The organism is Streptomyces sp. cg40, from assembly GCF_050320165.1.
Lineage (GTDB): Bacteria > Actinomycetota > Actinomycetes > Streptomycetales > Streptomycetaceae > Streptomyces > Streptomyces hokutonensis.
Window position 1 is genome coordinate 4860180 of record NZ_CP190128.1, and the last position, 54910, is coordinate 4915089.

Consider the following 54910-nt stretch of genomic DNA (forward strand, 5'->3'; position numbering starts at 1 on the left):
GCGCCTGACCCAACTGCACTACGAGCGCGTTGGCCACGCCCCCACCGCCCGGCCGTCCGTACACCGTCCACGCACCGGCGGGGCCAGCGGCACCGGACGGATCCCCGCACGCCTCTCCATCCGCTGGGTCGTGCTGACGGTCGTCTTCTGGGGTGTGAAAGAGCCAAGGGCGCTCCGGTCAGTTGGCTCTTCAGCGGGGTTGCCATGGCGCTGGTGCTGCTGTTCATAGTCGCGATCAGCTACCTGGCGGAGCGGAGAGCGCGGCGGTCGCGCCCGCCGACCGGCTAGGGATCGTCGACCGTCATCGCCCGTCCCGGCGTCCGAACGTCTCCAGTGCCTCCGTGTCCGACGCCCGGGCGTTGAGGAAGTAGTCCGCCCAGGCGGCGATCTCCGGGTAGGCGGACTCGCGGACGAGGCGGGTGATCGCGGTCGGGATGTCGTACGGGGTGACGCGCAGGTCCGTGCCGGGGCCGAGAAGGCACCAGTGGGCGCCGGTGCGGCCGTAGGGCATGCCTACGCTGCCGGGGTTGACGATCAGGCGGCCGTGGGCGAGGCGGACGTACGGCATGTGGGTGTGGCCGCAGACCACCGTGCGGACGGAGTCGTCGAGGTCGGCCAGGACCTCCGTCCAGCGGGACGGGCGCGAGTCGACCAGGACGACTTCCTCGTCGTCACGGGGAGTTGCGTGGCAGAAGAGGACCTTGCCGAGGCCGCGGACAGGGAGGGTCAGGGTTTTGGGGAGGGTCGAGAGGAAGTCGATCTGGTCGGGGCGGAGGGCCGTTGCCGCGTAGGGGGCGATCGGGTCGGGGATTTCGGTGCGTTCGCCTCTGCGGTACTCGACCAACTCGCGGTCCGCGTTGCCCGACAGCCACAGCACGCGGTCGCCCTGCTCGCGCAACAGGGCGACCACTTCCGCCGGTTGGGGGCCCGCCGTGATGTCGCCGGTGAGGACGATGCGGTCGGCGGCGGTCACCTCCGGCTCGGCCAGGACCGCTTCGAGGGCGGGGAGCACGCCGTGGATGTCGGAGAGGACCGCGACCCGGTCGAGTTCGTCCATCAATTCGCCTCTGCCTCCAGTGCTTCCGCCAGGACCTCCGCCAAGTGTCTGGCCCTTACCCCGGCCAGTTGCTCCAGCTGCGTACGGCACGAGAAGCCGTCCGCCAGGATCACCGCGTCCTGCGGTGCCTGCCGCACGGAGGGGAGGAGTTGTTCCTCCGCGCACGTCGCCGACACCTCGTAGTGCCCCTTCTCGAAGCCGAAGTTGCCCGCCAACCCGCAGCAACCGCCGGACAGTTCACCGTCGAGGCCGACGGCGGAGCGCAGCCTGCGGTCCGCCGTGTCGCCGAGTACCGCGTGCTGGTGGCAGTGGGTCTGGCCGACCGTCGGGCGGTCGACGCGGGGCGGGGTCCAGTCGGGGGCGGCGTGGCGGTCCAGTGCCTCGGCGAAGGTGAGGACCCTGGCGGCGAGGCGGGCCGCGCGCGGGTCGTCGGGGAGGAGTTCGGGGAGGTCCGTGCGGAGGGCCGCCGCACAGCTCGGCTCCAGGACGACGAAGTGGATCGGGACCTCGTCGTCCAGGTCGGGAACGTCCGCGCGCAGGAACACGTCCAGCACGTCCAGCGTCTCGCGCAACACCGCCCGTGCGCGGTCGAGTTGACCGGTCGAGACGTACGTCAGGCCGCAGCAGACGCGGGCCCTGCGGGCCTTCCACGGGCTGAAGGTGTACGACGTCCCCTGGCCGTCCTCGTCCGGCAGCTCCGTCACGCCCCAGGTCTTCGTCGGCATGGGCACCACGAAGAGCCCGGCCGCCTCCAGGATCCGCACGGCCGCCTCCCCCACCGAAGGCGAGAGGTGCTCGGTGAACGTGTCCGGCCAGATCATGACGGTGCCGCCGCGCGGGCGCTCGAGTTCCCGGCCCGCCCGCCAATCTGCCCGCATCCCCCGCACCTTCGCCCTGAACCGCCGCCTCGACCACCGCGTGAACGTCACCCCGGCCACCCGCGGAATCCCCCGCTCGGGCGCGATCCCGCCCAGCCGCTTCGCCGCCCACGCCAACGGCCCCACCGCGGCAAGGGAGTTGACCAGCCAGGCCGTATGCGTCCGCTCCACCAGCCGCAGCCAGCGCGGCAGCCACCCCATCGTGTAGTGGGAAACGGGCCGGCGTCGCCCCTCGTAGTGGTGGTGGAGGAACTCCGCCTTGTACGTGGCCATGTCGACCCCGACCGGGCAGTCCGTGCGGCAGCCCTTGCAGGACAGGCAGAGGTCCAGCGCGTCCCGGACCTCCGTCGACTGCCAACCGTCGGTGACCAGTTCGCCCGCGAGCATCTCGTGCAGCAGCCGGGCCCGCCCGCGTGTGGAGTGCGCCTCCTCGCCTGTGGCCCGGAACGACGGGCACATCACGGAGGCCCCGGACGCCTCTGTCGTACGGCACTTGGCGACGCCCACGCAGCGCCGTACCGCCGCCGTGAAGTCGCCGCCGTCGGACGGATAGCCGAAGACGACGTCCACCGGTTCGCGGGGCAGGACGGAGAAACGGAGGTTCGTGTCGAGGGGGGCGGGCCGCACCAGGATCCCGGGGTTGAGGAGGTCGTCCGGGTCCCAGACCGCCTTCGCGCGCTCGAAGAGGGTCACCATCTCGTCGCCGTACATCTTCGGCAGCAGCTCCGCACGGGCCTGGCCGTCGCCGTGTTCGCCGGAGAGGGAGCCGCCGTGGGCCACCACCAGGTCGGCCAGGTCCTCGGAGAAGCGGCGGAAGCGGGCCACGCCCTGCGACGTCAGCAGGTCGAAGTCGATGCGGACGTGGATGCAGCCGTCCCCGAAGTGGCCGTAGGGCGTGCCGCGCAGGGCGTACGTTCCGAGCAGTGCCCTGAAGTCCCGCAGATAGGAGCCAAGTTGGGCCGGTGGTACCGCGCAGTCCTCCCAGCCGGGCCACGCCTCCGAGCCGTCGGGCATCCTCGTCGCCGTACCGCTGGCGTCCTCGCGGACGCGCCACAGCGCGCGTTGGGCCGCCGGGTCCGTCACCACCAGGGAGTCGACGACGTCTGCCGCGCGGACGATCGTCCCGGCACGCGCGTGGGCCTCGGCCGCCGTGTCTCCGCCCGTTTCAACGAACAGCCAGGCGCCGCCCCGGGGGAGGCCGGCGGTGGAGCGGACCAGGTCGGCGGCCATGCCCTCCAGCGTGAGCGGCCCGTGGACCAGCAGGCCCGCCGCCGCCTCCGCCGCCGCGCTCTCGTCGGCGTACGCCAGCACGGCGAGGGCACGCGCGCGGGGCGCCTCGACGAGTCGTACGACGGCTTCCGTGAGGATGCCCAGCGTGCCCTCGCTGCCGCAGAAGGAGCGGGCGACGTCGGCGCCCTTCTCGGGGAGGAGGGCATCCAGGGCGTAGCCCGAGATACGGCGCGGGAGGTCGGGGAAGCCGGTACGCAGACGGGCCAACTCGCCCTCCACGAGGGGGCGTAGACCCGGCGGGGCGCCCGCCCAGTCCCGGCCGAGGCGCAGGGAGTCGCCGCGCGCGGTGAGTACCGACAGTTCGCTCACGTTGTCTGCCGTGGTGCCCCAGGCGACCGAGTGGGAGCCGCAGGAGTTGTTGCCGATCATGCCGCCGAGGGTGCAGCGGCTGTGGGTCGAGGGGTCGGGGCCGAAGCGCAACCCGTGCGGGGCGGCGGCCTGTTGGAGGCGGTCGAGGACCAGGCCGGGCTGGACGACGGCCGTGCGGGAGGCGGGATCCAGGGACAGCAGGCCGTTTATGTGGCGGGTGAAGTCGAGGACGACGCCGGTGCCGGTGGCCTGGCCGGCGATGGAGGTGCCGCCGCCGCGGGCCACGACCGGCACTCCGTGGGCCCGGCAGGCGGCGAGGGTGGCCGCCACGTCGTCGGCGTCACGGGGCGCGACGACGCCGAGCGGGACGCGTCGGTAGTTGGACGCGTCCATGGTCGTCAGTGCCCGGGACGTGACGTCGAAGCCGACCTCGCCCCGGACGGTCCTCGTCAGCTCCGCCTGAAGATCCGCCATGCCCCCAGCATGAAGGGATTCTGTAAACGCATCCAGAACCTCCCCAGTTCGATCACTAACTCTCATATAGTGACCGACAGTTGAGCACCCGGTGTCGCTTCTCGCCCAGGAACCCGACGAGCACCCCCCGAGGACACGACCGAGGACGACAGAGGACCCCGACCAAAGACGCCCGAGGACCGACCGAGGACCCCCTTCATGACCGCCCCCATGCTTCCCGGCGAACGACCCACCTTCCGCACCCTCGCCCCCGCCCCGCTGCTCACCGCCGTCCTGGCCGGACTCGCGGTCGCCGGCGCGGTCTCCGTGGCACCCGCCTCGCAGCGCCTCGCGGTCGCCTGCGCGGCCGGCGCCGGCGCGCTGCTGCTGTGCGCGGCCGTCGCGGCGGCGGCGCACGCCTACCAGACCGCCCGTGTCACCCGCCGCCGGCTGGAGGCCGTCACCCTGGACGCGGGCCGGCTGTTGCAGGAACGGGCGCGGCTGAGCACGGAGTTGGACCGCGAGCGCGTTCAGCTGACCGAGGAGCTGACCCACGAGCGGGCCCGGCTGACCGCCGAACTCACGCAGGAACGCGCCCGGTTGACCTCCGAGTTCGCCCAGGAGCGGCTGCGGCTCACCACGTCCTTCGCCGAGGAGCGCAGCCGCCTCACGGAGGAGTCCACCCTGGAGCGGGCCCGACTGACCGCCGAGAACAAGCAGTTGGCCGAGCGGGCCCGCCGGGACTCCCACGAGCGGGCCGCCGCGCTCTCCGCGACCGCCAACGCGGCGGGCCGGATGCAGGCGCTGGCCACCGGCATGCTCGCCGACCTGCGCACGATGGAGGAGCGGCACTCCGACGAGGACGTCCTCGCCGACCTGCTGCACCTGGACCACCGCACCGCGCAGGCGGGCCGGCTCGCCGACTCCGTCGCCGTCCTCACCGGGGCACGCTCCGGCCGCCGTTGGGCCCGCCCGATCGCCATGGAGTCGATCCTGCGCGGCGCGATGGGCCGGATCAGCGGCTACCAGCGGGTGCGGGTGCACTCCGCGAGCGACGCCGCCGTCGCCGGGCACGCGGCCGAGGGTGTGATGCACGCGCTCGCCGAACTCCTCGACAACGCGGCGAACTTCTCGCCGCCGACCGCCGAGGTGCATGTGTACGTCGAGGAGGTGCCGGCCGGGGTCATCGTGTCCGTGGAGGACAGCGGTCTGGTCATGGGCGACATCCAGCTCCGGCGCGCCGAGCGGTCGGTGAGCGGTGACTCCGCCGAGCTGGGCGGTCTCACCGGCACCCGCCTGGGCCTCGCGGTTGTCGGGCGGCTGGCCCGCAAGTACGGCCTGAAGGTGTCGTACCGGCCCTCCGCGCGCGGCGGCACGGGCGTCCTGATGCTCGTACCGCAGGACATCCTGGTGCCGCAGGACGCCCCGGCCGCTCCGCAGGAGGTCGTCGCGCTTCCCGAGCCGTCGTCCGCGCTGCCGGCTCCGGAGCGGGAGCCCGAACCGGAACCGCTCGTCCCGGGACAGCTGCGGGTGTCGTACGCCTCCGCGCGCGCCGGCTCCGACCTGGACCCGGACCCGGTCCCCACGCACGAGTCGCCGTACCGCGACGAGCTGTCCGACGCCCTGTCCGAGGTCCTGGCCGAGTCGCGGCCGGACGTGCCGGACGAGCTCCCCGAGAGCCTGCCCAAGCGGCGCCGGGGGCAGGCGCTGGCGGCGGCCGAGCGCTCCCGCGCGCGTGCGGAGGCCGCGGCCGCCGTGTCGCACCCCGCGCCCACGGCCGACGACACGCTGGCCCGGGCCGCCCGCTTCAACAGCTTCCGCCAGGCCGTACGCGGCGCGATGACCGAACAGCTGCCGCCCGTACCTGAGTCCGGCGCGCACACCGAACAGTCGGCTTCCGTAAAAGAGTTCGGTACGGCGACGGCCGAACAGCCTGAGTCCGTGGCGAGGTTCGGTACGGCGAAAGTCGAACAGCCCGCATCCGTGGCAGAGTTCGGTGCGCCTACGGCCGAGCGGTCCGCGCCCGTTGCGGAGTTCGCTGCGACTACGGCCGAGCAGTCCGCGCCCGCAACGGAGTTCGGCGTGCTGACCGAACACCCCTCGCCCGTACCGGAGTCGGAGCCCGAGCGCTCCGAACACGCCACGTCCCTCACCCACCCGCACCCGGAAGGCAACCCCACCTCATGACCGGCACGACCACCGCCGACGAGAAGCTCACCTGGCTCATCGAGGGCCTCCTGGAGCGCACCCCGGGCGCGCGTCACGCGCTGGTGCTGTCCCGGGACGGCCTGAAGCTGTGCCGGACGCCCGAGCTCTCCGTCGACCAGGCCGACCAGCTCGCCGCGATCGCCGCCGGGATCCAGTCGCTGTCGCACGGCGCGTCGGTGGAGTTCGGGGACGGCAGCGGGGGTGTGCGCTCCGCGATGACGGAGTTCTACGGCGGGGTGCTGTTCATCGTCGAGGCGGGCGAGGGCGCCCACCTGGCGCTGGTCACCACGGAGGACGCGGACGCGGGTCTGATCGGGCACAACATGAGCGAGCTGGTCGAGCAGCTCGGCGAGCACCTGCGCGCGGAACCCCGTACGTCATGAGCCGCCCCGGCAGGGACGACTCGCCCGACCGCCTCTACACGCTCACCGGAGGCCGCGCCCGTTCCGCACCGGACAGCCCGTTCGACCTGGTGACCCTCGTGGTCGCCGAGTGCGATCCGGCGACCGGTATGCAGTCGGAGCACGCGGCGATCCTGCGGCTCACCGAACACCCCACCGCGGTGGTGGAGTTGGCGGCCGAGCTGAAGCTCCCGGTGAGCATCACCAAGATCCTCCTCTCCGACCTTCTCGCGGCCGGCCGGGTCAGTGCCCGGCATCCGCGCAAGGCCGTGTCCGATCCCGACGTCCTGGAACAGGTGCTCGTTGGACTCCGCAACCTCTGACGCGCGCACCCCCTTGGGTGCCTCCGCCGACAACGGCCTCAAGATCGTGGTCGTCGGCGGCTTCGGCGTCGGCAAGACCACACTGGTCCGTTCGGTCAGCGAGATACGTCCCCTCAACACCGAGGAGACGATGACGAAGGCCGGCGAATCCGTCGACGACATCAGCGAGGTGCGCGGCAAGTCCGCGACCACGGTCGCCTTCGACTTCGGCCGCATCACGCTCGACGCCCGCAATGTGCTGTACCTGTTCGGCGCCCCCGGCCAGGAACGCTTCTGGTTCCTGTGGGACCGGCTGTTCTCCGGGACGCTCGGCGCGGTCGTCCTGGTCGACACGCGCCGCATCGGCGACTCCTGGTACGCGATCGACCGCCTCGAACACCACGGCACCCCCTTCGTCGTGGCCTGCAACGACTTCGGCGGCCCCACCTACGCCCCGCAGCAGATCCGCGAGGCCCTCGACCTCGACCCGCACGTCCCCCTCCTGGACTGCGACGCCCGCTCCCGCGCGTCCGCGAAGCAGGTCCTGATCTCCCTGGTCGAGCACGTCAAGAACTCCTACGGCACCCAGGGCCCCGCCCGCCTCCAAGTCCCCGTCCCCCAGCAGGAGTTGGCCCTGTGACCGCGCCCGTACCACTGAGTGGACCCAGGTTCCAGACCGAACCGGCGCGGCTGTACCGGGAGATGCGGCGCGAGCACGGCGCCGTGACGCCCGTGGTGCTGGACGGCGACATCCCGGCCTGGCTGGTGCTCGGCTACCGCGAACTGCACCAGGTCACCGGCGATCCGGTCCTGTTCAGCCGTGACTCGGACCTGTGGAGCCAGTGGGACCACATCCCCGACGACTGGCCGCTGCTGCCGATGATCGGCCGCAGGCAGCCGTCGATCCTCTACACGGTCGGCGAACGGCACCGCGAGCGCGTCGGCATGATCAGCGACGCGCTGGAGGCCGTGGACCCCTCCGAACTGCGGTCGTACGCCGAGAAGTTCGCGGACGAGCTGATCGACGGGATCTGCGCCAAGGGCGAGACGGACCTCGTCGGCGACTACGCGATGCTGCTGCCGGTGCGGGTCCTGGCCCGGCTCTACGGCTTCCGGGACGAGCAGGGTCCGGGTCTGGTGACCGCGCTCAACGACATGATCGACGGACGGGACCGGGCGATCGCCGGGCAGACCCATCTCGCCACCTCCATGGGGCGGTTGCTGGCCGACCGGAAGGACGAGCCGGCCGACGACGTCGTGTCGCGGATGCTGACGCACCGGTCCGGCTTCGACGACGTGGAGATCGCGCAGGACCTGATGGTGATGATGGCGGCCGGCCACCAGCCGACCGCCGACTGGATCGGCAACTCGCTGCGGCTGATGCTGACCGACGACCGGTTCGCGGCCTCCCTCTTCGGTGGCCGCAACAGCGTCGCCGAGGCGATGAACGAGGTGCTGTGGGAGGACACCCCGACGCAGAACGTGGCCGGCCGCTGGGCCTCCCGCGACACCCAGCTCGGCGGCCGGCGCATCCGCAGCGGCGACCTCCTGCTGCTCGGCCTCCAGGGCGCCAACTCCGACCCGCAGGTCCGCACCGACGGCTCCGCGCTCACCGGCGGCAACAACGCGCACTTCTCCTTCGGGCACGGCGAGCACCGGTGTCCGTTCCCCGCGCAGGAGGTCGCCGAGGTCATCGCGCGGACGGGTATCGAGGTCGTACTGGACCGGCTGCCCGACATCGACCTGGCGGTGCCCGCCGAGTCCCTGACGCGACGGCCCTCGCCGTGGCTGCGGGGACTGACCGCGCTGCCGGTGCGGTTCACGCCCGTACCCGCGCTCTGATCACGCGTACGTCCCGCGCCCCCCACTCCCTTGGAGGCATCCCTCTATGACCAGCACCCGCATCGTTCTCGACCCCTTCGTCGGCGACCTGGACGGCGAGAGCGCCAGGCTTCGTGCGGCCGGTCCGCTGGCCGCCGTAGAGCTCCCGGGTGGGGTGCCCGTATGGGCCGTGACCCATCACGCCGAGGCGAAACAGCTGCTCACGGATCCGCGGCTGGTGAAGGACATCAACGTGTGGGGGGCCTGGCAGCGCGGGGAGATCCCCGCGGACTGGCCGCTGATCGGGCTGGCGAACCCGGGCCGTTCGATGCTGACCGTGGACGGCGCCGACCACCGCAGGATGCGGACGCTGGTCGCGCAGGCGCTCACCCCGCGCCGGGTGGAGCAGATGAGGGGCCGGATCGCGAAGCTGACGGAGGGCCTGCTGGACGGCCTCGAAGGCGATGTGGTCGACCTCAAGGCGGAGTTCGCGTACCCGCTCCCCATGTTCGTGATCGCCGACCTCATGGGCATAGCGGAGGACCGACTCCCGCGTCTCAAGCAGCTGTTCGAGAAGTTCTTCTCGACGCAGACCCCGCCGGCCGAGGTCATCGCGACGCTGACGGAACTCGCGGGCATCATGGCGGCGACGGTCGCGGCCAAGCGCGCGGAGCCCGGCGACGACCTGACGTCGGCCCTCATCGCGGCCTCCGAGGACGGCGACCACCTCACCGACGAGGAGATCGTCTCCACGCTCCAGCTGATGGTCGCGGCGGGCCACGAGACGACGATCTCGCTGATCGTCAACGCGGTCGTCAATCTGTCGGCGCACCCCGTCCAGCGCGCCCTGGTGCTGGCCGGCGAGGCCGACTGGTCCTCGGTGGTCGAGGAGACCCTGCGCCACTCCACGCCCACCTCGCACGTCCTGATCCGCTTCGCCACGGAGGACGTCCAGGTCGGCGACAAGGTCCTGCCGGCCGGGGACGCGCTGATCGTGTCGTACGCGGCGATCGGCCGCGACGAGCAGGCGCACGGCCCGACGGCCGGTGCGTTCGACATCACGCGCACCAGCGAGAACCGGCACATCTCCTTCGGTCACGGCCCGCACGTCTGCCCCGGCGCGGCCCTGTCCCGGCTGGAGGCGGACGTGGCGCTCCCGGCCCTGTACGAGCGCTTCCCGCAGCTGGACCTGGCGGTCCCGGCGTCCGAGCTCCGCAACAAGCCGGTGGTGACGCAGAACGACATCTTCGAGCTGCCGGTGCGGCTGACGCCGTAGCTCACCGTCCGTCCACGGGCCGTAGCGGTCGTCTCATCGAACGGACGCGTTTCCGTCCGGTTTCACCGAGGGGATACGCTCCGGCTCGTGGCTGATATCGAGATTCCCGCTGACATCAAGCCCGCCGACGGACGGTTCGGCGCTGGCCCCTCCAAGGTGCGGACGGAGGCGCTGGACGCGCTGGCCGCCACCGGTACGTCTCTGCTGGGCACCTCCCACCGCCAGGCCCCGGTGAAGAACCTGGTCGGCAAGGTGCGCGAGGGCGTCTCCGCGCTGTTCTCCCTCCCCGAGGGCTACGAGGTGATCCTCGGCAACGGCGGCTCGACGGCCTTCTGGGACGTCGCGACCCACGGCCTCATCGAGAACAAGTCGCAGCACCTGAACTTCGGCGAGTTCAGCTCCAAGTTCGCCAAGGCGGCCAAGCTGGCCCCGTGGCTGGCCGAGCCGACCGTCATCGCGTCCGACCCCGGCACGCACCCCGAGCCGGCCGCCGAGGCGGGCGTCGACGTGTACGCGTTCACGCACAACGAGACGTCGACAGGTGTGGCGGCCCCGATCAAGCGCGTGCAGGGCGCCGACGAGGGCGCGCTGGTCCTCGTGGACGCCACCTCGGGCGCGGGCGGCCTCCCGGTCGACATCACCGAGACGGACGTCTACTACTTCGCCCCGCAGAAGTCCTTCGCCTCCGACGGCGGCCTGTGGATCGGCGTGTTCTCCCCCGCCGCGATCGAGCGCGCGGAGCGCATCCACGCGTCCGGCCGCCACGTCCCGGAGTTCTTCTCGCTCCCCACGGCGATCGACAACTCGCGCAAGAACCAGACGTACAACACCCCGGCCCTGGCCACCCTGTTCCTCCTCAACGAGCAGCTGGAGTGGATCAACGGCCAGGGCGGCCTGGCCTGGTCGACGGCCCGCACGAAGGACTCGTCCAGCCGCCTCTACAGCTGGGCGGAGGAGTCGAAGCACGCGACCCCGTTCGTCACCGACGCCACCAAGCGCTCGCAGGTCATCGGCACCATCGACTTCGCCGACGAGATCGACGCGGCGGCCGTCGCCAAGGTCCTGCGCGCCAACGGCATCGTCGACACCGAGCCCTACCGCAAGCTCGGCCGCAACCAGCTCCGCGTGGCGATGTTCCCGGCGATCGACCCGGCGGACGTCGAGGCGCTGACGAAGTGCATCGACTATGTGATCGAGAAGCTCTGATCGCTTCGTAGCCGACTTCTCGGCTACGACCGTTCGGTTACGACACCGAAGGCGCCCCGCGGAGCTGGTCGCGGGGCGCCTTTTGTCGTCGTAGCAGACGACGGGCGGCCTGCGCCCGACATCGAGGTGAACCCAGAACCGGGGCAAATCGCCCCAACCGCCACAGCCGCGTAACAGCGACAGCACAGCGAACAACTCCCGCTCCACACCACCGGTCGAACCCGTTGCGTCGCACCTTTGCGGCGCAACTCCTCCACTCCCGACCGAAGTTGGAGTTGCCCCATGTCCAGGAAGTCCCTGCCGACGCGGCTCGCCGCCACCGCCGCACTGCTGCTCGCCACCGGTGCCCTGTCCGCGCCCACCGCCTCCGCGGACGCCTCCCCCGGCGACGCCTACGTCCTGAAGGTGACCACCGACCCGGCCGCCACGAGCTACGGCAACCGCCGCGTCGACGTCACCGGCACGGTCACCAGGGCCGACGGCACGCCCGCGCCGAACATCCCCGTCACGGTCCAGGAAGTCGTCAGGTTCACCACCTGGAACCCGTGGGGCGACCCGATCGACCCCACCTACTACGAGCCGCGCGACCTGGGCACACCGGTCACCGACGCGAACGGGAAGTTCACGATTCCCGGCGTCGACATCGACCACACGGGCAACAGCAGCCTGCTCAACGTCGAGCAGGGGGTGGAGATCACCGCCCTCTACGACGTGGACGGCGACCTCGACACCCCGCAGGACGGCTACTACGCGGACACCACCGTGAACGCGAACGCCCGTCCCAGTTCGGTCAGTTACCGGGTCAGCAAGAAGAAGGTGAAGTCCGGCGACATCCTCACCGTCTCGGGCAGAGTCACCCTCCCGGGCGGCGTCCGGCCCGAGGGCACCGAGGTCTTCCTGCAGACGTACTGGGAGCAGGAGTACGACGTGCGGACGACCGCCAGATACGGCGGCTACTTCGTCCTGTCGGTCCGCGTCACCGGCTACGACGACACGTTCACGCTCCGCACGGCGCCGAGGGACATGTACGTGTCGGGCGCGAAGCAGAAGCTTCCGATCACGAACACGTCGTTGCTGCGCGCTTAGCCTCCCGGGGTGACTCAAGAAAAGTGTGACGCTTCGTGGGGGGAGTGTCACACTTTTTGGGAGGGGGTGTGGTGGGGCGGTCAGAACTGCTGGAGGAAGTCGCGCCAACTCTCGCCGGAGACGGTGAGGAGGGGGCCATGTTCCGAGTGCTTGCTGTCGCGGACGACTCGGCCGTGGGTGGCTGTTTCGGCGACCTCGACGCAGGCGTTCTCCTGTCCCGAGTACGACGACTTCCAGAAGGGGCTTACGACCTCGGTCACGATCTGTCTTCCTTCAAGTTCCGCAGTACGCCCCGGATGAGCTTCGCGCTAGCGTCCGGCGTCAACGCTGACGATCGTAGTAGGTCGTATGCGTTGGCGTAAGCGGCAAGGTCCTCAGCTCCTTCCAGGACCGATGCGCCCCGCAGATTGTCCATCGCGACCGCTTCGACCGTAGGCTCCTCGTCGAAGCTGAAGGAGTAGAAAGCGCAGGAGTAACCAGCCAGAACGCCCGCGCTGAACGGCAGTACCTGCACGGTGACGTTCTTCCGCTTGCCGATTTCAAGGATCGCGGACAGCTGCTCCAGGTGAATATCGACGCTCACCAGCGGGTGGGTGACGACCCCTTCCCCGAGGATGGCCGTGTACGACGCCGCGCCCTCCTCGATCTTCGCCTGCCGCCCCACTCTGACCTTCACCAGTTGCGCGACCCGCTCGGGTTCGAGGTAGTGGGGGCCGTCGGCAATGACCGCCTCCGCGTAGGCCGGGGTCTGCAAAAGCCCCGGCACCATGATCGGCTGCCACTCACGGATATAGGTCGCGTCGTCCTCCAGCGCGATGTGGTCGACGTAGTCCGGCCGCAGATGCTCGGCATGCTCAAGCCACCAGCCCCGCCGCTTGGACTGCCGGGCCATCTCCTCCAGCTTCTGGCGGACTTCGAGATCGTGCACCCCGTACGCCTCCAGCATCGCCCGGATTTCGAGCGGTCGGGCGGACACGTGCCCGGTCTCGATGCGACTGACCCTGGTCTGGTGGGCCGCGATCACATCGGCGGCCTGGAGCTGGTCCATCTTCGCCGCGAGCCGGTACGTCTTGAGCGCGGTACCAAGTCGCCTGCTGCGTACGGTCGGTCGACCACCTACGGGCATCTCGGCCCCCCTTCTATCGCAACCAAACTGTAGGGCATGACCCAACCGAACATATATCCAACAGCATGTATGCACCTAAGTTGATTGCGCCGAAATCACTTTCAGCCCTAGCCTCATGAGCACACGCTGCTTGCAGCACCGCGTCTTGACGACACGTCAGGAGGTACGGCACCCCCATGCCCGAAACCGAGACCTTCCGCATCCCCAAGCGCAGACAACACGTGTCAACCGCCCGCCAGCGCATCCGCAAGACCCTCGCCGACTGGGGCATCACCGACGAACTCGCCGACGCCGTCACCCTGTTGGCGAACGAACTCGTCACCAACGCCGTGACCCACTGCCGGGTCCCCTACTCCCAGGTCAAGGTCGAACTCACCCTCAACGGCACGGAGTTGCTCCTTGAGGTCTCCGACCCGGACCGGGACAGACTCCCCCAGCCCCACGACTCGGCCCCGGAGGAGGAGGGCGGTCGAGGCCTCGCACTCGTAGCAGCGCTGGCCGAGCGCTGGGGGTGCCGACAGGAGCCGTACGCGAAATGCGTGTGGGCCCGGTTCGAGTTGCGGGAGGGAGCCCATGTTCCGGCGACTTTATGAGGCACTGGCCCGGCTGATCGCGCCCCGAACTGCCTTGAACGACCTGGACTTCACCCAGGAACCCCGCGCATCGGACCCGTACGTCTGGCGACTGCCGACCCCTTACGACGCCCGCTGGCGCCGCTGGTCGAAACGCTCCCGCGCGGCCGGCGGCCACCTGCCGTTCCCCACCGAGGAAGCGTGCTGGCAGCCCCCACCGCGGCCCCAACTCCCGCTCTGGCAGGGCGAAAACGATCCCGTCCGCTTCTACGTACTGCGCTCAGACGTCGAGGTCCCGACGGACGCGGGTGATGATCCGCCTGGCCTCGGCGCCGTACACGGCGGACGCGGCATGCGTATCCCAGACCCGCCGGTGGAGAGCGACCGCGTCGGCGTCGGCGAGCCAGTGCTCGGTGTACCAGTCCTCGATCACTACGAGACGCTCGTCCACGATCGTGAAGTCGTTGCCGATCGGTACCTGGAGCGCGGCGTCGAAAGGCACCACCCCAAGGTGGACGGTATCCAGGTCCAACACCGCGAGCATCTGGTCCAGTTGGGCCGCCATGACCTCAGGTGGACCGATGCGGGCACGCAGCGTCCCCTCCGAGATCAACTCATGCATCTCCTTGCCGGGGAGATGCAACCACGCCTGCCGTTGCATTCGCGCGCGTACCGCGTCGCTCGTGTCCCTGGGGGTGTTCATCAGTTCCGCGAGACCCTCGAAGATGCATCGCGCGTAGTCGGGGGTCTGGAACAGGCCGGGGATGACGTCGGGCTCCCAGGCCCGCAGGGTCTGTGAGTTGAAGACGAGGGAGTTCCACTCCTCCTGGATGGGCCGGTGCCCGGTCTCCAGTCGTTCCTGCCAGGGACGTACTTGTCGGGTTCCGTCGTTCATCGGGGCTCCTCTGCCACTACGTAGGCTTCGGTCGGTGGAACGGCATCCGGATCAGCTCAGGGCGTCTATGGCCTTCACGATGAGGGCCCGGGCGTCCGCCCCGTACACGGCCATGCTCCGGAGTTGCTCGAACGCCTTTATGTAGAGGGCGATTTCGGAGGGCTGGGTGACGCGGACCCTGGCCGACAGCAGTTCCACCGAGACGAGCGTGCCGTCGTATATGTGGAACAACTCCTTTGGCCCCACCACTCGTTCACGGGTCGAACTGGGGATGATGCCAAGCGACACCGAGGGCAGCGCCCCAGCCGTGAGCAGATAGCCGAGCTGCGCCGCCATCGCGTCATCGTCGCCCAACTGGTAACGCAGTACGCCCTCTTCGATCAGCAGGACGAAACGGCGCCCCGGCTCGTGGATGATCCGCGACCGCTCGACGCGCGCCACCGCTGCCTCTGCGGAGTCGTCCGGGATGCCGAGCAGCCGGGCGTTGACAGAGAGCACGGCACGCGCGTACCCCTCTGCCTGGAGGAAGCCCGGGACCAGGGTGGGTGAGTAGATCCGGAACAATTCCGTAGAACGGTGGAGCTCCGCTACACCGCCCTGAAGGCGCTTCAGACCGCCGCGAGTCTTGCGGCGCCATTCGCTGTACTGCGACTCGGCATCCCTGGACTCGGCGATGATGTCCGCGGCCTGGTCGTCGGCACCGCACGCGGCGCACCAGCGGCGTATGTCGTCGGGCGTGGGCGGTGTACGGGCGTTCTCCAGGCGCGAGGTTTTCGGATGGGTCCAGCCGCAGCGATCGGCCAGCTCGCTCCCGGTGATGCCCGCATCCGCACGCAGATCCCGGAGACGGCGCGCGACACGTTCACGCGCGGACTGCGCTGAGGAGGAAGGGGAATGGGGCACGAGCTGACCGTACGCCTTGCGCGCTAGCTGATTTGGTAGTCCTCGTGTGGGGTTGCTCGCGCCCACACCGCCTCGAACGCCTCGGCGCAGAGTTTCGCTGCGGCCGGGTCCTCGCTGATCTCTCCGCCACCGGACGCACCGTCACCGGTGAAGTGATTCCAACGGATCAACCGGTCGTCAAGAAGCCAGAAGTCATTGCCCGGCAGTGCGATGTCGGAGGCTTGCCGACGCGGAAGCCACCGCACCAGCTCGCCGGCCCCGATGTTGACCGGCGTGCCCTCGTACTCGTAGCGGATGTAGTCGCTGACCGGCTCCGACACGATACGGGCCCGGCGCACGACGACTCCACGGGCAACCGTACGGCGGATGAGGCTCGTCCATGAAGCCCAGTACGGAGACTCCGGGTCGTTGTCCCGTTCTCCCGTCCGCTGCCAGTGGCCGAAATTATCGGCCTCACCAGCAACTCCGTATGCGTCTCTCATCTCCAGATGGACAGCCGAGTGCTGTGCGCCGTCCAGGAGTTCAGTGAAGCTCGGCACGTTCTGCGACATCGCACGCCTCCCTCAGGATCGGCACCATGCGGGCCGGGACACGGACCACTGCCTCATGGTCAGGGATTCCCACCGCGTGGCCGGGCGCTTCGAACACGGCGCATTGCGCTTCGAGTTCACGGTTCGGCTTCCATCCCTGGATGACCAGTTCGTTCTTGGCCTCGTCGACCCAGACAGTGGGACTCTCCTCTGTTTCGGTGTTCGGGTCGATGCCGATGAACCGTAACGCCATAGCCGCCTCCAGCAAGCCGGTCGTTCGAAGATGTGCACCACTTTGAAGGCACCAAGATGTCTATGCAAGATGATAAATCGGCCACATACATGGCAAATATATCGGTGTGAACATTCATGAACATCGATGGAGCTGGAGACCAGGCGGCTCGTAGCGTCGAGACCAACAGCAAACCCCGCCATAGCCGAGGAGCACCCCCATGAGCCAGGGTGCAGCCCGACCACCGGCACAGTTGCCCAGCAACTTCGACGCCTGGCTACTGGACTGCACCCCGGCCCCCAACTGCGCCGTCTGCGCCGCGAATTGGCGCCAGCTCACCGCCAGCAAGCAATCCGGCGACATCACCCAAGCCGCGCGCCACGCCACCGAGATCCGCGACCACGCCTCCGGAGTGCACGCAAGCCCCACCAACTGACCCGACAGGAAGGCACCCCCATGCTCAACGGCACCGACCTCTACGCCCTCGACATCACCTCGGCCACCTTCACCCAGGCCTGCGGCGGCCCCTGCACCGAGGGGTGTGTGACCCTCGCTCGGATCGGCGACGGCTCCTGGGCCCTCGGCGACAGCAAACGCCCCGACAAGGAGCCGCTGCGGTTCACCACGGAGGAGTTGAGCGTCGCCGGGATCGACCCGGCGCGGTTCGGGCTGAGTATCTGAGCGGCACGGCCACCCGTCCCGGCCGGCCTAGGCGTCATATCAACTCGCCCCGACCTGCCGGGATTTCACGACCACCGCGGACTCACCGAACCCGAACAGGACGACCACCGGTGCACCACCACGCCTACCTGTGGACCGGCCCCAAAGCCCGTTTCGACCAAGAGGCGTTACGCAGACCGCCCCACCCCGACCCACCCCCACCCGGCAGCCGCCCGGAGTTGATCCAGCGGTACCGGGAAGTGGCGGCGGAGTTCCCCACCTCCGACCTGCCCCCGCTAGAAACCTCGTACTGGCTGATCAAACCGCGTTCACTGGTACGCGGAACCTGGGCCGCCCCGGCCGACGCGGCAGCGTGGCTCGATGGTCAACTCGCCGCGTATCGAACCCGGTTCGCGAACGCTGCGCACCAGGACGCCCGCCACCTCTCCGTCCTCGTCAGCTCCGCCACCGCACGGCTGGCCTCCGGCCACGACTCGTCGTACGGCTTCTATCTCGAACGGCCGGCCTACCTGTCCCTCGCCCTCGTCACCTGCTCGCCGAATCGCGCCAGGCCCAACCTGCACTGCCCTTTGGACAGTTGAGTTCGGAAGGCGGCCCGGGTCACCCAGGCCCGTGTCCCGGGGTGGAGTCGCCGGCCGCCTGTACCGCTTGCAGCAGTGTGGCCAGGTCCGGGGTCTGCTCCCACTCCGCGGCCGTGTAGGACATCGTGACGTGCGTCCCCACGGCTGCGATCTCCACGGTTCGCCTGCCCTTCCGGTCGGGGCCGGTGACGCTCAGGCGCATGTGCCGGATGTGGAAGCGTTTGGGGTAGTTGCCGAAGATCTCCAGTATCCGGCCGTCGAACGAGTACAGCTGGTGGCCGACCTTGGCCGTGATCTCGTCGTTCATGGGGGAACCCTATGCACGGTGATCGGCCGGTGCCAGACCCCTTGTCGACCACGCACGGGCTGCCGTTCGGGCCGACGTGTCTACCGGCTGAGCCTGCGGAACCTCCGTACCGCCAGCGGCAGGAACAGCAGTGTCAGTGCGGCCGGCCATGCCCCCGCCAGCAGCAGTGCGTGCTGTTCCGGCCAGGACGCTCCCCGAGCGGTCGGCGCGCCGAAGAGGGCGCGGGTGGCGCCGGCCGTGGAGGAGAGGGGGTTCCAGAGGGCGGCCTGGCCGAGCCAGTGGGGCATCTGCTGCGGGGAGACGTAGATGCTGGAGATCATCGTCAGCGGGAAGACGATCGCGAAGAGGCCGCCCACCTGCTCGGGGCCCGGCAGCAGCAACCCCAGCCAGACGCCCACCCAGATGAGCGCGAAGCGGAGGGAGAGGAGCAGGACGACGGCCTTCGCGAAGCCGAGCGCCGAGCCCGGGAAGGGGCCGGAGCCGAACTCCGGGCGCCAGCCCATGCCGTACGCCGTGGCCATCATGATGCCCAACTCGGCGCAGGAGACGATGAGATCGGTCGCGCCGCGGCCCGCGACCACCGCGGACGGCGCCATCGGCATCGAGCGGAAGCGGTCGATGACGCCCTTCTTGGAGTCGTTCACGAAGATCGTCGCCGTGGAGACGAACCCCATGGCGACGGTCATCACGAACATCCCCGGCATCAGGAACGCCTTGTAGTCGCCGCCGCCCGGCACCTGGATGGCCTTGCCGAAGACGTACCCGTACAGCAGCACGGACAGGATCGGGAAGCCCAACTGCCAGAGGATGCTGACCGGTTGGCGCCGGTAGTGGGTCAGGCCGCGCCGCACGACGTTCCAGCAGTCGGCGACCGTCCAGAAGAGGCGGCCGTGCTGGGGACGTCTGCGGTACGTGCGTCCGGTGCCGTCGGACGCCGTCGACACACCGCCGCTCATACGGCCGCTCCCTCGGTCTCCGGTTCCGGCACCGGTTCTTCTTCGGTACGGCGGCCCGTCAGCCGGAGGAACACGTCGTCCAGACTCGGGCGGCGCAGGCCGATGTCCTCGACCGGGATGCCGAAGTGCTCGAGGAACCGGGCGACTTCGGTGAGGGAGCCCACCCGGTCGGCGACGGGCGCGTGGACGCGCAACTCCGCGATGTCGGCCTCCGGTTCGCCGCCGTGGGCGACCCGGGCGACGGCCTGCAAGGCGTAGGGGATGTGGGCGGGTTCACGGACCACGACCTCGACGCGGTCGCCCCCGACGCGGTTCTTCAGGCCGTCGAGGGTGTCGTCGGCGATGGCCCGGCCCTGGTCGATGACGGTGATGCGGGAGGCCAGCCGGTCGGCCTCCTCCAGGTACTGGGTGGTGAGCAGGACCGTGGTGCCGTCCGCCACCAACTCCCGTACGGCCTCCCAGACTTCGCCCCGGCTGCGCGGGTCGAGGCCGGTGGTGGGTTCGTCGAGGAAGAGGACGGCCGGGGCGAGGATCATCGACGCGGCCAGGTCAAGGCGACGGCGCATGCCACCGCTGTAGCCGCCCGCGCCCTTGTCCGCCGCGGCCTCCAGGTCGAACTGGCGCAGGAGTTGGGTCGCCCGCAACTTGGCCCGCCTGCGCCCGAGATGGAAGAGACGGCCGAACATCTCCAGGTTCTGCCGGCCGGTGAGGATCTCGTCGATCGCCGCGTACTGGCCGGTGAGCCCGATGCGCGAACGCACCTGGCGCGGCTGCCGGGCCACGTCGAGTCCGGCGACGGTCGCACTGCCGCCGTCGAGCCGGACGAGCGTGGAGAGGATCCGTACGGCGGTGGTCTTGCCGGCGCCGTTCGGGCCGAGCAGACCGTGCACGGTGCCCTCGCGGACGGCGAGGTCGAAGCCGTCGAGAGCGCGCTTGTCGCCGTAGCGCTTCTCCAGCCCCTCGGCCCGCACGACATATCCGTGGCTGCTCATGGTTCCCTCCCTCCCGAACTGAGCTCCCGAACTGAGTGCACCGTATCCGATGGTGCGTACGGTGTACTCGGTTTTCGCTCGGGACCTGGATCGGGACCTACACTCCCCCCATGACGAGCAGGCCGGCGAGCGGCGGTCAGGAATCCAGTGGCAGCGGCGACATCGGCCGCACCCTCGAACTGCTGTGGGACACCGGCCCCCGCCCCAGCCGCGGCCCGAAGCCGGGCCTGAGCGTCGACCGGATCGTGGGCGCGGCCATCCGCATCGCGGACGGGGAGGGGCTCGACGCGGTCTCCATGCGGCGGGTGGCCACCGACCTGGGCACGGGCGCCATGTCGCTGTACCGGTACGTCCCCGGGAAGGCCGAACTCCTCGACCTGATGCTGGACCGGGTCCGCTTCCCGGACCGCCCCAACGCCCAAGCCACCGGCGCCGGTTGGCGCGACGCCCTGGAGACGGCCGCCCGCGACGCGCTCGCCGTCCACCGCCGCCACCCCTGGCTGCTGCGCGTCAACCAGTCCCGTCCGCTGCTCGGCCCGCGCGCCCTCGCCACCCTGGAGCACCTGCTCGGCCGCATCCGCCCGATGGGCCTGACCGACCCGGAACTCGTCTCGACGGTCGTCATGATCGACGGCTATGTCGTCGGCGCCGCCCGCACCCAGGTCCACCAGGAGGAGGCGGCCCGATCCACCGGCCTGACCGACGCGGAGTTCTACGGCGCCCAGGTCCCGTCCCTGGAGAAGGCCATGGCCACCGGCGCCTACCCGACCCTCGCGTCCCTCTCCCCCGACACCTTCACCGCCGGCTTCGACCACTTCGAGTTCGGGCTGGGCCGGATCCTGGACGGTCTGGAGGTCCTGGTCCGACAGCGGGGCGGGGAGTGAGAGTTCAGCCGCGGCGGGTCAGCCGCCGCAGCCCGATCACGGCCCCGAAGACGATCAGGACGGCGACGGCGCCCACCTTCAGGTTCTTGCCCGCGCCGCCGCCGTCGTCGCCGCTCGCCGAACTGCCGCCCTCCGAAGGGGACTTGGAGGCGGACGAGGCTCCGTCCGGCGCGTCCTCGGCCTGTACCGGGCTGTCGGTGCCCTCGCTGCCGTACATCAGCTTGGTCCCGTCGACGGAGTAGCTGATGGACTCCCCCTGCCCCTGCAAGGGCACGTCGAGGCGCCCCTTGCGCTTGATCTTCCCGCCGTTCCAGTCGTAGTAGATACCGCCGAAGTAGCCGCGTACGGCGAGCTGTTGGCCGTTGGGCGAGAAGGCGGCGTCGGTGGCCCAGAGGTCCACGGAGGCGATGGGCCTGAAGTAGTTGGTGCCGGAGGAGGAGAGCTTGGCGGGGCCTTCGAAGAGGTGCCCGCCGTCCTCCTTCTTGTCGATGATGTAGACGCGCCCGGTCTTGGGGTGCACGACCAGCGACTCGGCGTTGCGTGCCCCGTCCGAGTACTTCACGACGTACTGCGTGGCCCGGATCGTCTGGTCCTTGAGCACCTTCGGCTCGGGCAGCTTGTAGATCCACACGTGGGCCCAGGTCCCGTCGAGGTTGTCGCCGATGTCGCCGACGTAGATCTGGTTGTCCGGCCCGATGGAGATGGCCTCGACGTCCCGCGGCTTGCCGACCCCGCTGAAGGTGACGGTCGCGACCGTCTTGCCGGTGCTGCTGTCGACGGCGTAGATGTACGGGCCGTCGTTGCTGTCGTTGTGCGTCCAGTAGATGCCCGGGTGGAGGTGCGAGGCGGCGAGCCCGCTGGACTCGGTGATCCGGGAGTCGGTGATCGTGAACCCCTTGTCGCCCTTGCCGTCACCGTCGTCGGAGGGCGCTGCGGCTGCGGGCAGGGCGAGCGCGCCGACCAGAAAGCCGGCGCCGAGGAACGCGAGGAAGCGACGCATGCCCCCAAGCCTGCCATCGTGGCAGGCCTCACACCCCACCGGCTCCAGCGATCGGCCACTGATCGTCCATCATGAGCGGATGCTCAGGTTCATGCCCGTAGGCGACTCCATGACGATCGGGAGCGCGGGCGAACACACATGGCGCTACCGGATCTGGCAGCACCTGCGCGCGACCTACGGCGGCCCGTTCGCCGTGGTCGGCCCGCGCGAGACGCTGTACGACAAGGCGACGGACACACCCACGTCGTACGAGTACGCCGACCCCGACTTCCCGCACTTCCACCTCGCCGGGTGGGGCGAGGGCTGGCTGCACATGGCCCCGCTCATCGGCGAGGCGGTACGCGCCCACCGCGCGGACGTCCTCCTGGTCTCCCTCGGCCTGATCGACCTGGGCTTCTACACGAACGCGACCCAGACGGCGGACAACCTCCGGTCCTTCGTGACGGAGGCCCGCGCCGCGAAGCCCTCCGTGCGCATGGTCTTCCTCCCGGTCATCCCGAACGTCCGCGCCCAGACGGACGCCCCCTTCGCCGCCGAGGTCGCCCTCTTCAACGAACTCCAGGCCAAGGCGGTCGCCGACCTCGACGACCCGCGCTCCCCGATCCTCCTGGCCTCCCTCCCGGAGTCGTACGACATCAACCACGACACCTACGACGGCACCCACCCGAACGCGTCCGGCGAGCACCGCATCGCGGGGGCGTTCGCGGGGGCGATGCATCAGGCGTGGGGGATGGGCGGGGAGTACGGGGAGTACGGGGAGTACGGGGAGTACGGGGAGTACGGGGAGTACGGGGAGTACGGCGGCTCGGAACCGGTCGCGGACGCGGAGCCCTTCCACCGGTCCTCGCGCCGCCCCTCCCGCAGGCCCAGGTAGGGCCGGCCGGCGCCTACCGCTCCTGATTCCGATACCGGGCGATCCACTCGTCGGTGAGGCGATCGGCCTGGCGGTGGTGGCTCGGAGTGATGTGGCGTCCGGCGGGGAGCACGAGGCCGAGATGACCGAGGACGCGGAGAGTGACGGCTTCCGGGTCGGCGGCGAGGTCCTCGTAGCGGATGCGGTACGGCTCGATGCCGCAGCCCTCGAACCAGCGCTCCCAGCCGGTGTTGTGCTCCTCGATCGTCCGCATGGTGCGGGTGATGGCGTCGCGGTCGAAGGAGGGCTGGCCATCGGCGGGGGTCGCCTTGCCTGAGCCGATCTCGCCCTTCCCGCCGATGAACCAGACACCGGTCTGCTCGGCGCGCAGCCATGACACGGCTTGGGCGAGGATGTCGTCCCGGCGCAGATACACGAACCGGATGCGCGTCCCGAACTCCCGCTCCAGCAGCCCCGGTTCATCCCCGGCGAGGTCAGGGTGCAGGCCCGCGAGCCGAGTTGTGAGTTCGGCGTGCGTCCCCCACATGAGCTTGGCCCCGAAGACCCCGTTCCCGGTCCGCCCGGCGGCGAGCGCGGCTCGCACGAAGTCGCCGTAGTCCAGGGCGTGTTGGGGCGTGTGGGCGACTCCCCAGCGCTCGGCCCACGCCACCTCGTCCGGCGCCCGGAAGTAGGCCTGGGGGTGCCCGGCGACTCCGGTGGAGTCGAGGAGGCCGAGGAGGAGGGAGCTGCCGGTTCGGGGGGTGGCGCAGATGAAGTAGGTGGCTGTGTCGGTGGGGTGGGTCACGAGGAGCAGGGTCGGAGATCGGGGGCGTGGGCGGCAACCGAATATGGACGGTGACGATGGCGTGATCACCACGTATCCCGGTCACCGTGCGTATCGTTGTACTGCGCGGCTGCACCCGTCCGTGGGGCAGCCGGGGAGGAGCGCCACGATGACCGTCCTTGAAGACAGGATCGAGATGGCCGACGCCGACGCCAACACCCAGCGCTTGGACGAGTGGTTCGAGCGGCTTGAGCGGATGCCCGTCCCCGAAGGATTCAGGGTCGAGATCGTCGGGGGCAACGTTCACATGACTCCACAGCGGGACACACACTGGGAGATCATCCGCCGGATCGTGCGGGCATTGGAGGACAGGTTCGGAATGGACGTCAAGGCGTTCTCCGACGTCCGCATCGACTTCCCCGGCCACGAGAACGGCTTCTGCCCGGACATCGCCCTGCTCAAGGACTCGGCGAAGAAGGACGCTACGGGGCACTGGCGCTACCAGGACGTGCAGTTCGTCGCAGAGGTCATCTCCAAAGGCACGGCCGACAACGACTACGTCCCCAAGAGGCTCGCGTACGCGGAGGCCGAGGTCCCCCTGTACGTCATCGCAGATCCCTACCAGGGCCGGTGTCACGTCTACACCAACCCCAAGAGCGGCGACTACGACGACCCGGTACGAGTGGACTTCGGCACCGACATCGACCTGACCGGCACGGTGATCGACCTCGTCCTGAAGACCGACGACTTCCCCCGCGACTGACCCCCCTTGCGTCGAGCGCACTCGAAGTCGTTGGCTAAGTACCCATGAAGTACACGCAGCTCGGACGCACAGGTCTCAAAGTCAGCCGGCTCGTCCTCGGGACGATGAACTTCGGTCCGCAGACGGACGAGGCGGACAGTCACGCGATCATGGACGCGGCGCTGGACGCCGGTATCAACTTCTTCGACACCGCCAATGTGTACGGGTGGGGTGAGAACAAGGGCCGGACCGAGGAGATCATCGGCAACTGGTTCGCCAAGAGCCCCGACCACCGCGACAAGACGGTCCTCGCCACCAAGGTCTACGGCAACATGGCCGCCGACGGCGACGCCTGGCCCAACCACGACAAGCTCTCCGCCGTGAACATCCGGCGCGCCGTGGACGCCAGCCTCAAGCGGCTCCAGACGGACTACATCGACGTCTACCAGTTCCACCACATCGACCGTGCCACCCCCTTCGAGGAGATCTGGCAGGCGATCGACACCCTGATCCAGCAGGGCAAGATCCTCTACGTCGGTTCCTCCAACTTCCCCGGTTACAAGATCGCCCAGGCCAACGAGATCGCCGCGCGCCGCGGCGGCACCATCGGGCTGGTCAGCGAGCAGTGCCTCTACAACCTCGCCGAGCGCCGCGCCGAGATGGAGGTCATCCCGGCCGCGCAGGAGTACGGCCTCGGGGTCATCCCCTGGTCCCCGCTCCAGGGCGGGCTGCTGGGCGGGGTCATCAAGAAGGAGATCTCGGGCGGCCGCCGGGCGAGCGGCCGGGCCGCGGACACGCTCGCCAACCCGACCTCACGCGCCCAGATCCAGGCCTACGAGGACCTCCTCGACAAGCACGGCATCGAGCCCGGAGAAGCCGCCCTGGCCTGGCTCCTCACCCGCCCCGGCGTCACCGGCCCGATCGTCGGCCCGCGCACGGCGGAGCAACTGGAGTCCGCGCTGAGGGCCGTAGAGCTGGAACTGAGCGAGGAAGTCCTCACCTCGCTGGACGAGATCTTCCCGGGTCCGGGGCCGTCCCCGGAGGCCTTCGCCTGGTAGCAACGCCGTGAGGGCGAACGCCCCTTCTTTTCAGGGGCGCGGGGAACTGCGCGACCGGCCACATCCGGCCCGCAGCCGGACGTCGAGCCGCAGTTCCCCGGTCCTCACTTACCGAGCGCCGCCGCAAGCCCCACGACAACGAACAACAGCACAAGCGCACCGGCCATGATCCGGTTCCGGAATTTCGGGTCCACGTACCCGAGCCTAACCGCCCGCTCCCAGCCGCCGGCGGGCGACCGCCTCGTACCGCGGCCGCTCCCCCGGAACCCCCGACCTCGGCAGGTTGCTCCGGACGAGCGCGAGCTCGTCCACCGTCCAGGCCCGCCCCGCGAACTCGTCGAGCCGGTCGAGATACGGCCGTACGTCCGCCGCGTCCCGGCTGCGGGCCAGGGTGAGGTGGGGGCGGTAGCGCCGGTGGTCGCCCATCTCCACGCCCGCCTTCCGCGCGGCGGCTTCGCAGCGGTCCGCCAGCAGCCGCAGCGCCGCGAGGTCGCCCTCCGCCCCGGCCCACAGGGCCCGCCCCTGCCCGAACTGCCCGCCCCCGCGCACGGCCAGCCCGAACGGCTCGGTCCGCCGCGCCGCCCGCTCCAGCCGGGCCGACAGTTCCGGTACGACGTCCTCGTCGACCTCGCCGTAGAACGCGAGCGTGAAGTGCCAGCCCGGGCGGCCCGTCCAGCGGAGCGTGTCCGCGCCCGGCAGCCTCCTCAACTCGTCGACGACAGCACCGAGTTCGGCCACCACAGGCTCGGGTGGCAACAGCGCCGCGAAGAGTCTCATGCACCACAGCCTGCCATTGTCCGCACTGCCACTATGAAGGCATGGCTATCAGCATCAGGGACGGCTGCCCGGACGACATCCCCGCGATACTCGGCATGTTCGACAGCGCCGTGGCGTGGCTCGCCGCGCAGGGGCGGACCGGGCAGTGGGGCAGTACGCCGTGGTCGGAGAATCCGAAGGCCGTGGCGACGGTGGAGCGGTATGTGGCGACCGGCAGCCCGTACGTCGCCGAGGTCGACGGGGTTCCCGCCGGCACGCTCACCCTCACCGACTCCCCCGGGTCGTACATCGAAGCCGTCGACGAGCCCGAGCGGTACATCCACATCCTCGCCTCCGACCGCCGGTTCAAGGGGTACGGCGTCGGCAGCGCGCTGCTCGCGCACGCGGCGGAGGTGACCCGGGAGGCGGGGATCTCGCTGCTGCGGGTGGACTGTTACGCGGGGGACGACCGCAAGCTCGTCGCCTACTACGAGGCCAACGGGTTCACGGCGACGGAGGCCTTCGTCGTCGGGGAGGACGCGTGGCCGGGGCAGGTGCTGGCCCGGAGGCTGTAGCACCTGCCCCAAGTGTCATGCCGCCGCGGTCAGTTGCTCCCGGTCCCTCGGGACGAAGGCCACGCTCGGGTGGCCGTGGTTCCAGCCGACGGACAGGCGCAGGTCGCCGATGCGGGCCAGGACCAGGCCGATCGTGGCGGCGGCCAGGGCCGCGATGACACCGCCCAGGGCGAAGCTCACCCGGGGGCCGTAGGCGTCCGTGATCCAGCCGACGATCGGTGCGCCCAGGGGCGTACCGCCCATGAAGACCATCATGAACAGGGCCATGACCCGGCCGCGCATGGCCGGGTCGGTGCCCATCTGGACGGCGGTGTTGGCCGTGACGTTGACGGTCAGGCCCGCGATGCCGATCGGGACCATGAGCAGGGCGAACAGCCAGTAGGAGGGGGCCACCGCGGCCACGATCTCCAGCAGGCCGAAGGCCGCCGCCGCCGCGATCAGGACGCGGAGTCGGGTGGTGCCGCGGCGGGCGGCGAGCAGGGCGCCGATCAGGGAGCCGACGGCCATCAGGGTGTTGAAGAGGCTGTAGGCGCCGGCGCCCGCGTGGAAGATGTCGTCGGCGTAGGCCGAGAGCCAGACCGGGAAGTTGAAGCCGAAGGTGCCGATGAAGCCGACGAGGACGATCGGCCAGATCAGGTCGGGGCGGCCGGCGACGTAGTGCAGGCCCTCGCGGAGCTGGCCCTTGCCGCGCGGGGCGCGCTTCGTCACGGCCTTCAGGTCGCGGTTGCGCATGAGGAGCAGGCTCGCCAGGGGCGCCACGAACGACAGGCCGTTGAAGAGGAACGCCCAGCCGGTGCCGACGCCGGTGATCAGGACGCCCGCGACGGCGGGGCCGACCAGGCGGGCGGACTGGAAGTTCGCGGAGTTGAGGCTGACCGCGTTCTGGAGCTGCTCGGGGCCGACCATCTCGGAGACGAAGGACTGGCGGGCCGGGTTGTCGACGACCGTGGCGAGGCCGACGGCGAAGGCGGCGACGTAGACGTGCCAGACCTGGACATGCCCGGAGAGGGTCAGGAAGGCGAGCGCCAGGCCGGTGAGGGCCATCGCGGACTGCGTGACGAGGAGGGTGGGGCGCTTGGGCAGCCGGTCGACGAGGACACCGCCGTAGAGCCCGAAGAGGAGCATCGGCAGGAACTGGAGGGCGGTCGTTATGCCCACGGCGGCGGAGGAGCCGGTGAGGCTGAGGACCAGCCAGTCCTGGGCGATGCGCTGCATCCAGGTGCCGGTGTTGGAGACGACCTGGCCGATGAAGAAGAGCCGGTAGTTCCGGATCCTCAGCGAGCTGAACATCGAGGACTTGGAGGACTTGCCTGGGGGTGCGGGCGGGGAGTCGGGGGTGGCTGGCGCGGGGGCGGAGTCTGCTCCGGGTCCCGAACTCAAAAGGTCGCCTCCTACATAGGGGTTACAGGTGTGCGAGTTTCTCCAGTACGGGGGCGGCGGCGACGATCTTCGCCCACTCGTCCTCGTCGAGGCCGTCGACCAGGCCGGCCAGGAACGCGTTGCGCTTGCGGCGGCTCTCTTCGAGCATCGCCTCGGCCTGGGGGGTCTTGGTGACGACCTTCTGGCGCCGGTCCTCGGGGTGCGGCTCCAGCTGCACCAGGCCCTTGGCTTCGAGCAGCGCGACGATGCGGGTCATCGAGGGCGGCTGCACATGCTCCTTGCGAGCGAGCTCGCCAGGGGTCGCGCTGCCGCAGTTGGACAGGGTGCCCAGCACCGACATCTCGGTGGGGCTCAGTGACTCGTCGACCCGCTGGTGCTTGAGTCGACGGGACAACCGCATCACGGCTGATCGCAGGGAGTTCACGGCGGCAGCGTCGTCGCCATGGGTAAGGTCCGGCATGTTCTTTAGCGTAACTCATTACTCTCGCTAAAGACCAACCGGATGCCGTACGACACGCCGAGATGCCCGTGACCCTGGCCACTGAACCCTTCCGTCACCCATATGAGTGATCCGGGAGCGGAACGTGACACGGTGGCCGGAGCGGCCCCGGACCCTCGTCTGTATGGGGACCAGTGTGCTCAGCCTGCGGATAGACGGGGAGCTGCTAGAGCGGCTCCGGCACCATGCGGCGAAAAGGGGAATGAGCGTCCAGGACTACGTGGTCCAGACGCTCATCCGGGACGACTTCGACGAGCGGTTCCAGACCGCCGTCGAAGAGACCGAGAAGTTCTACGGGGTCACGTGACGGGCCTTGAAGGCGCGGGTCACGTGAGACCCAGGGCCGGCATCAGGTAGTAGAAGCCGAAGACCGCCGCCACGACGTACATCGGCACCGGGACCTCCCGGCCCCGGCCCGCCACCAGGCGCAGCACCACGAAGGTGATGAAGCCCATGCCGATGCCGTTGGTGATCGAGTAGGTGAACGGCATCATCACCATCGTGATGAAGGCCGGGATGGCGATCGTGTGGTCGGCCCAGTCGATCTCCTTGACGGAGCCCGCCAGGATCAGGAAGCCCACCGCGAGCAGGGCCGGGGTGGCCGCCTGGGACGGGACCATCGTGGCGATCGGCGTGAGGAACAGCGCTACGGCGAACAGGGCGCCCGTGACGACGTTCGCGAAGCCGGTGCGGGCGCCCTCGCCGACACCGGCCGTGGACTCCACGAAGCAGGTGGTCGCCGACGAGGAGCTGGCACCGCCGGCCGCGACCGCGATGCCGTCGACGAAGAGCACCTTGTTGATGCCGGGCATGTTGCCCTCGCCGTCGGTCAGCTTGGCCTCGTCGCTGATGCCCATGATCGTGCCCATCGCGTCGAAGAAGCACGACAGCAGGACCGTGAAGACGAAGAGCACGCCGGTCAGCACGCCGACCTTGGAGAAGCCGCCGAACAGGCTGAACTTGCCGATCAGGCCGAAGTCCGGGGTGGCGACCGGGTTCCCGGGCCACTTCGGCGTGGTCAGGCCCCAGGAGGGGATCGTCGCGACCGCGTTCACGATCACCGCGAGGACGGTCATCGTGACGATCGAGATCAGGATCGCGCCGGACACCTTGCGGACGATCAGCCCGAGCGTGAGCAGCACACCGAGGATGAAGATCAGCACCGGCCAGCCGTTGAGGTGACCGTCGGCGCCGAGCTGGAGCGGGACGGTGGTCTGGGCGGCGTCCGGGATGCGGGTGATGAACCCGGAGTCCACGAGCCCGATCAGCATGATGAACAGGCCGATACCGATCGAGATCGCCTTGCGCAGGCCGTAGGGCACCGCGTTCATCACGCGCTCGCGCAGCCCGGTGGCGACCAGCAGCATCACGACCAGGCCGGCCAGGACGACCATGCCCATCGCGTCCGGCCACGTCATGCGGGGCGCGAGCTGGAGGGCGACGACGGAGTTCACGCCGAGCCCGGCGGCCAGCGCGATCGGGACGTTGCCGATGACCCCCATCAGGAGGGTGGTGAACGCGGCGGTGACGGCGGTGGCGGTGACCAGCTGGCCGTTGTCGAGGTGGTGCCCGTACATGTCCTTCGCGCTGCCGAGGATGATCGGGTTCAGCACGATGATGTACGCCATCGCGAAGAAGGTGGCGAACCCGCCCCGGATCTCGCGGGGGAGGCTGCTGCCCCGTTCGGAGATCTTGAAGTAGCGGTCGAGGGCGGTCTGCATTGGATGTTCCTACGAGCAGAAGTGGACAGACGGAAACCGTTTCAGTATGAACATATGAAGACGTCAGGCGCTATCTCCGCGCGTAGACCGGCGTGGATCCGGCGCGCCGCCGAGCGTGTTGCGCCGCCTCGTAAGCTGTGGGCATGGCGAAGTGGACACCGACACACGAGGCACCGGAGCCCCTGGAGGGCCCGATCGTCCCGACCATCATCGGCGGCACGATCCTCTGGTTCGTCCTCTTCCTGGTACAGCTCCCGTTCTACGGCTGGTTCGACGACCACGGCCATCTGTGGTGGCTGTGGACCTGCCTGGCCGGGGCCGGGCTCGGGCTGATCGGCATCTGGTACGTCCGGGGACGGGACGCGGCCCTCAAGCGCGCGGCGGCGGGGACAGGGACCTCCGCCTCTGCTGCGGAGTGAGGAGCTCCCCCTACACCCCAGGCATCACCCCGCCCCGTCCGCCGTCCTCCCCTGGTCGGATCTTCCGGGCACTCGGCGGGTGAAGCCGTAAATCCGCACGTACCGTCGAATGCATGACGCACACCGACGCGGGCGCCGAACTCGACCCGGTGCACCCCGTGCCCGTTCCGGCGCGGCGGGCCCATGGACTCAAGCCCGCCGAGGTCGCCGAGCGGGTGGCGCGCGGGGAGGTCAACGACGTCCCGGTGCGCAGCAGCCGGTCGCTCGGCGAGATCGTGCGCGCCAACGTCTTCACCCGGTTCAACGCGATCATCGGTGTGCTCTGGCTGATCATGCTGTTCGTCGCACCCTTGCAGGACAGCCTGTTCGGGTACGTGATCCTCGCCAACACCGGGATCGGGATCATCCAGGAGTGGCGGGCGAAGCAGACCCTCGACTCCCTCGCGGTGATCGGCGAGGCGAAGCCGACGGTACGGCGGGACGGGGCCGCCGTGGAGGTCAGTACGTCGGAGATCGTGCTGGGCGACCTCATCGAGATCGGGCCCGGCGACAAGGTCGTGGTCGACGGGGAGTGCGTCGAGGCGGACGGCCTGGAGATCGACGAGTCGCTGCTCACCGGTGAGGCGGATCCGGTCGTCAAGCGGCCGGGGGACGCGGTCATGTCCGGGAGCTTCGTCGTCGCCGGCGGTGGCGCGTTCGAGGCGACGAAGGTGGGGCGTGAGGCCTACGCCGCCCAACTCGCCGAGGAGGCCTCGCGGTTCACGCTCGTCCACTCCGAGCTGCGCACCGGTATCTCCACGATCCTCAAGTACGTGACGTGGATGATGATCCCGACCGCGATCGGCCTGGTCATCAGCCAACTCGTCGTCAAACAGCACGGGTTCAAGGACTCGATCGCGCGGACGGTCGGCGGGATCGTCCCCATGGTCCCGGAAGGGCTCGTCCTTCTCACCTCCGTGGCCTTCGCGATCGGGGTCATCCGGCTTGGCCGGAAACAGTGCCTCGTCCAGGAACTCCCGGCCATCGAGGGCCTCGCCCGCGTCGACACGGTCTGCCTCGACAAGACGGGCACGCTCACCGAGGGCGGCATGGACGTCACCGAGCTGCGTCCGCTCGGCGGGGCCGACGAAACGTACGTACGCAAAGTCCTGGGCGCGCTGGGCGAGTCGGACCCGCGGCCGAACGCTTCCCTGAAGGCGATCATCGCCGCCTACCCGGACAGCGAGGAGTGGCGGTGCGTGGAGTCGCTGCCGTTCTCGTCCGCGCGCAAGTACAGCGGGGCGTCCTTCAGCGAGGGCGACGGGGAGTCGAGCACGTGGCTGCTCGGCGCGCCCGATGTGCTGCTGGGTGCCGACGATCCCGCGCTCGCCGAGACCGGGCGGCTCAACGAGCAGGGGCTACGGGTACTGCTGCTGGCCCGGATCGCGGGCGAGCTGGACGATCCCGAGGTGGCGCGGGGTGCCCGGCCGACCGCGCTCGTCGTCCTGGAGCAGCGGCTGCGGCCCGACGCGGCGGAGACGCTGCGCTACTTCGCCGAGCAGGATGTCCAGGCCAAGGTCATCTCCGGGGACAACGCGGTGTCCGTCGGCGCGGTGGCCGGGAAGCTGGGGCTCACCGGACAGGTCGTGGACGCCCGCCAACTGCCCTCGGATCAGCGGGAGATGGCGGAGTCCCTCGACGAGGGCACGGTGTTCGGGCGGGTCACCCCGCAGCAGAAGCGGGACATGGTGGGGGCGTTGCAGTCCCGCGGGCACACGGTCGCGATGACCGGGGACGGCGTCAACGACGTACTCGCCCTCAAGGACGCCGACATCGGGGTGTCCATGGGCTCGGGGTCCGAGGCCACCCGGGCGGTCGCTCAGATCGTGCTGCTCAACAACAGCTTCGCGACGCTGCCTTCGGTCGTCGCCGAGGGGCGGCGGGTCATCGGGAACATCACCCGGGTGGCGACGCTGTTCCTCGTCAAGACGGTCTACTCGGTGCTGCTGGCGGTGCTGGTGGTGTGCTGGCGGGTCGAATACCCCTTCCTGCCACGGCACTTGACGCTGCTGTCGACCCTGACGATCGGCGTCCCCGCGTTCTTCCTCGCCCTCGCGCCCAACACGGAGCGTGCGCAACCCCACTTCGTGCGGCGGGTGATGCGGTACTCGATCCCCGGTGGGGTGATCGCCGGGGCGGCGACCTTCGTGACGTATCTGATCGCCCGTCACTACTACACCGGAAAGGGGTCGTTGGGCGCCGAGACCAGTGCGGCGACCCTGACGCTGTTCCTGATCTCCATGTGGGTGCTCGCGATCATCGCCCGGCCGTACACGTGGTGGCGGGTCACGCTGGTGGCGTCGATGGGGGCGGCGTTCGTGGTCGTACTGATCGTGCCCTGGCTCCAGCACTTCTTCGCGCTGAAGCTGGTGGGGGTGACGATGCCGTGGGTCGCGGTGGGGATCGCGGGGGTGGCGGGGGTTTTGCTGGAAGTGGTGTGGCGGGTGGTCGATCGGCGGGGGTCGGCTTAGAACGCAGCTGCCGCGCCCCTGAAACAGGGGCGCGGCAGGTGTTTTCCTTAGGGGCGCGGGGAACTGCGCGACCAGCCCCCACGCACCCGCAGCCGAACAACGACCCGCTGCTACTTCACGTCGACGAAGTCACCCGTGGCGTTGACCGCCGGGGTGGTGGACGTGCCCGCGAAGCTGTACCGGAAGTAGCCGTCGACCGTCGCCGTGACGGTGGTCTTCAGCGCGCCGGTCGAGCTGGTCTTGATGGTCTTGACCGTGGTGTAGGTGCTGGAGCCGTTCTTGCGGAACTGGAGCTTGACCGGCTGGCCGGCGTAGCCCGCGTTCTTGTGGGTCTCCCAGTTCGCGCGGGACAGCTTGCCCGTGACCGTGATGGTCTTGCCCTTCTTGACCGGCTCCGGGGCGGCGTCGGCCGTGAGCTGGGAGGCGCGGCGGACCGGGACGGTGCCGAGGTCGCCCTGGGTCTTCGTGTCGCCGTTGGCGGTGATGGCGAGGCCGCCCGCCTTCCAGGTGACGGCGTTCGCGTTCTTCAGGACGGTCCCGGTCGAGCGGACGTAGAGCGTGGCCTTGCAGTTCAGGACGGTCGTCGAGGCGGCGGTGCAGGTGCCCGGGTCGTCGCTGATGATCCGCTTGCTCGGGCTGGTCGCTGAGGTGCCGAGGTAGATGAACGGGCCGCTCGCGAAGTTGTCCTCGCTGACGTCGAGGCTCGCGGCGTGGGTCAGGGTGTACGTGACCGGGACGGCGACCTTCGCGCTCGCACCGACGACGACGGCCTTGCCGTTGTTCACCTTGAACTTGGAGAAGGTGACGTTGAGCGTGGCGGCGGCGGACGCGGTGCCGTCGGCGGTCGCGGAGGTGAGCGCGGTCCGGCCGGGGGTGGCGTCGGCGGCCTGTGCGGCCGGTACGGCGAAGGCGGAGAGGACCAGGGCGCCGGAGACGGCGGCCACGGTGGCGCGTATGCGCATGCGTTCCCCAAGTGGAGAAAGGGGGCCCGGCGCGGTGGTCGTTCCGTACGGCTCGTCGTCGGCGCCGGGGCCCAAGTGATGGCGGAGCCTGTTGGCTCACAGGGTGTGATCCGTGACGGGTGGGGCTGGTTGTACGGCGGATCGAGACTTTGTACGGCTATTACGAAACCGTGGTGAAGTGCGGGGACTCCGCCATCGTTCCTGAAGGCTGTTCGCGCGGGCTCTCAGACCGTCGGCCACATGGACTTCGCCGCCGCGAGCCCGCCCCTCCCGTCACCGGTGTACAGACGTATGTCGTTCGCGGTCGTCACCGCGGCGAGGTCGGTCTTGCCGTCGCCGTTGAAGTCGCCGCCCAGGATGAGCCGCATAGCGCCCCAGGTCTTGTCGGGCCACATCGAGCGGGCCTGGTCGAAGGTTCCGTCGGGCTTGCCCGGGTACAGGTGCAGCGCTCCGTCTGCGGCTACGGCCGCGATGTCGTCCCGTCCGTCGCCGGTGAAGTCACCCGTGGCAATGTGCTTCTTCTTCCAGGTCTTGTCCGGCCACATCGCCTTCTTCTGGTTGACGAGCTTGCCGGCGGCGTCCCGCTTGTAGGTATAGAGGGAGCCGTCGGGCCACTGGAAGAGCAGGGTGTCCTGTGCGGCTGTGCCGGTCCGCAAGGCCGCGACGGGCAGGCCGTCCTTCCAGGTGGCGTCGGTCCACAGAGCGGTCCGAACGTAGAAGCCCGGTACCCAGGTGCGCTGACTGTGCAGAACGAGATCGCCGTCGCTGTCGGCCGAGATCACTTCGAGTCCCCGCGTACTGTCGAAATCTCCCGCGACAAGCCGCTTCTGGTTGCTGCGCCCGACCGGGGGAAGGTAACTCCCGAACTGCAGCGTCCCGTCCGAGCGGCCGTGGAACACGTGGATGGTGTCCGACCTCATCAGCGAGGCGATGTCCGTGCGGCCGTCGCCGTTGAAGTCACCCGCGGTCATCACATCGGTGATCTGCTTCCGCTGGAAGGAGAGCGGAACCTGCTTGATCCAGTCGGCGATGTCGTCGATCCGGGTGACAACAGCCCCGGTACGGGTCTCCGCCGAGTTGAAGCACCCGCCGTCCCAGGCCGCGCTGACCACTCCGACCACTCCGTCGGCACCGTTGAGCACGGGAGCGCCCGCGTCGCCCTTGCACAGGAGACCGCCGGTCGAGGCCGGTGAGACCGCCAAGGTCGCCGGGTTGACGAGGTCCACGTTGAAAGAGCCGGTGTGAGCACGCTCGGGTATCCAGTCGGACTTGGTCCGGCCGTATCCAACCGCTCTGAGCCGGTCGCCCTGTGCCGGAGGCGCGTTGTCCACGTCGGCAGCCGCGATATCGGGGAACGGTCCACGCAGCGGATCGTCGGAGGAAAGCTGGGTGAAGCGGGCCATGACCAGGTCACGGCCCGGGTACGGCACGATCTCCACCACCCGCTGGTCCCGCTCGGCCTTCGGCGCCGGCTTGTTGCCGTCGGCGGTCACCACGGTGGGGAGGGGCGGCTCACCCCTGGTGAGCGCGGTCGCGTGCTGAGGGTCGGCGGCCAGACAGCTCGCGGCGGTGAGGACCCACTGAGGGTCCACCAGGGTGCCGGAGCAAGCACGTTCGTTGTCCGTGCCGCCGGCGACATGGACTTTGACCGCGTACTGGTCGACTCCGTCGGCGACCTGGTCACCGACAACGGACTGAGCAGGCGTTGCGGCCAGCAGACCGGTCGTCAGACCGGCGGCCATGAGCCCTGCGGCCCATACGCTGCGCGTTCTGCGCAGACTGGCGTCATTCATGTGTGCCTCGCATCGGGAATTCGGCTCGGCGGGGCGACGGTCCCGCGAAGCGTGCGGAAGAAGGGGGTGGGTCAGCCGGTCACACGCAGCTCGACGAGGACCGACCTGGCACCGCCGACCGTTCCCTCGCCGACGGAGACCCAGTCGTTCTTGCCGACGAGGACCGAAGTGGTCTCACCGTTCGCGGTGAGGTCGGCGCGGACCGAGTGGTCCGTGGTCTCGACGGCGAAGACCCTGGAGAGCTCCAGGGTGAGCCGACCGGTCGTCCCGATGGCCTTGAAGCAGTAATCGCCCGCTCGGTTCTCGGAGGGGTCCTTGACAGTCATCACATGGATCTGCTGGGCGGCCCGATCGCACTCGGCCAGCAGAATATGACCGTCACCCTTCTTCAGCTTGATTCCCTTTTCCGTCAGAATTCGGTCGGCGCCGGGATAGGAGTAGTCCTCGACCAGGGCAGGCGGATTCGATGGCGATTGCGGTGGATCATCGGCAGAGGCAACGGAAATTCCAGTGAGCATGGCGCACGCAGCCACGACTCCGGAAACAATTAGATTTCGGGCACGGAAAGGCACCGAAGAGTCCCTTCCGGCGCGGCCCCTCGCAGCGCGAGGCCCCCGCCAGGATGCTGTCGAAAAGTACACAGACGGGCCGCGACTACGCATGGTCGACGTAAAGGCCCTGATCAGACGGGCGCGAACAGGTGCACCCGACCCCCCTCAACCCCCTGCACTCCTAGGGCTCCGATGCGCTCACAGCTGGTCAGGCCGGGCACATCAGGAGCAAAGTCGAGGTATAGCGTAAGCATAGGAAGAGAAAACGTCAACGGGGTATTTTTTCAGAGTTCTACGTCGACATGGAAGGGTACTAAAGATACCGTATTGTCCGCTCTGTGCAGTCTTGAATATTGACCACCATGAAACAGGAAAAGCTGACTATGCTTACCCGCCGACCATTCGGCGACTCACACATTGGGGGTCGTCGCCGATTATCGAGACGGGTACCCAGTGAATCGAAGAACTGACCAGTTCGATACCGCCGGGAAGAATCCACGACCACGCGCCCTCCGCAGAGCCGCACTGAGTGTGCTGCCGCTCGCCCTCGCCATTGGCCTGCTGGGCTCTCCGCCCGCGTCGGCCACCGCGGGCCCGGCGGCCGGTGTCCGCACCGCCGCCGTATCCGCCGTCGGCCCCGCCGACCGCGGCTCGGTCGTCGACTACTGGAAGGCCGGCGGACCCGGCGTCAGGGCAGCCGCCGAGGCGGCGCTGACCGGCAGCGACACCGACGTACAGAACTTCCTCGCCGCGGCGGACGGCCTGGCGTTCCAGGACGAGCGGGTGACCGCCGCGCAGTTCGCCTCCGTCGGCGGCCCGGAGCTGCTGACCGCGGCGCGCACAGCGCTGAACGGTACCCGGGAGCAGTTGGAGACCTTCCTCAGCTGGGGTTGGGAAGCCCCGATGCGGCAGGACAACCGCGTCCGTGTCGCCCAGATCGTCGACACCGGCGGCCCCAATGTGCAGGACGCCGGCAGGGCTGCGCTGAACGGCACTTCCGAGGATGTCCGAAAGTTCCTCACCCAGGGCCAGTACGCCCAGCGTGAGCAGGACGAGCGGGTGCAGCTCGTCCAGATCGTCAGCGTCGGCGGCACCAACGTGCGGGCGGCCGGGCGTATCGCGCTGAACGGCACCGCCGAGGACATCCGGGAGTTCCTGGAGACCGGCCAGTTCGTGGCCCGCGCGAAGGACCAGGAGCACGCCACCATCGCCGAACTCGCCGCACAGGCGAAGGAAGCGGGACGACAGGCGGCCGAGCAGACCGCCGCGGCCAAGACCGAGTCCGCCAAGGCGGTCAAGGCCTCCCAGCTCGCCAAGGAGGCCGCGCAGGAGGCGGAGGCAGAGGCCAAGGCGGCCAAGGACGACACAGGCAGGGCCGCCCGGGCCGCCAAGCGGGCCGCCACTGCGGCCTCCCAGGCAGCGGCCTCGGCACAGCGGGCGATCGACGCGGCCAGTGCCGCCAACAACTCGGCACGCGTGGCCGCCAACGCGGCCTCTCAGGCGGCGGCTGCCGCAGCAGGCGCCTCCCAGGCGGCCTCCCGGGCCCGCAACGCCGCCGCGGACGCTGCGGTGGACGCCGGAAACGCGAACGCCGCACGCACCGCGGCCGAGGATGCCGAGAAGGCCGCCGCAGGGGCCACCCTGGCCGCCGACGCCGCCGACCAGGCGGCCAAGGCAGCCGATGCAGCGGGTGACGCGGCGCACTCGGCGGCCAGTGCCGGCGCCAACGCCAACGCCGCCGCCGACGCCGCGATCGAGGCCGGCAACTACGCGGGCCAGTCCAGCTCCGCAGCCGCCGAGGCCCGCGCCGCAGCGGCAGCCGCCAAGCGGCACGCGACCGAGGCCAACCGCGCGGCGGCTGCCGCCGAGTCGCTGGCCCGTAGGGCGGCCACGGCAGCCCGCGAGGCTCGGGACGCCGCCAAGTCCGCGGCCACGCACGCCAAGAACGCCGGCAAGGCCGCCAAGGAAGCCGCCGACCAGGCCGGCAACGCGGCACAGGCCGCCACCAGGTCGACCGAGCACGCGAACGCCGCCACTACAGCCGCGAACGACGCCACCAAGGCCGTAGCCACGGCTCAGGCTGTCTACAAGCTCGCCCGCGAGGTCGAGAGCGAGGAACTGCTCGGCCGCACCAACGGCGGCATCGAGCTGGCCAAGGACGACAAGGCCGCGTACGACGCCCGGACCGTCGAGCAGGCCGCCCGGGACAAGGAGGTCAAGGACCGCCGGGCCGAACGGGACCGGCTGGTCGCCGCGGCCGCCGAGCCGGGCGCCGATCTCGCGTCCGTCGCCAAGCAGGGCCGTGACCTGGCCGTGCGGGTGATGAAGGACGGTACGGCCTGGGGCCGCGGCGCCGCCGAGGCCGCGCTGTCCGGCCCCGACGAGGTCGTCATCGACTATCTCCGGAACGGCTGGAGGACCGCCGAGCAGCAGGACGACCGCTCCTACGTGGAGCGTCTCGCGGAGGAGAGCGAGGACCAGGCCGTGCGCAGCGCGGCCGAGATCGCCCTCGGCGGAGACGCTGCCGCGATCACCGCGTTCGTCGAGAACGGGCAGTACCAGGCCGGCGCCCAGGGGATGCGCGTCGCCATCGCCCAGGTCCTCTCCGCCGCCGGGCCCATCGTCATCGAGGCCGGCCGCAAGGCCCTGGCCACGGGCGACCCGAAGAAATACAGCGAGTTCCTGGTCGTCACGCAGTACGGCGCACGGACCCAGGACGAGCGGGTCAAGGCCGCGCAGCTCATCGACAGCGGCAGCCCCGAGGTGAAGTCGGCGGCCCGGGTCGCGCTGGAGGGTTCGCCGCAGGCGCTGCACGCGTTCGTCGTGTCCGGCCAGTACAAGGCACAGCGCAAGGACTATCTGGCCGTCACTCATGTGGCGCAGGTCCAGAAGCTGTTGGCGGACGCGGCGAAGGTCGCCGCCACCGCGCAGAAGAACGCCGCGACCGCCCAGAAGGTCGCCGCCACCGCCCGCAAGGCGGCAACCGAGGCCGCCGAATGGTCCAAGAAGGCCGACGCCGCAGCGGCCAGGGCCAACGACTACGCCAAGCAGGCCGACAAGTACGCCAAGGACGCCGAGACGTCCGCCGCCCAGGCCGCCGCGTCGGCGAGAACGGCCCGTGACGCCGCGAACCGCGCCGATGTCTCGGCCAACGACGCGGCCCGGTCAGCGGCCGACGCCACACTCTCCTCGGAAACCGCCCAGGCCGCCGCGTCGAACGCCGCGTACTACGCCGAGGACGCCCGCAAGTCGGCGGTCGCGGCGGGCAAGGACGCGGACGCCGCGCTCAAGGCGGCGACAGAGGCGTTCACCGTCACGGTCAAGAAGTACCGGGAAGAGGAGGAGGCGCGGCGCAAGGCCGCCGTCGCGGCCAAGGAGAAGGCGAAGAACGAGGACGGCCGCCGTGCCGCCGAGGTCTACCGCTGCCAGCAGGGGATGGTCCCGTGCGACCCGCAGGACTTCGCCCGCTGGTGCCAGCACTCGGAGATCGCCTGCGACATCGTGGCCCACGGTGAGGAGTTCGGCGATGCCATGGAGCAGCTGTGGAACGCCGAGAAGGAGCTGCTGGGTCTCAGCCAGTTCGAGAAGTGCCTGCAGAAAAAGGACTTCGACAGCTGCAAGGGCGTCGCGGTGGACGCACTCCTCAGCGCCAAGCTCAAGACGCTGGAACGGGTCTACGACGAGCTGAAGCTCCTGAAGCGCGGTTGCAAGATTGTCGGCACCGTGCCGCTGAGGACGGCGAGCCCGGCGAGCTTCACCACGACCGCGGTGGCCGCGTCGGGCGCGGCCTCTTGTGGGGAGCACAGTGTTCCCGGGCTGCCCCGGGCCCTGGACGAGATCAAGGACTCCGGCGGCTGCGACGTGTGCGCCGAGAAGATCAGGAAGAGCCTGGGAGGCGGCAAGATCGTCACCATCAGGCCGGTGGACGAGGCGATCCTTCCGAAGTACCGGGGAGTGGACGCGGGTTGGTTCTTCCACGTGGTGGTGGTCCACAACGGCCGGGTCTACGACGCTTGGACCGGACGGGCCGGCGACACCATCGCCGAGTACAAGGCCCAGTGGACCAGACACAACATCATCGACTTCGGGTTCTAGGAGACGCGTGAACGACAGGCAGTCCATCGAGGCACTGCGCGACAGTCCAGAAGGGTACGGCCGGGACGGCACCTACTACGCGACGCTCATGTTCCTCACGGGGATGGACGTCGGCAGGTCGGGCGGGATGCTGCGTGGCTTCACCGAGTGGCTGGTCGTCCGCAGGGGTGAGTGCAGCAGTTTCTACTGGCACAAACTCGTCCTCCTCGATGTGTTCCCCGACATCGACTTCAAGGACTGGAAGAACCCGGACCACTTGACGCCGGAACAGCACCGGGAGGCCGTGGACCATCTGTTCTCGCTGGTCCTCGAATTCCTGGACGTGCGGGACCGACCGCACGAGATGGGGCTGATGTACACGCGATATCACGCGATGTACGCACACATCTGGGGATAGTTGAAAGAGCCGCTCCATCGGAATCTCACCGATGGAGCGGCTCTCTCGTCCTTCGTGCCGGCCTCAGTCGAACCAGCGGTCCCGCTCCAGTTCCTCCGTCCGGGACGGGTCCTCCAGCAGTGCCGCCACCTCGAAGCGTCGGGGCCACTGGGCCGCTGCCCAGGCGAGGCCGGCGGCTACGCCCTCCAGGGTGGAGGCGTGGAGTACGCCGTCTCGGGTGCGGCGCCAGTCGATCTCGACGCCGTCGACGACCAGTTCCTCGTGTTCGACGTAGGTGGCGGGGGTGAGAGGGCCGAGGAGGACGCGGACGGAGTCCGGTACGTCGTGTTCGGTGCCCTCCGAGGTGACCTCGCCGGTGATCGACTCGCTCAGGCGTCGTACCTGGAAGAGTTCGGCCAACTCGGCTGCCCGGGACGGGCGTACGGGGAGGAGCGGGACGCCCGCGGTGAAGGGGAGCAGGTCGGGTGAGTCGACCACCATCGCGTCCGCCGCGTCCACGACTGTGACCTCGCCGTCGACGACGGCTCGCAAGTCGTCGGGGAGAGTGACCTGTTCGGGGTCCAGGTCGGCCAACGCTACGTACAGGGCGTGCAGTTGGGCTCCGGTGACCTCGCGGTCCGGGTCGGCGAGGCGGTCGAGGAGTTCGGCGGCGCCGCCGGGCTCGTCGAGGAGGGCGGCGACGGAGGTGCGGACGCCGAGGGCGCGCAGGACCTGTTCGTCGTCGAAGCCCGTCGCGTCCGCCTCGTCGTACAGGCCGCGGAGGAGCGGGTCGCCGCCGGACGCCAGCAGGCCCGCCGGGCGGCGGCCGTCGAGCACCGGGTGGCCGCGCAGCCACCAGGCCGTGTAGGGCCGTACGACCTCGTAGGAGCCGTCGGGGAGCAGGATGCGGACCTGTTGGGTGATCGCGTCGCGGAGGGGCGGCTGGGCGAGGAGGGCGAGGGCCTGGGGCCAGCGGTCGTCGTCCACGAGGTCGAGGTCGCGGACGGCTACGAGTTCCGTGGCCACGGGTGGGACGGGGGTGTCCGGGAAGCGGTCGAGGACGTCCTCGGACCATACGTCCACCGAGTCCAGCAGGCCGGGATCGTCCGGTTCCGCGAAGTCGCTGTCGCGGGGCTCCAGTTCGTCCGGGTCCAGGACCACGTCGGTGGCGCGGACCAGGGCGAAGGTGGCGAGGACTCCGCAGGCGGCGAGGGGTTGTTCGCCCCAGCGCTCTGCCAAGTCCGCGTCCACGAAGGCCAGTTCGTCCTCGCGCATCACCTGCGCGAACGGGCTGCCGGGGAGGACGAGTTCGCCTGCGGGCGCGAGTTCGCCCTCCTCGTCGGGGAGGGCCAGCGCGCCGAGCCAGGGTTCGTCGCCGGGTTCCAGGCCCGCGTCCCGGACGAGGGCGAGCACCGTGTCGGCCAACTCCTCGGCGTCCGGGGTGGGTTCGTCCCATACGGCGCCGCCCTCGTCGTCGAGGGAGGCGGCCACGGCGGCCCGTACCTGGGGTGTCGTGAGGACCGCGCGGGGGGTCGCGGGCAGGGCGCCGAGCTTCTCCAGGAGGGGGTGGGCGGCGTCCGGATGGGCGACCTTGAGGCCCAGACGGGCGAGGACTTCGGGCTCTACGTGGGCGGAGTCGGGGGTGGGGAGGAGGACCTGGCGGGGGCCGATCGTCGTGCGCCCGTCGGCGAGCGGTACCGGCAGGCCGGAGAGGCGGTCCGGGTCCACGCCCGCGAGGCTGTCGTAGAGGCGTCGCCACCAGTCCGGGGCCTTCTCCAGGCCGGCCAGGCGGTCGATCGCGTCGGTGAGGGGGACCCTGGCCACGCCCAACGTCCGTAGTTCCACGCGGCGTTCGAGGCCTGCGGGGAGGAGGGTGGGGAGGACCTCGGCGAGGACGCGGACGGTGTCGGTGCCCGCGCCCTCCACGACCTCGGCGTCGCGGGGGCGCAGGGACTCGGGCAACTCCGTGTCGTCGGTGGGGGGTTCGACGGCGGGCGGCAGGAAGGCGGTGCGCGGCAGGCGGTCCAGGATGGCCTGGCGGAGGGTGCCGTCCAGCTCGCCCTTGCCCAGCGGGCCGGGCACGAGGTCGATGATGCCGGCGGTCACCGGGCGCCAGGCGGCGAGGAGTTCGACGTAGGCGTCGGCCGCGCGCTCCACGACGAAGTCGGTCAGCGGGCCGGGGGCCGCGTGGCGGCGGGTGGTGTCGAGCGGGAGGGAGGCGATGAGCAGCGCGGGGACGCCGAGGGGTTCGTCGCTGGGCGTGGGCGCGTGGACGACGGGGCTGGTGCGGGGGTGGGCCGGGGTGCCGTCGGCGTCGACGGGGACGGCCCAGGTGACGGACCAGTGGGGCCGCAGCCGCTCCTCGACGGGGCGGTCGGCGAGGAGTTCCCTGGCGAGGTCGCCGTGTGCGTCGGCCGTACGCCAGCGGGTGGTTCCGTCGCGGCTGTCGTCGACGACGGTGTCGGCGCCGACGGTGCGGCGCGTGAGGCTGCGGGGTGTCTGGTCGCCGATCTCGATCACTACCTCCACCAGGCCCGGCAGGGCGAGCAGGAGGGCGTCGTCGACGGCGTTCAGGAGGCGCTCGGCCAGGTCCTCGGCGGCGGTGTCGCGCAGCGGGAGGATGACGACCGTGTCGTAGGAGTCGGGGGCACTGCCGACGGCGGCGAACGGGAGGCGGAGGAGGGGGATGTGGCCGTCCCGGCGGCGAATCTCGGTGCCGAGGCCGGGGCTGTGGCGGGCGGTCTCGTCGGCGAGTTCGCGGGCTTCGGCGAGGGACCAGCGGACGCCGCCGTGGCGGCCCACCAGGGCGGGTTCGTCGGTGACGGCGACTACGGCGGCGAAGCCGACGCCGAAGCGGCCTACGGCGCTGTCGCCGGCGTCGCGTTTCGCGGAGGCGCGGAGGGTGGAGAGGGATTCGACGCCGGCCGCGTCGAGGGGGGCGCCGGTGTTGGCGGCGCACAGGACGCCGTCGCGGAGGGTGAGCCGGAGGCGGCCGGCGACGCCTGCGCGGGCGGCGGCGTCGGCGGCGTTCTGGGCGAGCTCCACGACGAGCCGGTCGCGGTAGCCGCCGAGGACGAGGTCCTCCTCGGCGTTGGCGTCCTCCCGGAAGCGGGCCGGGCTGGTCGCCCAGGCGTCGAGCACCCCACGCCGCAGACGGGCGGTCCCGAACGGGTCGGCACCCTCGGCAGCGGGCCGCACGAACTTACTCACGTACGTTCACTCTCCTCATCGGCGTCGCGATGAAGGTACCGCGCGGCGGGGGGTGCTGGGTTTTCGCCCGCGGGCGGTGGTGGGGGTCGGGGGCGCGGCGGTACGGCGAGCCCGCCGCAGGTTGCGCCCCTCTGCGGGTTGCCGAGTGGCCGGCGTTGGGACCAGCTGAGCGGCGGGCTCGCCGTACCGCCGCGCCCCGCTCCCGTACGTTGGCGGCCGCGGGTGCGTGGCTCCGCAGCAGTCGTCGGGTTACGGGTGGAATCGCCAGCGGCCTTCGGTGACTACGTCCACCTCGCCGTCTCGGACGCGGAGGGCCGTGTCGTCGTCGATGAAGTAGATCGGGAAGTCGGCGCGGGCGGTGATGCGGTCGGCCCAGGGGTCGTCGCGTTCGGGGAAGTCCGGCGAGTAGAGGTGGGGTTTGAGGTACCAGTCGAAGAGGGCGAAGGGTGGCTGCACTGTTGTCGCGCCGAGGAGGTGGAGGTCTGCGGTGTCCCCGATGACGTCCGCGGAGTGCTCGGTGAGGTTCTGGCTGAAGATCATCGAGCCGGCGCTGACGCCGACGTAGACCCGGCTCTCCAGTGCCTTCAGGAAGCCGTCGGTCAGGCCGTTGGCTGTGATGCTGCGGGCGAGGTGGTAGTGGTTGCCGCCCTCGACGTAGATGACGTCGGCGTGGAGGAGGCGGTCGAGTACCAGTTGGCGGGGCAGGCCGTTCAGCTCCAGGATGTCGAACTCCCGCCAGCCGAGGGCGTGCAGCCGGTTCATGTCCTCGACCAGCCAGGTGTGGTCCCCGGGTTCGGCGAGGGACGCGGTGGGGACGAACACGACGTTGGCCGCGCTGAACGGCTTGCCCAGCATGTCCCGGAGTGCTTGTCGCAGCGTCTCGTTGCGCAGTCCGCTTGCCGTCAGCAGAAGATTCATCTGGTTCATCGGGGGAGCCAAGCACGGGGGCCGACCAGGACGCCACATCGGACGTGGCCGACACTGCTCAGCGAACGTCCGTCTCGGGCTCCGGAACCGGTAGTTCGTCGAGGTCGAGGGTGAAAGTGCGGCCGTCGGCCAAGGGGATGAGGAGTTTGCCGGTGCCGTACTTGTGGGTGTGCGCCGCGATGTAACCCGTGGCGGTCGGCTGAGTGTGGAGGACGACTTCCCTCGCGTAGGGGTCGACGACCAGGTGGATGGGGATGCCGTAGCGGCCGTACTTCGCCGTGCAGTCGTCGTAGTCCTCGCGGACGGACGAGGTCGAAACGACCTCGGAGATCAGCAGGACGTCTTCGAAGCTGTAGCGCGTGCCTTCCCGGCGGGCGTCATCGCGGAGGATGGCCGGGTCGGGGGCGGAGTTCTCGTCGGCGGGGAAGTCGATGTACACGTCGGAGGGGGTCTTCGCGTGTCGCCCCAGGGACACGGCCGTGTCCCACTGCATCGACTTGATCGTGCTGGAGTGCTCATAACTCCGCGGGGTCAGGATGATCTTGCCGTCGATCCCGAAGAGCACCGCATGCCCTTCGGGAAACTCGGCACGCATGATCGCGTCACCACTCACGGCGCTGCCCGCCCCTACGAGTGCCCCAACTCCGCCGAATCCTCGTCCACGCCCACCGAAACCGAGCCCGAGTCCGCCGACGGGCGGAGGGGGAACGGGTCGACCATCGTCTCGTCGATGACCGGGGCGGGGGGCTGGGGTGGTTTGGGCATGACGGCTGCCTCGGAGTGGCCGCCGCAGCCGTAGGAGAGGGAGACCACGTGGCCGTCGGCCGGGGAGAACTCGTTCGCGCAGACTCCGAACGCCTGGCCCAGGGAGCCGCCGACGGCGACCAGGAAGCCGCAGCTGACGCAGGCCGCGGGGGCCGCCTGGGCCATGGGGGTCTTGGAACCGAAGCCGTCCTCCCAGCGGTCGGCGGCGACGTGCAGGCCGTAGCGGGAGAGGACTCGGGCCCGGCGGATGCCGAGTTCTTCCGCGACCGCGGCGATCGAGCCGCGGGTGGGGGCCATGGGGAGGGTCGCGGGGGCGCCCGCGGTCACCTCCGCGTCCTCCGCCTCGACCAGTTCCGCCATCTCCTCCGAGACGGCCGAGTTCGGCGGGGGCTCGTCCTCGCCGGTGTAGCCGGGCTCCAGGCGCAGGTCCTCGGCGTCGGTCGGGAGCAGGTCGCCGGGGCCCATGTCGCCGGGGCGGAGGCGTTCGCTCCACGGGACCCATTCGGGGGCGAGGAGGGAGTCGGGGCCGGGGAGCAGGACGACCTCGTCCAGCGTCACCAGCTTCGCGCGGGACGCCCTCGCGACCGTCACCGCCCAGCGCCAGCCGCGGTAGCCGAACTCCTTGCACTCGAAGAAGTGCGTGACCACACGGTCGCCCTCGGATTCGAAGCCCGCGTGCTCGCCGACCACGCCGGGCGCGGCGGCCTCCTCGGCTGCGGCCCGGGCGAGGTCGACTGCCTCGGCGCACAGGCGGTCGGGGGTGCGGCTTCGCGTGGTCGCTGCGCTCACAGGTATCGCTTCTCTCCTACGCCGTCTCACGGGTGCGCCTGTTGCGGCGAAGGGAGCGGACGGAGCGGCTGAAAGACATGTACCAGGCCCTTGGGGGCACTGGTGAGGGGCCGCGTCGACGTCCGCGCCCGATCGCGCTCGGGCGCGCCTACACCATCCATTCTGCGGGATGGCCGAGAGGCGCGCGGCCGAGAACAATCGCCACGGCGCGCTACGCACGCTACCTTCTCCCGGGCCATGCGCCCACACCGACAGCCCCTTGGGCGGTGCGCGGCGATCAAACAGAGACCTGCGGATGCCCGTGCGGCCCTAGTCCTCAGACCTGTGCAACGGCACTGAATCCGCCCCCACAAGCCGCCATACGTGCGGTAACGGCACTACTCGCGCCGTTCTCGGGGCACTATGACGGGGTGGCAGCCGCGAGGTCGCCCCAGGGTGCCACCGGTGTCGGTGGAGCCAAGGGGAACATCCGAGGTGGCGGTTCGGGCCGGGTCGGCGGTTCCGTCCGCGCGATGGGTCGTGCCCTGCACTTCCCCGTCACCGGTACGGCCCGCGGCATCCGCAAGGCGACCCACGCGCACGGCGCGGGCGAGTCGGGCCTCGGCCGGCTGATCGAGCTGCACGCGGTGAACGGCGCCGGCGATGTCATGATCACCGTCGCCCTCGCGTCGACCGTGTTCTTCTCCGTGCCGACCGACGAGGCGCGGGGGCGGGTGGCCCTGTATCTCGCGATCACGATGGCGCCGTTCACGGTCCTGGCTCCGGTGATCGGGCCTCTCCTCGACAAGCTTCCGCACGGGCGCCGTGCCGCGATGGCCGCCGCGATGCTGGCGCGGGCCCTCCTCGCGCTGATCATCTCCGGCGCGGTCGCCAGCGGCAGCCTGGAGCTGTATCCGGCGGCCCTGGGCGCCCTGGTGGCCTCGAAGGCGTACGGCGTCGTCAGAAGCGCCGTGGTGCCCCGGCTGCTGCCGCCCCGCATCTCCCTGGTGAAGGCGAATTCCAGAGTCACCCTCGCGGGGCTCCTCGCCACGGGCGTCGCCGCGCCGATCGCGGGCGGCCTGCACGCCATCGGCGACCCCTGGCCGCTCTACGGCGCCTTCGTGATCTTCGTGGCGGGTACGGTCCTGTGTTTCCTCCTGGACCCCAAGGTCGACTCCGCCAAGGGCGAGGACACGGCGCTGCTCGCGGCCGACGAGAACCATCTGCACGGCCCGCATCCCAAGGAGGTCAAGCGGCCGGGGCTGCGCACGGTCGGCATCGCCGTCACCCACGCGCTGGGCGCCAACGCGGCGCTGCGCTGGCTGTCCGGCTTCCTGACCTTCTTCCTCGCGTTCCTGCTGCGCGAACATCCGATGACCGGCCAGAGCGCGGCCGTGTCGCTGGGCATAGTCGCCGTGTCGGCGGGCGTCGGCAACGCGCTCGGTACGGCGGTCGGGTCCTGGCTGCGGCAGCGGGCGCCGGAGATCATCATCGTGACCGTGGTCGCGCTGGTGCTGGGCGCGGCGATCACCGCCGCGATCTTCTTCGGCGCCGTCCTGGTGGCCTGCCTCGCCGCCATGGCCGGCTTCTGCCAGGCGCTGGCCAAGCTGTCCCTGGACGCGCTGATCCAGCGGGACGTGCCCGAGCTGGTGCGTACGTCGGCGTTCGCGCGCTCGGAGACGATGCTCCAGATGGCCTGGGTGCTGGGCGGCGCGATCGGCATCGTGATGCCCCTGAACGGCGCCCTCGGCTTCACCCTCGCCGCCGCGGTCATCGCCCTGGGCTGGCTGACCACCCTGCGGGGGCTGCTCGCCTCGGCGCGACACGGGACCGGCGGGCGCCCGCGGGTCGCCTGACCCGCATCACGGGCACGGCGGCGACCGGCGCCTGCGCGTCGCCTGACCCGCGCCACTCCGGCACAACGGCAGCGCAAGCCCGCGCGTGGCCTGGCCCCGGGCGCACGGCACGGCGGTACCGGGCGCCCGCAGGTCGCCCGGCCCGCGCCACCCGGCACGGGACCCGCGGGCGCCCGCGAGTGGCCTAACCTCCGGGCCCGGTCCGGCACGCCGTACCCCACGTGGGGGGAGGACTGGACGGGCCCGATAGCCTTCGCCCCATGACCATGCAATCCGCTGTGCGACGCCGCCGCGCCGTCGCCGCCGCCGGCGCCGTTTCCGCCGGACTGCTCGTCCTGTCGGCGTGCGACAAGCCGACGCCGATCTCGACGATCACCGTCGGGAGGAACTCGGTCCACACGGAGGCCACCTGCTACAACGACGGCGACGCGGTGAAGACCGCGGAGCTGGCGAAGTGCCTGAAGGCCTCCACGTCGATCTCGGTCGACCCGGACGAGACCGTGCGCTTCGGTGTCGACCCGAAGATCGCCGACAGCGGCTGGACGATCCTGATGAACGGTCAGCCGCTGACCGACTCCAGCAAGAAGACCTACCGGACGATCCCGGGCAGCGTGTTCTTCAACACCCAGTACGGCGCGACCGGCAACTCCACCGTCGTCTCCATCAAGGAGGGCGACAAGACGGTCAAGGGCATCTGGTCCTTCAAGTTCAAGAAGGACTCCTGACCACGTCGTCCCCACGCGTCCTCGTCGCCACCGCCGTCCCGGCCGAACGGGACGCGGTGGCACGGGCGTTGACCGGCCTCATATGGGATGTCGTCGCCGTCGGGGTGGGGCCGGCCGCCGCTGCCGCAGCCACGGCCACGGCCCTCAGCCGCGTCCCCTACGACCTCGTCGTCTCCGCGGGGATCGGCGGCGGTTTCCAGCCCGACGCGCCCGTCGGCTCCCTGGTGGTCGCCGACGAGATCACCGTCGCCGACCTGGGCGCGGAGACGCCCGACGGGTTCCTCCCGGTCACCGAACTCGGTTTCGGCACCGTCACCCACCGTCCGCCGGCCGCACTCGTACGAGCGCTGGCGACCGCGAGCGGCGCCCGCCCCGGCACCGTACTGACCGTGTCCACGGTGACCGGTACGGCCGCCCGCGCCGCGGAACTACGCGCCCGCCACCCGCGGGCCCTCGCGGAGGCGATGGAGGGCTTCGGCGTGGCCGAGGCGGCCGTCGCCCACGGCGTCCCCGTCCTGGAACTGCGCGCGGTCTCCAACCCCGTCGGCCCGCGCGACCGCGCCGCCTGGCGCATCGGCGACGCGCTCGCCGCCCTGACCGAGGGATTCGGGAAGTGCGCGCCCGTACTGGAGAGTTGGGAACAGGTATGACCTCATCGACCGAGCCGCTGCGGATCGCGTACTCCCCCTGCCCGAACGACACCTTCGTCTTCGACGCCCTCGCGCACGGCCGGGTGCCGGGCGCGCCGGCGCTCGACGTGACCTTCGCGGACATCGACATCACCAACGGCATGGCCGAGCGCGGTGAGTCGGACGTGCTGAAGGTGTCGTACGCCGTGCTGCCGTACGTGCTCGACGAGTACGCGCTGCTGCCCTGCGGGGGCGCGCTGGGGCGGGGGTGCGGCCCGCTGGTGCTCACCCGGGGCGCCGGCGTGGACCTGACGGGCCGTACGGTCGCCGTGCCGAGCGAGCGGTCGACCGCGTATCTGCTGTTCCGGCTCTGGGCGGCGGACACGGTTCCGGGCGGGGTGGGCGAGATCGTCGTCATGCCGTTCCACGAGATCATGCCGGCCGTGCGGGACGGGAAGGTCGACGCGGGGCTCGTCATCCACGAGGCGCGCTTCACGTACCGGAACTACGGGCTGCACAAGCTCGCGGACATGGGCGAGCACTGGGAGGCGACCACCGGTCTGCCGATCCCGCTGGGCGCGATCATCGCCAAACGGTCCCTGGGCGGTGAGCGGTTGAACCTGCTCGCCGACTCGATCCGGACGTCCGTCCGCGCCGCCTGGGACGACCCCGAGGCCTCCCGCCCGTACGTCATGGCCCACGCCCAGGAGATGGACCCGTCCGTCGCCGACCAGCACATCGGCCTGTACGTCAACGAGTTCACCGCCGACCTCGGCGAGGACGGATATGCCGCGATCCGGGGGCTGTTGACGCGTGCGGCGGCCGAGGGGCTGGTGCCCGCCCTCGGTCCCGACGCACTGTCATTTCCCTGAGCTCCCGCCACCGGTCGCCGGACGGAGTCCGGCACAGCCGTCCGCAGCCCGCGCAGCGGCGCAAGGACGGCAGAAGGAGGGGCGCCGCGATCCGGGGGCTGTTGACGCGTGCGGCGGCGGAGGGGCTGGTGCCGCCCCTCGGGCCGAACGCGCTTGAATTCCCGTCGGTGTAGTCGGTGTAGCGGCTATACGTCCAACTGGTCGGCGACCGCGCGCAGTAGTCCCGCGATCTTGCCGCCGGAGGCCTTGTCGGGGTAGCGGCCCTTCTCCAGCATCGGGGTGATGTTTTCGAGAAGGGTCGTCAAATCCTGGACGATGGAGGCCAGTTCGTCCGGCTTCTTGCGCTGGGCCGCCGCGACCGAGGGGGTCGGGTCGAGCAGCGTGACCGAGAGTGCCTGGTCGCCGCGCTGACCGGCGACGACCCCGAACTCCACGCGCTGTCCGGGCTTCAGGGCGTCAACTCCGGCGGGCAGTACCGAGGAATGGACGAAGACGTCGCCGCCGTCGTCGCGGGAGAGAAAGCCGAAGCCCTTCTCACTGTTGAACCACTTGACCTTGCCGGTGGGCACGTCTGTCCTCGTCCTCGTACTCGTCGGAAAACTGCTCGGAAAACGCTGGGGAACTGCCGGTACCAAGGCTAATGGTCTTCAGGCCGGTGACAAGACGTCGCCGGACTGTTCCTGTGCGCAGGGAACTACCCTGGTCGAGTGCGTGACAAAACCCAAACGAATTCCGCCGTGGCCGGTGACCGACTGATCCGTGCCGGTGCCATCGTCTTCTTCGTCGGTGCGGTGGCCACACTCGTCACCGTGGTACCGCTGCTGCTCCACACGACGCCTTTTCCGACGTACATGTACCTCTTGAGCATGCTCATGGGCGTCGGATTTCTGCTCGCCGCGGCCGGTGTGCTCCAGTCCGTGGCCGCCGGACGGCGTCAGGCGCGCGCCGGGAGGTAGTCCCTCAGGTAGTCCGAAAGCCATCGGGGGAACTCGGTGAGATCGCCGAGCACGACATCCGCACCGGCCGTCCGCAACTCCTCCGCATCGCACGGCCCGGTCGCGACCGCGACCGACAGGGCGTCGGCGCCGCGGGCACCGCGTACGTCCCCGACGTGGTCGCCGACGTAGACGCTCGCGCCCTCCTCGCGCAGCGCCTCCGCCTTCCGCTCGGCCCACAGGTCGCCGATCACGGCGTCGGCGTCGATGCCCAGGTGCGCGAGGTGCAGCTTCGCGTTGGGCTCGTACTTCGCGGTGACGACGACCGCCCGCCCGCCGGCCCCGTGCACGGCCGCTATCGCCTCGCGGGCGCCGGGCATCGCGGGGGTCGCGGCGATGGCGATCGACGGGTACATCTCGCGGTACAGGTCGGACATGGCGGGCACCTGGTCCGCCGGGAACCAGTTGATCAACTCGTCGGCCAGCGGCGGCCCGAGGCGGGTGATCGTCAGATCGGCGTCGATGTACGTCCCCGTCCGCTCCGCCAGCGCCAGATAGCAGGCGTGGATGCCGGGCCGGGAGTCGATGAGGGTCATGTCGAGGTCGAAGCCGACGGTCGGGGCGGGCGAGGAGTAAGACGTCATATGGGCCATTGTGCCCAGTCGCCACGACGATCCCACCGGGCCCTCGACCGCCCTACCGCTGCCGTTGCGACCGCCACACCAGGAACAGCGCCGACGCCACCGCCGCGCCGCGCACCACCCACGGCCAGGTCTGGGAGATCGCGTCGTTCATGTGGCCCTGCGCGATGGGGGTGCCCCAGCGGCCGTCGTTGCGGCCCCACAGCCAGACGATCCCGGCCGCGACGGCCGCCGTCGGCAGACCGATCACCGCCGCCTTCGTCTCGGCGTCGGTCAGCCGCCGGGACGCGTACGCGATGAGCCAACCCAGCAGCAGCGCGAACCAGTTGCCCAGTACGGCGCCGACGACCAGCAGCGCGGCGGCGATCAGGAGGAGGGGGTTGGACCAGCCTCCGGTGGGGAGGCGGGGGACGATACGGCGCCGGCGGGCGGGGGCCTCCGGTTCCTGCTCGACGGCCGGTGCGGCCGACGCCTCCGGCTCGGCCTCGGGTTCCTTCTGGAGCGTCTTCGGGGGCTCCTTGGGCGGCGGGGGCTTGAGCAGCTCCGGGATCTCCACGCCGCCGGTGAATCCGGGGACGCTGTCGCCGAGCGCGAAGCCGTTGCCCTCGGTCCGCCACCAGTCGGGCCGCAGCACGCTGTCGCCGAGCTCGGCCGCGCTCGCGAGATGCGGCGGAGCGGCGGCGTTGTCGGGTTCCGGTGCGGGCGCGGCCTTGGTGAGGCGCGGGCGCGGTACGACCCGGCGCAGGCCCTTGGGCCGTGGATCGTCCTCGCGGTCGCGCTGTACGGGGACGGAGGTGGACGGTGCCCGGGGGACACCGGCGCCGGTGCCGGCCGCGGCGACGACCTCGTCCGGGGAGCCGAGGCCCTTCAGGATGCGCTGCACGGCGGCGGGAGTGTCGGCGGTGGCCCCGGCGCGCTGCCGGTCGATCTCGTTGCGCAGCTCCGAGACCAGCCGCATGCGGGTGACCGAGGGCAGCTGGCGTTGCTGCGCGACGTCACCGACGCGGCTCAGATACTCGTAGACGACCTGGTCGCTCTCGATACCCACGAAGTCCCCTCCGGGGCGGGTGCGTTGGATACCCCGTGGTGACAGACGTTACCGCCAGCGGGCCCGCTGCCGGGAACCTCACGTCCCGCGCGCTCCCCCGCGGTCACACCCACCCGCTACCGTGGGTCGGATGAGCACTCCGGCCACGCCGCCCCGTTCGCTCGCGGAGGCACTCCGAACCAGGGACGACGCCTCCCTGGCCGCGCTGCTGCGCACTCGCCCCGACCTCATCACGCCCGTGCCCACCGATCTCACCCAGCTCGCGACCAGGGCCGGAACGCGCGCTTCGGTGGTGCGCGCGCTGGAGCGGCTGGACCGTTTCACGCTCCAGACGGCGCAGGCGCTGGCCGTGGCGGCGGACCCGGCGCCGTACGACGAGCTGCTGGGGCTGATGGCGGGCGACGCGCGCGATCCGGCGGTGGTGCACGCGCTGCCGCGCGCCGTCGCGGCGCTGCGCGAGCAGGCGCTGGTGTGGGGCGGGGACGACCGGCTGCGGCTGGTGCGGACGGCGCGCGAGCTGCTGGCGCCGGCGCCGCAGCATCCGTCGCCGACCGGGCTCGGTCCCACGGTCGCGGAGGCCACGGCGGGCATGTCGCCGGGCCGGGTCCAGGAGCTCGTGACGGCGGCGGGCCTGCCCTCCACCCACGACCCGGTGTCGGCGGTGGCCGCGCTCACCAGGCTGTTCACGTCCCGGCGGCGGATGAAGTCGCTGCTGGCCGGTGCCCCCGAGGAGTCCCTGGAGGTGCTGAACCGGCTGGTCTGGGGGCCGCCGTACGGGCAGGTGACGGCCGATCCGGCGGCCCGGCTGCGCTGGCTCATCGACCGGGGGCTGCTGCTGCCGACGGCGCCCGGGACGGTCGTACTGCCGCGTGAGGTGGCGCTGCATCTGCGGGCCGGGCGGGCGCACCGGGAGGCGGAGCCGGTGGCGCCGGCGGTGGAGGCGAAGGCGACGCACCGGCCGCAGGTGGTGGACGCGGCGGCGGCCGGGCAGGCGTACACGGCGCTCGCGACGGTCGAGGAGCTGCTGAAGGACTGGGACGAGGGCGGGCCGGCGGTGCTGCGGGCCGGCGGCCTCAGCATCCGTGACCTGAAGCGGACCGCCGTCGCGCTGGACCTGGCGGAGCCGGTCGCCGCGTTCTGGGTCGAACTCGCCTATGCGGCGGGCCTGTTGGCGTCCGACGGCGAGGCGGACGAACGGTATGCGGCGACTCCGGCCTACGACGAGTGGCTGCAACTGCCCGCCGCGCGGCGCTGGACGCACCTCGCGGAGACCTGGCTGACGGCGACCCGGACGTCCGGGCTGGTCGGCGGGCGGGACGCGAAGGAGCGCACGCTGTCGGCGCTGGGCCCCGGCCTGGACCGCTCGGCCGCCCCGGAGGTACGGCACCGGGTGCTCACGCTGCTCGCCGCGCTTCCGGAGGGCGCCTCGCCGTCCGCGGAGTCGCTGCTGGCCCGGCTGCGCTGGGAACGGCCGCCGCGCGGAACGGGCGGCGGGGCGCCGCAGTCCGACGACG

The 54910-nt window shown here is 70.4% G+C and carries 57 protein-coding genes (2 of these 57 only partly in view); 30 read left to right on the top strand and 27 right to left on the bottom strand.

Translation table 11 applies throughout. From position 1 onward, the window contains the following. On the top strand, nt 1-229 hold the 3' end of the coding sequence (locus ACQHII_RS21360; protein WP_427920803.1) for a hypothetical protein. 275 nt of this gene lie to the left of the window's left edge; 229 of the gene's 504 nt are visible here — the last part of the coding sequence; its start codon lies off the left edge, out of view; its stop codon occupies nt 227-229. Between the two features lie 72 nt (nt 230-301). On the opposite strand, the gene ACQHII_RS21365 is transcribed toward ACQHII_RS21360, so the two are convergent. Then, a complete protein-coding gene (locus ACQHII_RS21365) occupies nt 302-1057 on the bottom strand; it encodes a metallophosphoesterase family protein (RefSeq protein ID WP_427920804.1) in 756 nt (251 codons plus the stop codon). Next, nucleotides 1057-4008, bottom strand: coding sequence for an FAD-binding and (Fe-S)-binding domain-containing protein (locus tag ACQHII_RS21370; RefSeq protein WP_427920805.1), 2952 nt, complete (start codon nt 4006-4008; stop codon nt 1057-1059). Before ACQHII_RS21370 ends, ACQHII_RS21365 begins: the two co-directional genes overlap by 1 nt. 198 nt (nt 4009-4206) lie before the next feature. Between ACQHII_RS21370 and ACQHII_RS21375 the strand changes: the two genes are divergently transcribed. The 8 genes from ACQHII_RS21375 to ACQHII_RS21410 all read left to right on the top strand — a co-directional run bounded on the left by ACQHII_RS21375 (nt 4207) and on the right by ACQHII_RS21410 (nt 12287). Further along, nucleotides 4207-6174 (top strand): ATP-binding protein, encoded by a 1968-nt coding sequence (locus tag ACQHII_RS21375; RefSeq protein ID WP_427920806.1) that lies wholly within the window; start codon nt 4207-4209, stop codon nt 6172-6174. Further along, nucleotides 6171-6578, top strand: a complete 408-nt coding sequence (locus ACQHII_RS21380) for a roadblock/LC7 domain-containing protein (protein ID WP_266771250.1) — start codon at nt 6171-6173, stop codon at nt 6576-6578. The genes ACQHII_RS21375 and ACQHII_RS21380 overlap by 4 nt, the downstream gene beginning before the upstream one ends. Next, nucleotides 6575-6919 carry a DUF742 domain-containing protein gene (locus ACQHII_RS21385; protein WP_427920807.1) on the top strand — a complete coding sequence of 115 codons (345 nt, stop codon included), beginning with the start codon at nt 6575-6577 and terminating at the stop codon, nt 6917-6919. Before ACQHII_RS21380 ends, ACQHII_RS21385 begins: the two co-directional genes overlap by 4 nt. Beyond that, nucleotides 6900-7538, top strand: a complete 639-nt coding sequence (locus ACQHII_RS21390; RefSeq protein WP_427920808.1) for a GTP-binding protein — start codon at nt 6900-6902, stop codon at nt 7536-7538. The genes ACQHII_RS21385 and ACQHII_RS21390 overlap by 20 nt, the downstream gene beginning before the upstream one ends. After that, nucleotides 7535-8740, top strand: coding sequence for a cytochrome P450 (locus ACQHII_RS21395; protein ID WP_427920809.1), 1206 nt, complete (start codon nt 7535-7537; stop codon nt 8738-8740). The genes ACQHII_RS21390 and ACQHII_RS21395 overlap by 4 nt, the downstream gene beginning before the upstream one ends. A 46-nt stretch (nt 8741-8786) precedes the next feature. Beyond that, nucleotides 8787-9995 (top strand): cytochrome P450 family protein, encoded by a 1209-nt coding sequence (locus ACQHII_RS21400; RefSeq protein WP_427920810.1) that lies wholly within the window; start codon nt 8787-8789, stop codon nt 9993-9995. An 87-nt stretch (nt 9996-10082) separates the two neighbouring features. Beyond that, nucleotides 10083-11201: a phosphoserine transaminase gene (gene serC / locus ACQHII_RS21405; RefSeq protein WP_427920811.1), complete on the top strand. Its 1119-nt coding sequence runs from the start codon at nt 10083-10085 to the stop codon at nt 11199-11201. A 282-nt stretch (nt 11202-11483) separates the two neighbouring features. After that, the gene (locus ACQHII_RS21410; RefSeq protein ID WP_427920812.1) at nt 11484-12287 is read left to right on the top strand and encodes an acyl carrier protein; all 804 of its coding nucleotides are present in this window, start codon (nt 11484-11486) and stop codon (nt 12285-12287) included. A gap of 80 nt (nt 12288-12367) precedes the next feature. On the opposite strand, the gene ACQHII_RS21415 is transcribed toward ACQHII_RS21410, so the two are convergent. Together ACQHII_RS21415 and ACQHII_RS21420 are read right to left on the bottom strand one after the other, a co-directional pair. Continuing rightward, complete coding sequence (locus ACQHII_RS21415; RefSeq protein WP_427920813.1) at nt 12368-12547, bottom strand: DUF397 domain-containing protein; 180 nt, start codon at nt 12545-12547, stop codon at nt 12368-12370. Further along, complete coding sequence (locus ACQHII_RS21420) at nt 12544-13413, bottom strand: helix-turn-helix domain-containing protein (protein WP_427920814.1); 870 nt, start codon at nt 13411-13413, stop codon at nt 12544-12546. The genes ACQHII_RS21415 and ACQHII_RS21420 overlap by 4 nt, the downstream gene beginning before the upstream one ends. A 176-nt stretch (nt 13414-13589) precedes the next feature. On the opposite strand from ACQHII_RS21420, the gene ACQHII_RS21425 reads away from it, so the two are divergent. Beyond that, nucleotides 13590-14006: an ATP-binding protein gene (locus tag ACQHII_RS21425; protein WP_427920815.1), complete on the top strand. Its 417-nt coding sequence runs from the start codon at nt 13590-13592 to the stop codon at nt 14004-14006. A gap of 259 nt (nt 14007-14265) precedes the next feature. On the opposite strand, the gene ACQHII_RS21430 is transcribed toward ACQHII_RS21425, so the two are convergent. The 4 genes from ACQHII_RS21430 to ACQHII_RS21445 are packed head-to-tail and all read right to left on the bottom strand — an operon-like array spanning nt 14266 to nt 16566. Then, nucleotides 14266-14880 carry a DUF5753 domain-containing protein gene (locus ACQHII_RS21430; protein ID WP_427920816.1) on the bottom strand — a complete coding sequence of 205 codons (615 nt, stop codon included), beginning with the start codon at nt 14878-14880 and terminating at the stop codon, nt 14266-14268. Nucleotides 14881-14931: 51 nt separating this feature from the next. Further along, nucleotides 14932-15783 carry a helix-turn-helix domain-containing protein gene (locus tag ACQHII_RS21435; protein WP_427920817.1) on the bottom strand — a complete coding sequence of 284 codons (852 nt, stop codon included), beginning with the start codon at nt 15781-15783 and terminating at the stop codon, nt 14932-14934. Nucleotides 15784-15806: 23 nt separating this feature from the next. Then, nucleotides 15807-16334 (bottom strand): DUF6879 family protein, encoded by a 528-nt coding sequence (locus ACQHII_RS21440; RefSeq protein WP_427920818.1) that lies wholly within the window; start codon nt 16332-16334, stop codon nt 15807-15809. After that, the gene (locus ACQHII_RS21445; RefSeq protein WP_427920819.1) at nt 16306-16566 is read right to left on the bottom strand and encodes a hypothetical protein; all 261 of its coding nucleotides are present in this window, start codon (nt 16564-16566) and stop codon (nt 16306-16308) included. Before ACQHII_RS21445 ends, ACQHII_RS21440 begins: the two co-directional genes overlap by 29 nt. 199 nt (nt 16567-16765) lie before the next feature. Here ACQHII_RS21445 and ACQHII_RS21450 point away from each other — a divergent pair, with 199 nt between their 5' ends. The 3 genes from ACQHII_RS21450 to ACQHII_RS21460 all read left to right on the top strand — a co-directional run bounded on the left by ACQHII_RS21450 (nt 16766) and on the right by ACQHII_RS21460 (nt 17807). Next, nucleotides 16766-16981 (top strand): hypothetical protein, encoded by a 216-nt coding sequence (locus ACQHII_RS21450; protein WP_427920820.1) that lies wholly within the window; start codon nt 16766-16768, stop codon nt 16979-16981. 20 nt (nt 16982-17001) lie between these two features. Next, on the top strand, nt 17002-17226 hold the full coding sequence (locus ACQHII_RS21455) for a DUF397 domain-containing protein (RefSeq protein WP_427920821.1): 225 nt from the start codon (nt 17002-17004) through the stop codon (nt 17224-17226). A 110-nt stretch (nt 17227-17336) separates the two neighbouring features. Continuing rightward, on the top strand, nt 17337-17807 hold the full coding sequence (locus tag ACQHII_RS21460; RefSeq protein ID WP_427920822.1) for a hypothetical protein: 471 nt from the start codon (nt 17337-17339) through the stop codon (nt 17805-17807). 19 nt (nt 17808-17826) lie between these two features. Here ACQHII_RS21460 and ACQHII_RS21465 read toward each other — a convergent pair whose 3' ends face one another. The 3 genes from ACQHII_RS21465 to ACQHII_RS21475 all read right to left on the bottom strand — a co-directional run bounded on the left by ACQHII_RS21465 (nt 17827) and on the right by ACQHII_RS21475 (nt 20062). Next, the gene (locus ACQHII_RS21465; protein WP_427920823.1) at nt 17827-18114 is read right to left on the bottom strand and encodes a hypothetical protein; all 288 of its coding nucleotides are present in this window, start codon (nt 18112-18114) and stop codon (nt 17827-17829) included. Between the two features lie 80 nt (nt 18115-18194). Further along, nucleotides 18195-19070: an ABC transporter permease gene (locus ACQHII_RS21470; protein WP_427920824.1), complete on the bottom strand. Its 876-nt coding sequence runs from the start codon at nt 19068-19070 to the stop codon at nt 18195-18197. After that, on the bottom strand, nt 19067-20062 hold the full coding sequence (locus ACQHII_RS21475; RefSeq protein WP_427920825.1) for an ATP-binding cassette domain-containing protein: 996 nt from the start codon (nt 20060-20062) through the stop codon (nt 19067-19069). Before ACQHII_RS21475 ends, ACQHII_RS21470 begins: the two co-directional genes overlap by 4 nt. Before the next feature lie 110 nt (nt 20063-20172). On the opposite strand from ACQHII_RS21475, the gene ACQHII_RS21480 reads away from it, so the two are divergent. Beyond that, nucleotides 20173-20946 carry a TetR/AcrR family transcriptional regulator gene (locus ACQHII_RS21480; protein ID WP_427920826.1) on the top strand — a complete coding sequence of 258 codons (774 nt, stop codon included), beginning with the start codon at nt 20173-20175 and terminating at the stop codon, nt 20944-20946. A gap of 4 nt (nt 20947-20950) precedes the next feature. On the opposite strand, the gene ACQHII_RS21485 is transcribed toward ACQHII_RS21480, so the two are convergent. Then, nucleotides 20951-21946 carry a WD40 repeat domain-containing protein gene (locus tag ACQHII_RS21485; protein WP_427920827.1) on the bottom strand — a complete coding sequence of 332 codons (996 nt, stop codon included), beginning with the start codon at nt 21944-21946 and terminating at the stop codon, nt 20951-20953. Between the two features lie 79 nt (nt 21947-22025). On the opposite strand from ACQHII_RS21485, the gene ACQHII_RS21490 reads away from it, so the two are divergent. Then, nucleotides 22026-22820: an SGNH/GDSL hydrolase family protein gene (locus ACQHII_RS21490; RefSeq protein WP_427920828.1), complete on the top strand. Its 795-nt coding sequence runs from the start codon at nt 22026-22028 to the stop codon at nt 22818-22820. 13 nt (nt 22821-22833) lie between these two features. On the opposite strand, the gene ACQHII_RS21495 is transcribed toward ACQHII_RS21490, so the two are convergent. Beyond that, complete coding sequence (locus tag ACQHII_RS21495) at nt 22834-23604, bottom strand: Stf0 family sulfotransferase (RefSeq protein ID WP_427920829.1); 771 nt, start codon at nt 23602-23604, stop codon at nt 22834-22836. Nucleotides 23605-23752: 148 nt separating this feature from the next. Between ACQHII_RS21495 and ACQHII_RS21500 the strand changes: the two genes are divergently transcribed. Both ACQHII_RS21500 and ACQHII_RS21505 read left to right on the top strand, forming a co-directional pair. Next, nucleotides 23753-24346, top strand: a complete 594-nt coding sequence (locus ACQHII_RS21500; RefSeq protein WP_427920830.1) for a Uma2 family endonuclease — start codon at nt 23753-23755, stop codon at nt 24344-24346. A 44-nt stretch (nt 24347-24390) separates the two neighbouring features. Further along, nucleotides 24391-25383, top strand: coding sequence for an aldo/keto reductase (locus ACQHII_RS21505; protein ID WP_427920831.1), 993 nt, complete (start codon nt 24391-24393; stop codon nt 25381-25383). 204 nt (nt 25384-25587) lie between these two features. Here ACQHII_RS21505 and thpR read toward each other — a convergent pair whose 3' ends face one another. Continuing rightward, nucleotides 25588-26160 (bottom strand): RNA 2',3'-cyclic phosphodiesterase, encoded by a 573-nt coding sequence (gene thpR / locus ACQHII_RS21510; protein WP_427920832.1) that lies wholly within the window; start codon nt 26158-26160, stop codon nt 25588-25590. A 41-nt stretch (nt 26161-26201) separates the two neighbouring features. Between thpR and ACQHII_RS21515 the strand changes: the two genes are divergently transcribed. After that, entirely contained in the window at nt 26202-26714 is a 513-nt protein-coding gene (locus ACQHII_RS21515) for a GNAT family N-acetyltransferase (RefSeq protein WP_427920833.1), read from the top strand. 15 nt (nt 26715-26729) lie between these two features. Here ACQHII_RS21515 and ACQHII_RS21520 read toward each other — a convergent pair whose 3' ends face one another. Together ACQHII_RS21520 and ACQHII_RS21525 are read right to left on the bottom strand one after the other, a co-directional pair. Then, nucleotides 26730-28004, bottom strand: coding sequence for an MFS transporter (locus ACQHII_RS21520; RefSeq protein WP_427925384.1), 1275 nt, complete (start codon nt 28002-28004; stop codon nt 26730-26732). A 112-nt stretch (nt 28005-28116) separates the two neighbouring features. Beyond that, nucleotides 28117-28554, bottom strand: a complete 438-nt coding sequence (locus ACQHII_RS21525; RefSeq protein ID WP_019072529.1) for a MarR family winged helix-turn-helix transcriptional regulator — start codon at nt 28552-28554, stop codon at nt 28117-28119. A gap of 163 nt (nt 28555-28717) precedes the next feature. Between ACQHII_RS21525 and ACQHII_RS21530 the strand changes: the two genes are divergently transcribed. Next, a complete protein-coding gene (locus tag ACQHII_RS21530) occupies nt 28718-28900 on the top strand; it encodes a BrnA antitoxin family protein (RefSeq protein WP_262064267.1) in 183 nt (60 codons plus the stop codon). A 19-nt stretch (nt 28901-28919) separates the two neighbouring features. On the opposite strand, the gene ACQHII_RS21535 is transcribed toward ACQHII_RS21530, so the two are convergent. Then, entirely contained in the window at nt 28920-30314 is a 1395-nt protein-coding gene (locus tag ACQHII_RS21535) for an NCS2 family permease (RefSeq protein ID WP_427920834.1), read from the bottom strand. Nucleotides 30315-30457: 143 nt separating this feature from the next. Here ACQHII_RS21535 and ACQHII_RS21540 point away from each other — a divergent pair, with 143 nt between their 5' ends. Then, nucleotides 30458-30733 (top strand): DUF2530 domain-containing protein, encoded by a 276-nt coding sequence (locus ACQHII_RS21540; RefSeq protein WP_427920835.1) that lies wholly within the window; start codon nt 30458-30460, stop codon nt 30731-30733. A 113-nt stretch (nt 30734-30846) separates the two neighbouring features. Then, complete coding sequence (locus ACQHII_RS21545; RefSeq protein WP_427920836.1) at nt 30847-33243, top strand: cation-translocating P-type ATPase; 2397 nt, start codon at nt 30847-30849, stop codon at nt 33241-33243. Nucleotides 33244-33353: 110 nt separating this feature from the next. Here ACQHII_RS21545 and ACQHII_RS21550 read toward each other — a convergent pair whose 3' ends face one another. The 3 genes from ACQHII_RS21550 to ACQHII_RS21560 all read right to left on the bottom strand — a co-directional run bounded on the left by ACQHII_RS21550 (nt 33354) and on the right by ACQHII_RS21560 (nt 36324). Continuing rightward, on the bottom strand, nt 33354-34205 hold the full coding sequence (locus tag ACQHII_RS21550) for a hypothetical protein (RefSeq protein ID WP_427920837.1): 852 nt from the start codon (nt 34203-34205) through the stop codon (nt 33354-33356). Between the two features lie 224 nt (nt 34206-34429). After that, the gene (locus tag ACQHII_RS21555) at nt 34430-35998 is read right to left on the bottom strand and encodes an FG-GAP-like repeat-containing protein (protein WP_427920838.1); all 1569 of its coding nucleotides are present in this window, start codon (nt 35996-35998) and stop codon (nt 34430-34432) included. A 71-nt stretch (nt 35999-36069) separates the two neighbouring features. Continuing rightward, nucleotides 36070-36324, bottom strand: a complete 255-nt coding sequence (locus ACQHII_RS21560) for a hypothetical protein (RefSeq protein ID WP_427920839.1) — start codon at nt 36322-36324, stop codon at nt 36070-36072. Nucleotides 36325-36327: 3 nt separating this feature from the next. On the opposite strand from ACQHII_RS21560, the gene ACQHII_RS21565 reads away from it, so the two are divergent. The 3 genes from ACQHII_RS21565 (at nt 36328) to ACQHII_RS21575 (ending at nt 41041) form a co-directional block, all read left to right on the top strand. Then, complete coding sequence (locus tag ACQHII_RS21565; protein ID WP_427920840.1) at nt 36328-36549, top strand: hypothetical protein; 222 nt, start codon at nt 36328-36330, stop codon at nt 36547-36549. Between the two features lie 531 nt (nt 36550-37080). Next, nucleotides 37081-40644: an ALF repeat-containing protein gene (locus tag ACQHII_RS21570; RefSeq protein WP_427920841.1), complete on the top strand. Its 3564-nt coding sequence runs from the start codon at nt 37081-37083 to the stop codon at nt 40642-40644. A gap of 7 nt (nt 40645-40651) precedes the next feature. Next, nucleotides 40652-41041, top strand: a complete 390-nt coding sequence (locus ACQHII_RS21575) for a hypothetical protein (protein ID WP_427920842.1) — start codon at nt 40652-40654, stop codon at nt 41039-41041. Between the two features lie 63 nt (nt 41042-41104). Here the strand turns inward: ACQHII_RS21575 and ACQHII_RS21580 are convergent, their stop codons facing one another. The 4 genes from ACQHII_RS21580 to ACQHII_RS21595 all read right to left on the bottom strand — a co-directional run bounded on the left by ACQHII_RS21580 (nt 41105) and on the right by ACQHII_RS21595 (nt 46711). Further along, nucleotides 41105-44230, bottom strand: a complete 3126-nt coding sequence (locus tag ACQHII_RS21580) for a sacsin N-terminal ATP-binding-like domain-containing protein (protein ID WP_427920843.1) — start codon at nt 44228-44230, stop codon at nt 41105-41107. 249 nt (nt 44231-44479) lie between these two features. After that, the gene (locus tag ACQHII_RS21585; protein WP_427925385.1) at nt 44480-45148 is read right to left on the bottom strand and encodes a Type 1 glutamine amidotransferase-like domain-containing protein; all 669 of its coding nucleotides are present in this window, start codon (nt 45146-45148) and stop codon (nt 44480-44482) included. 67 nt (nt 45149-45215) lie between these two features. Next, nucleotides 45216-45752, bottom strand: coding sequence for a Uma2 family endonuclease (locus ACQHII_RS21590; RefSeq protein WP_427920844.1), 537 nt, complete (start codon nt 45750-45752; stop codon nt 45216-45218). Between the two features lie 32 nt (nt 45753-45784). Further along, nucleotides 45785-46711, bottom strand: a complete 927-nt coding sequence (locus ACQHII_RS21595) for a DUF3027 domain-containing protein (protein WP_427920845.1) — start codon at nt 46709-46711, stop codon at nt 45785-45787. A gap of 410 nt (nt 46712-47121) precedes the next feature. Between ACQHII_RS21595 and ACQHII_RS21600 the strand changes: the two genes are divergently transcribed. The 4 genes from ACQHII_RS21600 to ACQHII_RS21615 all read left to right on the top strand — a co-directional run bounded on the left by ACQHII_RS21600 (nt 47122) and on the right by ACQHII_RS21615 (nt 50772). Further along, entirely contained in the window at nt 47122-48546 is a 1425-nt protein-coding gene (locus ACQHII_RS21600) for an MFS transporter (protein ID WP_427920846.1), read from the top strand. 260 nt (nt 48547-48806) lie between these two features. Beyond that, nucleotides 48807-49271, top strand: coding sequence for a DUF2771 domain-containing protein (locus ACQHII_RS21605; protein ID WP_093632010.1), 465 nt, complete (start codon nt 48807-48809; stop codon nt 49269-49271). Beyond that, entirely contained in the window at nt 49241-49921 is a 681-nt protein-coding gene (locus ACQHII_RS21610; protein ID WP_427925386.1) for a futalosine hydrolase, read from the top strand. Before ACQHII_RS21605 ends, ACQHII_RS21610 begins: the two co-directional genes overlap by 31 nt. Beyond that, complete coding sequence (locus tag ACQHII_RS21615) at nt 49918-50772, top strand: 1,4-dihydroxy-6-naphthoate synthase (protein ID WP_427920847.1); 855 nt, start codon at nt 49918-49920, stop codon at nt 50770-50772. The genes ACQHII_RS21610 and ACQHII_RS21615 overlap by 4 nt, the downstream gene beginning before the upstream one ends. A 185-nt stretch (nt 50773-50957) precedes the next feature. On the opposite strand, the gene ACQHII_RS21620 is transcribed toward ACQHII_RS21615, so the two are convergent. Continuing rightward, on the bottom strand, nt 50958-51341 hold the full coding sequence (locus tag ACQHII_RS21620; protein ID WP_019072514.1) for a cold-shock protein: 384 nt from the start codon (nt 51339-51341) through the stop codon (nt 50958-50960). Nucleotides 51342-51479: 138 nt separating this feature from the next. Here ACQHII_RS21620 and ACQHII_RS21625 point away from each other — a divergent pair, with 138 nt between their 5' ends. Further along, the gene (locus ACQHII_RS21625; protein WP_427920848.1) at nt 51480-51728 is read left to right on the top strand and encodes a hypothetical protein; all 249 of its coding nucleotides are present in this window, start codon (nt 51480-51482) and stop codon (nt 51726-51728) included. Here ACQHII_RS21625 and ACQHII_RS21630 read toward each other — a convergent pair. Then, nucleotides 51707-52360 (bottom strand): HAD family hydrolase, encoded by a 654-nt coding sequence (locus tag ACQHII_RS21630; protein ID WP_427920849.1) that lies wholly within the window; start codon nt 52358-52360, stop codon nt 51707-51709. The genes ACQHII_RS21625 and ACQHII_RS21630 overlap by 22 nt on opposite strands. Nucleotides 52361-52403: 43 nt before the next feature. Then, on the bottom strand, nt 52404-53396 hold the full coding sequence (locus ACQHII_RS21635; protein WP_427920850.1) for a hypothetical protein: 993 nt from the start codon (nt 53394-53396) through the stop codon (nt 52404-52406). Nucleotides 53397-53526: 130 nt separating this feature from the next. On the opposite strand from ACQHII_RS21635, the gene ACQHII_RS21640 reads away from it, so the two are divergent. Next, on the top strand, nt 53527-54910 hold the 5' portion of the coding sequence (locus tag ACQHII_RS21640; RefSeq protein WP_427920851.1) for a helicase-associated domain-containing protein. Its footprint extends 1199 nt past the window's final position; the window shows 1384 of its 2583 coding nt (coding positions 1-1384); the start codon lies at nt 53527-53529; its stop codon lies off the right edge, out of view.

What these genes read in the sequence shown, in the direction of transcription:
- ACQHII_RS21370 (WP_427920805.1), bottom strand. Translation starts at nt 4,008, where the DNA reads ATGGCGGATCTTCAGGCGGAGCTGACGAGGACCGTCCGGGGCGAGGTC.
- ACQHII_RS21585 (WP_427925385.1), bottom strand. Translation starts at nt 45,148, where the DNA reads ATGAATCTTCTGCTGACGGCAAGCGGACTGCGCAACGAGACGCTGCGA.
- ACQHII_RS21445 (WP_427920819.1), bottom strand. Translation starts at nt 16,566, where the DNA reads ATGGCGTTACGGTTCATCGGCATCGACCCGAACACCGAAACAGAGGAG.
- ACQHII_RS21550 (WP_427920837.1), bottom strand. Translation starts at nt 34,205, where the DNA reads ATGCGCATACGCGCCACCGTGGCCGCCGTCTCCGGCGCCCTGGTCCTC.
- ACQHII_RS21470 (WP_427920824.1), bottom strand. Translation starts at nt 19,070, where the DNA reads ATGAGCGGCGGTGTGTCGACGGCGTCCGACGGCACCGGACGCACGTAC.
- ACQHII_RS21400 (WP_427920810.1), top strand. Translation starts at nt 8,787, where the DNA reads ATGACCAGCACCCGCATCGTTCTCGACCCCTTCGTCGGCGACCTGGAC.
- ACQHII_RS21365 (WP_427920804.1), bottom strand. Translation starts at nt 1,057, where the DNA reads ATGGACGAACTCGACCGGGTCGCGGTCCTCTCCGACATCCACGGCGTG.
- ACQHII_RS21505 (WP_427920831.1), top strand. Translation starts at nt 24,391, where the DNA reads ATGAAGTACACGCAGCTCGGACGCACAGGTCTCAAAGTCAGCCGGCTC.
- ACQHII_RS21465 (WP_427920823.1), bottom strand. Translation starts at nt 18,114, where the DNA reads ATGAACGACGAGATCACGGCCAAGGTCGGCCACCAGCTGTACTCGTTC.
- ACQHII_RS21515 (WP_427920833.1), top strand. Translation starts at nt 26,202, where the DNA reads ATGGCTATCAGCATCAGGGACGGCTGCCCGGACGACATCCCCGCGATA.
- ACQHII_RS21480 (WP_427920826.1), top strand. Translation starts at nt 20,173, where the DNA reads ATGACGAGCAGGCCGGCGAGCGGCGGTCAGGAATCCAGTGGCAGCGGC.
- ACQHII_RS21520 (WP_427925384.1), bottom strand. Translation starts at nt 28,004, where the DNA reads ATGTTCAGCTCGCTGAGGATCCGGAACTACCGGCTCTTCTTCATCGGC.
- ACQHII_RS21615 (WP_427920847.1), top strand. Translation starts at nt 49,918, where the DNA reads ATGACCTCATCGACCGAGCCGCTGCGGATCGCGTACTCCCCCTGCCCG.
- ACQHII_RS21485 (WP_427920827.1), bottom strand. Translation starts at nt 21,946, where the DNA reads ATGCGTCGCTTCCTCGCGTTCCTCGGCGCCGGCTTTCTGGTCGGCGCG.
- ACQHII_RS21535 (WP_427920834.1), bottom strand. Translation starts at nt 30,314, where the DNA reads ATGCAGACCGCCCTCGACCGCTACTTCAAGATCTCCGAACGGGGCAGC.
- ACQHII_RS21410 (WP_427920812.1), top strand. Translation starts at nt 11,484, where the DNA reads ATGTCCAGGAAGTCCCTGCCGACGCGGCTCGCCGCCACCGCCGCACTG.
- ACQHII_RS21380 (WP_266771250.1), top strand. Translation starts at nt 6,171, where the DNA reads ATGACCGGCACGACCACCGCCGACGAGAAGCTCACCTGGCTCATCGAG.
- ACQHII_RS21540 (WP_427920835.1), top strand. Translation starts at nt 30,458, where the DNA reads ATGGCGAAGTGGACACCGACACACGAGGCACCGGAGCCCCTGGAGGGC.
- ACQHII_RS21545 (WP_427920836.1), top strand. Translation starts at nt 30,847, where the DNA reads ATGACGCACACCGACGCGGGCGCCGAACTCGACCCGGTGCACCCCGTG.
- ACQHII_RS21590 (WP_427920844.1), bottom strand. Translation starts at nt 45,752, where the DNA reads ATGCGTGCCGAGTTTCCCGAAGGGCATGCGGTGCTCTTCGGGATCGAC.
- ACQHII_RS21565 (WP_427920840.1), top strand. Translation starts at nt 36,328, where the DNA reads ATGGATCTGCTGGGCGGCCCGATCGCACTCGGCCAGCAGAATATGACC.
- ACQHII_RS21420 (WP_427920814.1), bottom strand. Translation starts at nt 13,413, where the DNA reads ATGCCCGTAGGTGGTCGACCGACCGTACGCAGCAGGCGACTTGGTACC.
- thpR (WP_427920832.1), bottom strand. Translation starts at nt 26,160, where the DNA reads ATGAGACTCTTCGCGGCGCTGTTGCCACCCGAGCCTGTGGTGGCCGAA.
- ACQHII_RS21425 (WP_427920815.1), top strand. Translation starts at nt 13,590, where the DNA reads ATGCCCGAAACCGAGACCTTCCGCATCCCCAAGCGCAGACAACACGTG.
- ACQHII_RS21490 (WP_427920828.1), top strand. Translation starts at nt 22,026, where the DNA reads ATGCTCAGGTTCATGCCCGTAGGCGACTCCATGACGATCGGGAGCGCG.
- ACQHII_RS21430 (WP_427920816.1), bottom strand. Translation starts at nt 14,880, where the DNA reads ATGAACGACGGAACCCGACAAGTACGTCCCTGGCAGGAACGACTGGAG.
- ACQHII_RS21525 (WP_019072529.1), bottom strand. Translation starts at nt 28,554, where the DNA reads ATGCCGGACCTTACCCATGGCGACGACGCTGCCGCCGTGAACTCCCTG.
- ACQHII_RS21560 (WP_427920839.1), bottom strand. Translation starts at nt 36,324, where the DNA reads ATGACTGTCAAGGACCCCTCCGAGAACCGAGCGGGCGATTACTGCTTC.
- ACQHII_RS21375 (WP_427920806.1), top strand. Translation starts at nt 4,207, where the DNA reads ATGACCGCCCCCATGCTTCCCGGCGAACGACCCACCTTCCGCACCCTC.
- ACQHII_RS21500 (WP_427920830.1), top strand. Translation starts at nt 23,753, where the DNA reads ATGACCGTCCTTGAAGACAGGATCGAGATGGCCGACGCCGACGCCAAC.
- ACQHII_RS21475 (WP_427920825.1), bottom strand. Translation starts at nt 20,062, where the DNA reads ATGAGCAGCCACGGATATGTCGTGCGGGCCGAGGGGCTGGAGAAGCGC.
- ACQHII_RS21605 (WP_093632010.1), top strand. Translation starts at nt 48,807, where the DNA reads ATGACCATGCAATCCGCTGTGCGACGCCGCCGCGCCGTCGCCGCCGCC.
- ACQHII_RS21455 (WP_427920821.1), top strand. Translation starts at nt 17,002, where the DNA reads ATGCTCAACGGCACCGACCTCTACGCCCTCGACATCACCTCGGCCACC.
- ACQHII_RS21440 (WP_427920818.1), bottom strand. Translation starts at nt 16,334, where the DNA reads ATGTCGCAGAACGTGCCGAGCTTCACTGAACTCCTGGACGGCGCACAG.
- ACQHII_RS21530 (WP_262064267.1), top strand. Translation starts at nt 28,718, where the DNA reads ATGGGGACCAGTGTGCTCAGCCTGCGGATAGACGGGGAGCTGCTAGAG.
- ACQHII_RS21450 (WP_427920820.1), top strand. Translation starts at nt 16,766, where the DNA reads ATGAGCCAGGGTGCAGCCCGACCACCGGCACAGTTGCCCAGCAACTTC.
- ACQHII_RS21630 (WP_427920849.1), bottom strand. Translation starts at nt 52,360, where the DNA reads ATGGCCCATATGACGTCTTACTCCTCGCCCGCCCCGACCGTCGGCTTC.
- ACQHII_RS21555 (WP_427920838.1), bottom strand. Translation starts at nt 35,998, where the DNA reads ATGAATGACGCCAGTCTGCGCAGAACGCGCAGCGTATGGGCCGCAGGG.
- ACQHII_RS21385 (WP_427920807.1), top strand. Translation starts at nt 6,575, where the DNA reads ATGAGCCGCCCCGGCAGGGACGACTCGCCCGACCGCCTCTACACGCTC.